Source organism: Pseudomonas sp. (genome assembly GCF_030147005.1).
GTDB lineage: Bacteria > Pseudomonadota > Gammaproteobacteria > Pseudomonadales > Pseudomonadaceae > Aquipseudomonas.
Map to the genome: position 1 here is coordinate 1 of NZ_JASLAW010000175.1, position 57,671 is coordinate 57,671.

Sequence of the window (57,671 nt, forward strand, 5' to 3'; positions counted from 1 at the left end):
GTTGACTATCAGTCTGACTCCACAAGCACCCACACGAATTGCTTGATTCAGTTGTTAAAGAGCGGTTGGTTAAGAGCTATTCGTCTCAACCGAGGCGCGCATTCTACAGCAGCCTCATTTGCTGTCAAGCGGTTATTTTCAGAAGCTTTCGAAGATTTCTTCAACAACTTCAACCACTTGCGCTTCCGATCTCTCGTTAGCGGGAGGCGAATTCTACAGCGTTACACGCTGCTGTCAACACCTCTTTTTCTCAGCTTTCGACCGAGAGGATCGAAACGTTAATAGAGCCAAACAACACTGCTCTACCAACTCCTTCTGGGCTTCGATGAACTGAAGCAACTCGCTGTCGAATTCTGCGTAACTCTTTGTTTACCAAGGAGTTTTCCGTTTCGACTGCGCCGGAAGTGGGGCGAATTATAGACTTCCAGAATCTGCCGTCAAGGGTTAATTACGTTTTTGTCGCAGAAGGTGCTTTTCTGGTAATAAGGCGCGGAATCCGACGCATCACCGGCGGCACACGCAACACCAGAAGCAATGCCCCGATAGAAGCATAGACAGCCCACTCCTTAAGATCAGCCCGAACTATCCACAACATGTGCAACAAGCCGAGCCCCAAAATCACGTACACCAAACGATGCAGTTTTTTCCAGCGACTACCCAACCGACGCTGACTATAACGATTGGACGTCGCGGCCAAAACCAGTAAAGACAGAAACCCCAGCATGCCGACAATTATGTACGGGCGCTTACGCAACTCCACATCCAGCTGCGACCAGTCAAACCCCAGGACGAATACACAATAAGCCGCCAAATGCAGCACTACATAGGCAAAGCACCACAACCCCAGTTGCCGGCGAACGGCAATCCACCCTGCCCAACCGCTCAATTTCTGGAGCGGTGTCATCGCAAGCGTGATCAGCAATAGAATCAGGGTGCCCAGACCCAGGCGGTCAACCAGCACTTTGCCCGGGTCGGGCCCCAGGGTAAAACTCCAGGCTTCATATAGCCAGTACAAAGGCCATACAGCGGCTGCAATAAAGACGCCGATGCGCCAGATCGGATAACGCATCAATAGTTCTTCTTCAGGTCGAGACCTGTATATAGAGAAGCGACCTCATCCGCGTAGCCATTGAACATCTGCGTGTCACGCACGTTCGGGCTAAAAAGGCCGCTCGGCAACCGGCGTTCCCGCGCCTGGGTCCAACGCGGATGGTCAACCGTTGGGTTCACATTCGCATAAAACCCATACTCATCAGCAGCGATGCTCTGCCAAGTGGTCTTAGGCTGCTCGCTTGCAAGACTGATCCGCACGATCGACTTCACGCTCTTGAAGCCATACTTCCAAGGCACGATCAAGCGCAAGGGCGCACCGTTCTGGTTAGGCAACTCTCGCCCATACATACCAACGGCAAGAATCGCCAATGGATTCATCGCCTCGTCCAGACGCAGCCCTTCCACATAAGGCCAGTCGATCAAGCCGAAACTGGAGCGCTGACCCGGCATGCTCTTCGGGTCCTGCAAAGTTTCAAATCGGATGTACTTCGCTTTGGAAGTAGGTTCAACCTGTTTGAGCAAGGCGGAAATAGGAAAGCCGATCCAGGGGATGACCATCGACCACGCTTCGACGCAACGCAGGCGGTAGATGCGCTCTTCCAGCTCGTAAGGCTTCATGAAGTCTTCCAAAGCGTAGCGCCCCGGTTTCGCGACCTCACCGTCAATCACAACACTCCATGGCTCAGTTTTGAGCGAGCCCGCATTCTTCGCCGGGTCGCCCTTGTCTGTGCCGAACTCGTAGAAGTTGTTGTAGTGGGTTGCATCCTTGAACGGCGTGATCGCCTCATCCTTGACCGTCACCGCTTGCCATTTGGTACCTGGGAGCTTTTGCGCAAACCAATTGGGCGCCTTGCCCGGCTCGACATCGGCATAACGTGCCGCCTCTTCAGCGCCGGCCCAACGGGGCAAGCTGCTCGTGGCAATGCCGGCAAGCGCACCACCGAGCAAGCTGCGGCGAGAGAGATAGAAAGACTCAGGAGTGACATCCGATTCGTGGCAATCGGACGCTTTTGGGATTTTGATTAACATGGCAACTCCGCAGCATTGGAGAACTGATGCACCAATAGACTGCGGAGTATGGGGGAAATTACATTAAGGCAATGTTTTGTCCCGGCGAAGATGCAGCAGGTACTGAATCGGCCCCGAAGCGGCGTAGACCAGGAAGGCCAACAACAGAATTCGCGGCGGGTCGCTGAATACCACTGCAAACACCAGTACCACGACAAGAATCGCTACGAAAGGAACACGCCCTTTGAGGTCTAACTCCTTGAAGCTGTTGTACTTGATATTACTGACCATCAACATGCCGGCCGCAGCAACCATCAACGCGACCAGGAACGACATTTTCGATCCCTGGATGCCGTAGTCACTGAACGCCCAAACGATACCCGCCACCACTCCCGCAGCAGCAGGACTGGCCAGGCCAATGAAGTACCGTTTGTCGGCAGTGCCTACTTGAGTGTTGAAACGCGCAAGACGCAAAGCCGCACCCGCAACATAGATGAAGGCCACCATCCAGCCGACCTTCCCCATATCACCGAGCGCCCAGGCAAACGCCAGCAACGCAGGGGCGACACCAAAGGCAACCATGTCCGACAACGAGTCGTACTCGGCACCGAAAGCGCTCTGGGTATTGGTCATGCGCGCGACACGACCATCCAGGCCATCCAGCACCATGGCGACGAAGATGGCGATGGCGGCAAAACCAAAGTACTTGCTGGCACTCGCCGCATCACCCGCAGCCAATGCGCTTTGGGCACTCATCGAGTTGATGATGGAATAGAAGCCGGCAAACAGATTCGCCGTAGTAAACAGGTTGGGCAGCAGATAGATGCCACGATGCCGGACCTTGCGGCCTTCCGCGTCATGCCCTTCTTCGACATGCTCATCAATCGGTAGCAGGCTTTCGGCGTCAGAAGCCTGGTTTGGCTCTTCGGGACGTTCGCTCATGGACTTTACCTTGCAACGGGGTGAAAAAAATTCGACAGATACTTGCGGCGAGTGTTCGCCCGCAAACGATGCAGCTTTATACCAGAACCAGCTTACTCAAACGAAAAAACGCGGCCGAAGCCGCGTTTTCCCTGGGTACGTACGACTTAGTTTTTGGCTTTGTCGACGATTTTGTTGGCACCGATCCACGGCATCATGGAGCGCAGTTGCTCGCCGATGACTTCGATACCGTGGGCGGCGTTGTTACGACGCTTGGCGGTCATCGAAGGGTAGCCGGTCGCGCCTTCGCTGATGAACATTTTGGCGTATTCGCCGTCCTGAATACGTTTCAGAGCATTGCGCATAGCCTGGCGGGACTCGGCGTTGATCACTTCCGGACCGGTTACGTACTCACCGTACTCGGCGTTGTTGGAGATCGAGTAGTTCATGTTGGCGATACCGCCTTCGTACATGAGGTCAACGATCAACTTCAGTTCGTGCAGGCATTCGAAGTAGGCCATTTCCGGCGCGTAGCCAGCTTCAACCAAAGTTTCGAAACCGGCTTTCACCAGCTCAACGGTACCGCCGCACAGTACGGCCTGTTCGCCGAACAGGTCGGTTTCAGTTTCGTCCTTGAAGGTGGTTTCGATGATGCCGGTACGACCGCCGCCGACGCCGGCAGCGTAGGACAGTGCAACGTTCTTGGCGTTGCCCGAAGCGTCCTGGTAGATCGCGATCAAGTCAGGAATACCGCCGCCTTTGACGAACTCGGAACGTACGGTGTGGCCCGGAGCCTTCGGCGCGATCATGATCACGTCGAGGTCGGCGCGCGGCACAACCTGGTTGTAGTGAATCGCGAAACCGTGGGAAAAGGCCAGGGTGGCGCCCTTCTTGATGTTCGGCTCGATTTCGTTTTTGTACAGCGCGGACTGGAACTCGTCCGGAGTCAGGATCATGACCAGGTCGGCGGCCGCAACAGCGGAAGCAACGTCAGTCACTTTGAGGCCGTGAGCTTCAGCCTTGGCAACGGTAGCCGAGCCTTTGCGCAGGCCAACGGTAACGTCAACGCCGGAATCTTTCAGGTTGCACGCTTGGGCGTGGCCCTGGGAGCCGTAACCGATGATGGCGACTTTCTTGCCCTGGATGATCGACAGGTCACAATCTTTATCGTAATAAACTTTCATGAGGTTCCTCTATATATCCAGGCCGTAAGGCCATTCGCTAATTGGGTTAGATGCTGAGTACTTTGTCGCCACGGGCAATCCCGGTGACACCACTGCGTACGGTTTCCAGAATCGAGGCCGTCCCGATCGACTGGATGAAGCTGTCCAGCTTGTCGCTCGTACCGGTCAGTTGAACGGTATAAACGCTGGCGCTCACATCGACGATCTGCCCGCGATAAATGTCGGTGGTGCGCTTGATCTCGGCACGTTGGGCACCCGTGGCCTTGACCTTGACCAGCATCAGCTCGCGCTCGATGTGGGCACTTTCCGACAGGTCGACCAGCTTGACCACTTCGATCAGCTTGTTGAGGTTCTTGGTGATCTGCTCGATCACCTCATCATGACCCACGGTGGTCAACGTCAGGCGCGACAGGGTCGGGTCTTCGGTCGGGGCCACGGTCAGGCTTTCGATGTTGTAGTTGCGTTGCGAAAACAGGCCGACAACACGGGACAGAGCGCCGGGTTCGTTCTCCAGAAGCAGGGAGATAATGTGCCGCATGATTAAGTACGCTCCGTCTTGTTCAGCCACATATCGCGCATAGAGCCGTCTTTGATTTGCATCGGGTAGACGTGCTCGCTGGTATCCACCTGAATATCGATGAACACCAGGCGGTCCTTCATGGCGAACGCTTCTTCCATCTTCGGCTTCAGATCTTTCAAATCGGTGATGCGCATGCCTACGTGGCCATAGGCTTCAACCAACTTGACGAAATCCGGCAGCGATTCCATGTAAGAGTGGGAGTGACGACTACCGTAGCTCATGTCCTGCCACTGACGAACCATGCCCAGCACGCCGTTGTTCAGGCAGACGATCTTCACGGGAAGGCCGTACTGCAGGCACGTCGACAGTTCCTGGATGTTCATCTGGATGCTGCCTTCGCCAGTGACACAGGCCACGTCGGCGTCCGGAAAGCTCAGCTTTACTCCCATGGCCGCCGGGAAACCAAAGCCCATCGTGCCCAGGCCACCGGAGTTGATCCAGCGGTTAGGCTTGTCGAACTTGTAGTACTGCGCGGCGAACATCTGGTGCTGGCCCACGTCGGAGGTCACAAAGGCGTCGCCCTTGGTCACTTCGCACAGGGTCTCGATCACGGTTTGTGGCTTGATGATGCTGCCGTCGCCCTTGTCGTAAGGGAACAGGCCGCGGTCGCCGCGCCATTCGTCGATTTGCTTCCACCAGCTGGCAACGGATTCCTTGTTCGGCGTTTCGCCGATGTCCTTGAGCGCTGCGACCATTTCGGTCAGTACGCTTTCCACTGGCCCTACGATCGGCACGTCGGCCTTGATGGTCTTGGAGATGGACGCCGGGTCGATGTCGATATGGATGATCTTGGCGTTCGGGCAAAACTTGCTCGCGCCGTTGATCACGCGGTCATCGAACCGTGCGCCAACCGCCAGAATTACATCGGCGTGGTGCATGGTCAGGTTGGCGGTGTAACTGCCGTGCATGCCGAGCATGCCGACGAACTGACGATCCGAACCCGGAAATGCGCCAAGTCCCATCAAGGTATTGGTAACCGGCAGGTTAAGCAGCTTGGCCAATTCGGTCAGCGGTGCGGAACCGCCGCCCAGAATCACGCCACCCCCGGAGTACAGTACCGGGCGCTTGGCGGCCAGGAGCATTTCCGCCGCCTTGCGGATTTGCCCGGAGTGCCCACGCACGGCCGGGCTGTAGGAGCGCAGCTTGGCTTTCTTCGGGAAAATGTATTCGAATTTTTCGGCCGGGTTAGTCATGTCCTTGGGAATATCTACCACTACAGGACCCGGACGACCGGATTGTGCGAGGTAGAACGCCTTTTTCATGATTTCCGGAATTTCCGACGCATGCTTGATCATGAAGCTATGTTTCACGATCGGCCGGGAGATACCGATCATGTCGGTTTCCTGGAACGCATCAGTACCGACCATGGTGCTGGCAACCTGACCGGAAATAATCACCATCGGAATGGAGTCCATATAGGCAGTCGCGATGCCAGTGATGGCATTGGTTGCGCCTGGGCCGGACGTTACCAGTACCACGCCGGCTTTACCGGTGGCACGGGCGTAACCATCGGCCATATGGGTCGCGGCCTGTTCGTGGCGAACCAGGATGTGGGTAACAGCCGGTTCCTTGAACAGTGCGTCGTAGACGTGCAGCAAAGCACCACCAGGGTACCCGTAGATATAGTCGACACCTTCGTCACGCAAAAAGCGGACGAGCATCTCACCGCCAGATAAAAGCTCCACGTTGTTCACCTCTAAAACGCCAGAATACCGTCCGTTAAAAACCGACGGGTCTTAATAGGTTTACTTCTCAACAGAGCATGAGCGACGGTGGTCGCCGACTACGTCAGCACTGACTGAGCAAGTATTGGGATCGTCCCAAGTGTTGCGGGCTTTTCCCACCCAGCGCGAGGTAACGCGTTGCGGGTGTTACAGGTCGGCGCGGATATGCGCCTCATGATCTGCTGAGCGGGCCTGCTTCTGGCAGTCCCGATACAGCGGACTTTGGATTCTTCTGTTTCATGCTCTTCAAGTCAAGCAATAATTGCGCTTTTTTCCAACTAAGCGCATGAGAACGTAGAAGAAAGGGCTTTGAGGAGGGATAAAACTCGCCTGAATGTCGCCAAGCGATAGAAATGTGCGCAAGACTGCCGAAAAATCCGACAGTCATGCAATTAACGAGCGTCGACGATCAATTGGTCGAACTTTTTCAGCGCGTTGCGCAAGCCAAGGCTCTCCAGCGGCCGGTCGGCATACACCATCTCGGCCATTTCCAGAATTCCGGAAGCATTGGGCAAAGGCAGATCCTGTTCGAGGATCTGCTTCATGCGCACCAGGAAAACCCATTGCAGCCACTGGTGAAAATCCAATGTGTCGACCGAAAAAGGCTCGACGCTACTGAGGGCTTCGGCGCTGGGGGACACTTCGTCCCACCAGCCCTGCACGCGCAATTCTCGCTCGATCAACAACAACTGTTCGGCAATGGCCGGAAAACGTACATCCATCAGAGGCTGACCTTGGCTTTTGCCCGAGCCTGAGCAGCGCCGGCCGCGTCGCCTTGTGCGGCACGCGCGTCACCGATCAACGCCCACAGGCTGGCTTGCAGGTCGGGACGACCGTTGGCCATGGTCAAACCACGGCGAGCGAACTGCTCGGCTTGCGGCGCATCACCCTGGGCCATGCGTACCTGGGCCAGGCGATACAACACTTGGGGTTCGCGAGGCGCAACCCGTTGGGCACGTTCAAGGCTCGACGAAGCGCCATTGAGATCGCCACCGGCCTGCTGTTGCTGGGCAGTGGTGAGCAGCGCCAATACCGGGCCATCCAGTTGTTCATCAGCCGACAGACCGCCGGCATTGGACGACGAAGGAATTCCGCTCGGCGTCGACGGCACACTGTAGCTGCCCTGGTTGACCGGCGGCGTTTGGATAGGCGTGGAATCGCTCGGCCCCGAAGTGCTTGGCCCAGGGGTCCATGGTTCGGCACTGATCGGCGCTGCGGCGGCGGCACCACTGCCAGGCACCATCACTACCACGCCCGAGTCCTGCGGCATTGCCTGAGGTTTGGCCTGCGCCGGACGGTTAGTCACGGTTTGACGAAACCCGCCGTTAGCCGAAATCCGGTCGTTATTGGAGACGTTCGTACTCGAGTCCACTACCGGAATAGAGCCGCGTTGCACGCTGGAGCAACCGCCGAGCAAAGCCAGAACTGTAATCGCTGGAATCCACAACTTGTTCACTTGAAACCCTCTTTGCTTAATTCATCCAGCCCTTGACCCAATCCATCACCGACTCTGCGTCAGCAGGGGCACTGCCCCCGCATGCGGCACCCGGTGATGGCTCGCTGCCGCGAATATACGGCATCTGCACCGCACCCGGGCAGTTGGCATCGGAACCTTGGCCTGTGTGCGGATCAATCCAGGCCTGCACGATATTGTCCGGCTGCGGCATGTTGAGTGGCAACGGGTCGGCCTTACGCATAAAGCTGGTCCAAACCTGCAGCGCGCCAGTCGCACCGGTGAACGGCGTCTTGCCATTGTCGTCACGGCCCAGCCACACCACGGCCAGTACGTCCTGGCCAAAACCTGCGAACCAGCTGTCGCGCGAGTCGTTACTGGTGCCGGTCTTGCCCGCCAGCGTCAGGTTCGACGGCAGCACGCTGTAAACCGAGCGCCCGGTACCTTCACGCATCACACGCTGCATGGCGTTCTGGATCAGGTAAATGGAGCCCGCGTCGAAACGCTGTTGGATCTGGAACGGGTAGCGCTTGAGCGGTTCGCCCTCGGCGGTCAGCACACTGCGAATACCGCGCATCGGCGTATTGAAACCGCCATTGGCCAGGGTCTGGTACATGGTGGCCACTTCCATCGGGCTCATGGCCGCCGCCCCCAGAAGCATCGACGGGAACGCCGGAAACTCTCGCTCGATCCCCAGTCGCGCCAGCGTCTTCAGAACATTCGGCACGCCGACTTCGAGCCCCAGGCGCGATGTCGAGATGTTGTAGGAATGCGCCAGTCCCTGATACAGGAACACTGTGCCATGCGAGCGGCGGTCGAAGTTCTTTGGCGTCCATACCTGACCGTCGGCCCCTTTGATAGACAGCGGATCATCCGAAAGCCAACTGGTCAGCGTGTACTTGCTCGGTTTTTCCAGAGCGGTCAGGTAAACCGCCGGCTTGACCAGCGAGCCGATCGGACGCACGGCATCGAGGGCGCGGTTGAAACCGGCAAAACTGGCCTGACGGCTACCGATCATGGCCTGGACCTCCCCGGTTTCCGGGTTGGTCACGACCATGGCGGCTTCTACTTCATCGGAGCCTTTACGGCCGGTGAGGCGCTTGAAGGTGTCGTTGACCGACGCCTCGGCCTTCATCTGCAGAATCGGGTCGAAGCTGGTGAAGATACGCAGCCCTTCTTCGGTCAAGTCTTCGTCGCGGTAGTCTTCACGCAGTTGACGTTTGACCAAATCAATAAAGCCGGGGAATGAGCTGTCTGCCAGTTTGCCGCGGGTGGTGACCCCCAGCGGCATTTGCTTCGCGGCTGCGACCTGCTCAGCAGTGGCAACGCCCTGCTGTTCCAATACATCGAGCACCAGGTTGCGACGTTCGAGCGCACGCTCAGGGTTGCGACGCGGGTTGTAATAGGACGGCCCCTTGACCATCCCCACCAGCAGCGCAACCTGGTGCAACTTCAATTCAGACAACGGCTGCCCGAAGAAGAACTGACTGGCCAAGCCGAAACCGTGCACCGCGCGCTGGCCGTCCTGGCCGACGAAGACCTCGTTGAGGTACGCCTCGAGGATTTCCTGCTTGCTGTAATGCAACTCCAGCAGCATCGCCATCATGGCTTCGGTGAGCTTACGTGTCAGGCTGCGCTCACTGGTCAGGTAGAAGTTTTTCACCAGTTGCTGGGTGAGCGTACTGCCGCCCTGAGTCATCTTGCCGCCGGAGGTATTGATCCAAATCGCGCGGGCGATCGACTTTGGCGAGACGCCCCAGTGGCTGTAGAAGTCGCGGTCCTCTACAGCAACCAGCGTTTCCAACAGGTACGGAGGCGCTTGATCGAGTTTGATCAGAATCCGGTCTTCAAGGTTCTTGGGATAAATGCCGCCGATCATCAGCGGCTCGAGGCGTACAACCGGCAGCTTGGCACCGTTGAGCGACGACAGCTCGGCCACGTAATCACCGGAAAAACGCACGCGTACCGGCTGGGCTTTTTCCAGGCCTTCGTAGAATTGAAAGCCGCGGGTGTTCAGGTCGACGGTATTCCCGCTGACGGCGGCCGAGCCCGGGCCGTTGCTCACGGGCTCGCGCCGATAGCCCAGCGCATCGAGTTCGGTGAGGAAGTCTTCCTTGCTCAGTTTCTGGCCGGCGAACAATTCCAGCGGGCGTGCATACACCTTGGCCGGGATGGTCCAGCGCTTGCCGGAGAACTTCTCCTGGACCACGGCGTCGAGATACACCGCGACGCCGGCGAGCGCCACAAGGCCAACCAGGCCGAGCTTGAGCGCCCAGCCCAGCCACGGGCGCAGGCTGCGCGAAGGAGGTTTTTTACGGGAACGGGGAGATCGGGTTCGAGTCATGGCGGCGGATTATACGCACTTTATTGATGATCAACATGAGCCGGACAGCGGTTTGCACGACCGCCAGTAGCGGCCATAATGCCTGCAATGATTTCTCCCAGACTTTGAAGGATCGCCCGTGAGCCACTCTCTGATTGCCGCCCTGCAAAACCCGGCTTTGTATCCGCATCCGGTGGAAGCATTTCAAGTCATTGAAACCCATATTTCCTGGGTGATCCTGACCGGTCCCTATGCTTATAAACTGAAGAAACCGATGAACTTCGGCTTCCTGGACTTCACCGACCTGGAAAAGCGCGGCCACTTTTGCAACGAAGAGCTGCGCCTCAACCAGCGCCTGACCGAAGATTTGTATCTTGAAGTGCTACCAATTACCGGCACTGCCGATGCACCGCGATTGGCGGGCGACGGCCCGGTGATCGAGTACGCGCTGAAAATGCGTCAATTTCCGCAAAGCCAGATGTTGAGCACCTTGCAAGCCAACGGTGAACTCACCAGCGCTCACATTGACGAAATGGCCAAGCAGATCGCGCACTTCCACCTCAATGCCCCCAAGGTTTCGCAAGAGCACCCGGCCGGCACCCCGGAAGAAGTGATGGCACCGGTACGCCAGAACTTCGAACAGATCCGCCCTTTCCTCACTGACAAGGCCGACCTCACTCAGCTCGAAGCCCTGCAAGCCTGGGCCGATAGCAGCTTCGAACGCCTCAAGCCGCTGCTGGAACAGCGCAAACTCAGTGGATTCACCCGCGAATGCCATGGTGATATCCACCTGGGTAACGCCACGCTGATCGACGGCCATGTGGTGATCTTCGACTGCATCGAATTCAACGAGCCGTTCCGCTTCACCGACGTGTACGCCGACACCGCGTTCCTGGCGATGGACTTGGAAGACCGTGGCCTCAAATTCCTTGCGCGACGGTTTATGAGCCAATACCTGGAACTGACCGGGGATTATCAGGGCCTGGAGTTGCTGAACTTCTACAAGGCTTATCGCGCCTTGGTCCGGGCGAAAGTTGCGCTGTTCAGCATGCCGAGCGAAGCCGACCCGGTGCAACGCGCCACCACCCTGCGTCAGTACCGCAACTATGCCAATCTGGCTGAAAGCTACAGCACTATCCCATCGCGCTTCCTGGCAATTACCCATGGTGTTTCGGCCGTGGGCAAAAGCCATGTCGCAATGCGCCTGGTCGAGGCATTAGGGGCTGTTCGCCTGCGTTCGGACGTGGAACGCAAACGCCTGTTTGGCGAGCAGCACGTCGAAAACACACCGCAAGCCGGTATCTATAGCCATGACGCCAGTGCTGCGACGTACACGCGCCTCAACGAAATTGCCGACACTGTGCTGCGCGCCGGTTTCCCGGTGGTGCTGGATGCCACCTTCTTGAAACTCGAACAGCGTGATGCGGCAGCCCGAGTTGCCGAATCCACCGGGGCACCGTTCCTGATTCTGGATTGCAATGCGCCCCAAGCCGTTATCGCCAGTTGGCTGGCACAGCGTGAGGCCGAAAAAAACGATCCGTCCGACGCAACATTGACAGTTATCGAAGAACAACAGGCCAGTCGTGACCCGCTGACCGCGCAGGAGCTGCTGTTGAGCAAACGCGTCGAGACCAATGAAAGCGGAACCCTCGATGCCTTGGTCGCGCATATTCGTCAACGCTTGCCCGGCCTGTAAGAAATATTTCTTGGTCGTGCCGCCGACTTTGGCGCACGACCCTGCAATACTGGCACTATAGTGGCATTACAATTCCAACAGGAGTCGCCGTCATGAGTCAGCCCAAGCTTCTTGATACCCCGCTCTACGCGCTCCTGCACAAGGACGACATTCGGGCCTTCAATCAGCAGCGCCCCGAAGACGGCGTCATCGACATGCGTGGCGGCGACTTCCGAGGCTTGGATCTGCGCGACCTGAACGCTGCGGGTATCGACTTTACCGACGCCTATTTCCGCTCTGCCGACTTACGTGGGCTGGATTTACGCGAATGTTCATTGGAGGGCGCCAGCCTGGCCCATGCGCAGATTTCCGGCACTTACTTCTCACCCGACCTGACGGCTGACGAGATCCTGATGTCGGTGAATTTCGGGACCCGCCTGCGTTACCGCACCAAATAACCTCAAAACCCCAGCTCCCGGCCGCGCATCAGGCGTGCCGGGCGCTTTTCCGTGCCCGACATAAAGCGGCGTTCTTATAAGCTTTTAAGCCATTCCCGACCAAAGAATCACGCTTTTCCTACTGAGCGCTACACTCATTTTCAGGCTTGCCTGGTCACGAATACCCACCGCACCCTTCGGCCGTCGCAAGGAGGCTTGATGAACGATGAGCTGCAACACCTGAAAAACCTTGGCAAGACGTCGGCACAGTGGCTGCATGCGGTGGGCATCCACAGCGCATCCGACCTACGCCGCCTTGGCGCAGTCGATGCTTACCGAGCCGTGCGAACTCGCGGGTTCCGCGCATCAAAAGTCCTGCTCTATGCCATTGAAGGCGCATTGATGGACGTGCATTGGAACGACATACCCAAGGAGCGCAAGGAGGCGTTGAACCGTCAGTTGGATGCGCTCTCGACGCGCCAGTCGATTTAGATCCGACGATCAATCCAGTATTTGCAGGCTTTTTGAGAAAAGTAACGGGTACGGATAAAACAAGGGTTGACTCTCAAATGAGAATCGTTATGATTATCGCAACTGGTCGCGAGATCAGCCGATAACTGAAAGACCATTGGTTCGGACTCTCAGATTATCTCCTCATCAGGCTAATCACGGTTATTTGACCCGGCTCTTGCCGGGTCTTTTTTTGCCTGTGAGAAACTGAGTTCAGCGCGCGATGATCAACGGATGGCCACGCTCCGGATGCAACTGCACCAATACATCCAGACCAAACACCGCTTTGAGCGGCTCGGGTCGCAGCACCTGTGCCGGTGTGTCCAAGGCGTGAGGGCGTCCGTCCTCCAGCAACAGGATACGATCACAGTAACGCGCGGCCAGGTTCAGGTCATGCAGGATCACCAACACCGCTGCGCCACGATCGGCAAAGCTACGGATCGCCTGCAAGGTCGTATGCTGATGCAACGGATCAAGCATCGATGTCGGTTCATCCAGCAACAGCGTCTGCCCCGCCTCGCCCGGCCATAACTGCGCCAATACACGGGCCAGGTGCACCCGTTGACGCTCTCCGCCCGATAACGCCAAGTAACTGCGACCACTCAGGTGCCCCACATCCGCCGCCTGCAGCGCCGCGCTGATGATTTGCTCATCACGTACTCGCCCTGTCTGATGCGGCAAGCGGCCCATGCCGACAACTTCCTCGACACGGAAAGCGAAATCCAGGGTTGAGGTCTGGGGTAATACCGCCAGGCGTTGCGCTCGTTGTGCTCCGCTCAAATGCTTCAACTCTTGCTGATCCAGCCAGACCTTGCCCTGATCAGGCAGCAACTCACCGCACAGCGCACTCAGCAAGGTACTTTTGCCCGCACCATTGGGACCCAACACGCCCAGCACTTCGCCCGGCAGCAGGTCCAAGGTGACATCCGCCAACACGGTTTTGCGTGCGCGGCGGATCTGCAACGCTTCCACGCGCAACATCAGGCGCGCCCTCGCAGCAATAAATAAAGGAAAAATGGTGCGCCGATGAACGCGGTGACGATACCGATCGGCAGTTCCGCCGGCGCCAACGCCAAGCGCGCGACCAAATCCGCGAACAGCAACAAGCTCGCCCCCGCCAGCACCGAAGCAGGCAATAACACTCGGTGATCCGGCCCTGCCAGCAACCGCACCAAGTGCGGTACCACCAACCCGACAAAGCCGATCATGCCGGCCGCAGCCACCGCTGCGCCAACGCCCAACGCCGTACAGAACACCAGCTCACGCTTGAGCCTTTCAACATCAATGCCCAGATGGCTGGCCTCGGACTCACCCAGCAATAGCGCATTCAAGGCCTTCGCTCGGCGCGGCAGCCACAGCGCCACGCCCGCACTCACCAGCAGCAACGGCCATAATCGCGAATAGCTGGCGCCATTGAGGCTGCCCAGGTTCCAGAATGTCAGGGTACGCAAGGTGGCGTCGTCCGCCAGGTAGGTGAACAGCCCCACTGCGGAACCGGCGAGGGCTGTAAGCGCGATGCCGGCGAGCAGCATCGTCGCGACGTTGGTTTGGCCATTGCGCCGCCCTAATCGATAAACCAGCGCCGTGACGCCCAGGCCTCCCAGAAACGCACAAATCGACAACAGATAGGGCCCGAGTGCATCCGGCAACCCGCCAAAAAGCGAGCCTCCGACAATTGCCACCGCAGCCCCCAACGCCGCGCCACTGGACACGCCCACCAGGCCAGGATCGGCCAACGGGTTGCGAAACAACCCCTGCATCGCCACACCCGACAATGCGAGCACAGCACCAACGGCCAGGCCCAGTAACGTGCGCGGCAAGCGAATCTGACCCAGGATCAACTCTGCTTGTTCAAGCCCCCGGGCATCAATCGGCGCTCCCATCAATCGCAACGCCGCCCTGACCGTGTCGAACAACGGCAGGCTGACCGGGCCCAGGGCCAATGAAAGCCAGGTCGCCACCAGACATAACAGCGCCAGTCCGATAAACAGCGTTTTCGGCTTAACCAATGTCGTCATGGGGCGGGTTGAGCATGGGCCGGGAAAAATCCAGCCGACAACTGCGCCAGGCTTTGCGGCAAGCGCGGCCCGAGTCCGCCCACCAGCAGAGTCGGGTCCAACTCAATCACCCGGCCGCTCTTGGCAGCCGGCGTGGATGCGAGGATAGGGTTTTCCTTGAACAACGCTGCGCGCGCTGCTTCACCACTGAGTGCCCGATCGGCAAATACCAGCACATCAGGACTCAACCCGGCCAGCGACTCCACCGAGAACGGTTTGTAACCACTATGAACCGCCAGGTTATGGCCGCCGGCCTGTTGCAACATCCAATCAGCGGCTGTGCCCTTGCCCGCAATCAACGGCTTGCCGCCGGCGTGCCCGAGCAACAGCAACACACCGGGTAATTTTTGCGTCAGCCGCGCCGTGGCCACCCAGGCTTTCTGCTGATCAAGCGCCTGCTCATATCCGGTAAACAACTTATTGGCCTCGGCCTCGCTGCCCAGCAGCTTGCCCAGGTGCAACAGGTTGGCTCTCAGGCTCGGTAGATCCGGCTGCGCGGAGAACATCTCTACCTGCACCCCCGCGCCGCGTATTTGCGCCAGCACCGGTGGCGGCCCCATCTCTTCGGTGCCCACCAGCACCTGCGGGCGCAGGCTGAGAATGCCCTCGGCCGACAACTGGCGCTGATAGCCGATACTGGGCAATGCCTTGAGTGATGCCGGATGCTGGCTTGTGGTGTCCACGCCAACCAGCTTCGACTCACCTCCCAATACCGTCACCCATTCCGATAACGCGCCACCGGCGCTTACCCAGCGTTGCGGCAGTTCCAAGGCTTGGGCCGTGTGGCTCACCAGCAATCCGGCAACAAGCGCAATAACGCTGGCACTCAGGCGCATAACAGGGTTTCCTTCCAGGGCAGGGCTGCTCAAGCACTCATCAATGTGACAGATAAACCCTACCCGGCATCGTATTGAGCACCCGATCAGCTGACGGGCGAAGCGGGCATTTGATAATTGTTTGCATTTGAACGTCAAGGCACTTAAGGAATGAAATGAAGTTTCTCTGCCCCTCCAAGGCCCTCGCGCCCGACAGCAGCCTCGGTTTTGATATCGACGGCTGCAAACTGCTGGCGGTGAGGCGGGATGGCGTTGCCTACTTCTATGTCAACCGCTGCCCCCATCGCGGCATCCCGCTGGAATGGCAGCCGAACGGCTTCCTCGACTCAAGCGCCAGCCTGATTCAATGCGCCACCCATGGGGCGCTGTTCCTGATCGAAAGCGGCGAATGCATCGCCGGCCCCTGCGCAGGCCAGAGCCTCACCGCCCTGCCCGGCCGTGAAGACGAACAAGGCCTGTGGGTGGAACTCTAAGTGCCCAACAGCACTTTCAACGCACGCTCGATGTAGATCTCTTCAGGCGTGACCCGTACACCGTACGCCAGCACCTCGACCCCCGCCGCCTTCGCCTCACGCAATGCAGCGGCGTAACCCGCGTCAATTTCCACCGCCGGACGCACCGCATCGATCCCCGACAAATTGACGCAATACAACTGCACTGCCCGAACGCCTTCGCGCGCCAGGTAGGCCAACTCTCGCAAGTGCTTGGCACCGCGCTGGGTCACCGCATCGGGGAATGCCGCCACAGAGGTGCCATCAAAGCCCAAAGTGACACTTTTGACTTCGACAAACGCCGCGCCGTGCGGGTATTCCAGGCGAAAGTCGATGCGGCTTTTTTCCTGCCCGTAAGGCACTTCCCGCTTCAACGCGGTAAAGCCATTGAGCTCAGTGATCAGCCCGGCACGCAATGCCTCTTCGACCAACTGATTGGCGCGTGCCGTGTTGACGCATGCCAGCCGCCCCTGGGGCGTTTCGGCGATTTCCCAAGTGCCCGGCAACTTGCGCTTGGGGTCAGTGGAACGGCTGAACCAGACCTGGCCGCCTTCCACCATGCAGTTGAGCATCGAACCGGTGTTCGGGCAGTGAATGGTGAGTAACTCGCCGGTAGCGGTTTCGATATCGGTGAGAAACCGCTTATAGCGGCGAATTAGCCGACCTGTTTCGAGGGGAGGATGAAAACGCATCAGCCTTGCCAACTCCGCAAGCCGCGAGCAATTCGCTCCACCGCTTCTTGTAGCCGATCAAGGTTTTGCGTGTAGGCAAAACGCACATGATGACCCGCCTGATAACGACCGAAATCCAGCCCCGGGGTGAAAGCAACATATTCGGTTTCCAGGAAATGGCGGCAGAATGCGAAGGCATCACCGCCGAACATGCTGATATCGGCATAGAGATAGAACGCCCCTTCCGGCTCTACGGCAATACCAAACCCCAACTCGCGCAGGGCTGGCAGCAGGAAGTCACGACGCCGGCCAAACTCGGCGCGGCGCTCCTCCAGAATGCTCAGAGTCCGCGGGGTGAAACAGGCCAAGGCCGCATGCTGGGCCATGCTCGGCGCGCTGATGTAAAGGTTTTGCGCCAACTTCTCCAATTCATCGACCGCTGCAGGTGGAGCAACCAGCCAGCCCAGGCGCCAGCCGGTCATGCCGAAATACTTCGAAAAACTATTCAGGACGAAAGCGTCGTCGTCGACTTCCAACACGCTGGCGGCGTCGGTGCCGTAGGTGAGGCCATGATAGATCTCGTCAACCACCAGATGGCCGTCGCGTGCCTTGATGGCACTCGACAGTCCGGCCAGTTCGTCTCGAGTGAGAATGGTCCCGGTCGGGTTGGCCGGGGACGCAACCAGGGCGCCCACGCTGTCCTGGTTCCAGTGCCTGGTCACCAGATCAGCGGTCAATTGGTAGCGTACGTCGGGCCCCACCGGCACCAACTGCGCCGCGCCCTCCACCAAGCGCAGGAAATGCCGGTTGCAGGGGTAGCCTGGATCCGCCAACAGCCAGTGCTTGCCCGGATCCACCAGCAGGCTGCTGGCCAATAACAACGCGCCGGAGCCACCGGGCGTGATCAGAATACGTTGCGGATCTACGCTCAACCCGTAGCGCTGCTGGTAGAAACCGCTGATCGCTTCGCGCAACTCGGGCAGCCCACGGGCGGCGGTATAGCGGGTCTTGCCGTTGGCCAACGCGGCCTGGCCAGCCTGGATAATCGGCTCGGCGGTGGTGAAATCCGGCTCGCCGATTTCAAGGTGAATCACGTCGTGACCGGCTGACTGCAGCTCATTGGCCCGCGCCAGTAATGCCATGACATGAAAAGGTTCGATGGCGCGACTGCGCGCACTATAGGGCTGAGCCATTAGCCTTCCTTAGACGGTGAGACAAAATCTGGATTCTACCGAACCCTCACGGTAAAACATGCTCTATTGCCTGACCGGCCGACTTCACGGTCCGGGCAAGCGCCGGCAAAACGACTAAAATCAACACCTGACACAAGACATAGCCAGCCATGGCGGGCCGTTGCAGTTTGCAACCCCGACGCGACAGGCTCGACAACCGGGAGTGGCGCACCCCGAATCTATCTGGTAAGTTCGCCCGCTTGCAGCCGCAGGGCCGGCAGGTGTCGGTGACGTTGCAATCCTGCGCAATGGATTAGAAGAGTGAGAGGCGGTCTATTCATGTCCACCCAAGCAAAGCAACAAACAGCACCAGGCCTCGGCGGCTTCGAACCCTATGTGGAAAAAAAGGGCGAGGAGTACATGGGCGAGCCCATGCGCGAGCACTTCACTAAAATCCTCAACAAGTGGAAACAGGACTTGATGCAGGAGGTCGACCGCACGGTTGACCATATGAAGGACGAAGCAGCCAACTTCCCTGACCCGGCCGACCGTGCCAGCCAGGAAGAAGAGTTTGCCCTTGAACTGCGCGCCCGTGATCGCGAGCGCAAGTTGATCAAGAAAATCGACAAGACCTTGCAACTGATCAAAGACGAAGAATACGGCTGGTGCGAATCCTGCGGCGTCGAGATCGGTATCCGTCGCCTTGAAGCCCGCCCGACCGCGGACCTCTGTGTAGACTGCAAGACCTTGGCCGAAATCAAGGAAAAACAGGTCGGCAAGTAATGCCTGCCGGGCTGAACGAATGGGGCGTGCGAACGCCCCATTTTTGTTTCTGGCGTTTACCGATTTTCCAGTAGTATCCGCCTCATGACTGCCTCTACCTATATCGGGCGATTCGCCCCCACGCCCAGCGGCCATTTGCACTTCGGCTCCCTAGTCGCCGCCCTCGCCTCCTACCTCGACGCCCGCGCCAATCAAGGCCGTTGGCTGATGCGCATGGAAGACCTCGATCCGCCCCGTGAAGAACCCGGCGCCCAGGCGGCGATCCTGCATGCCTTGGAAAGCTACGGCTTTGAATGGGATGGCGAACTGGTCCGGCAGAGCGAGCGACACGACGCCTACGCCAAGGTATTGAACGACCTGTTCAACCACGGCCTGGCCTACGCCTGCACCTGCTCGCGCAAACAGCTGGAACCCTACAACGGGATTTACCCCGGCCTTTGCCGCAATGCCGGTCACGATCAGCAGGATGCCGCTATCCGTCTGCGCGTGCCCGAGCTTGAATATCATTTCACCGACCGCGTACAGGGCCAATTCCGACAGCATCTGGGGCGCGATGCAGGCGACTTCATCATCCGCCGCCGCGATGGTCTGTACGCCTATCAACTGGCCGTGGTGCTGGATGACGCCTGGCAAGGCATTACCGACATCGTGCGCGGCGCCGACCTGCTCGACTCCACGCCACGCCAGCTCTACCTCCAGGAATTACTCGGCCTGCGCCAGCCGCGTTACCTGCATGTGCCGCTGATCGTCCAGCCGGACGGTAACAAACTGGGCAAATCATACCGTTCGCCACCGCTGACGGCAGACCAGGCCACACCTTTGCTGCTCAGAGCGCTGCGCGCCCTCGGCCAGCCGGCCAGTGACGCGCTGCTTTACGCCAGCCCACGGGAACTGCTGGATTGGGGCATCCAGCACTGGGATGCCACGCTGATCCCGCGCACACTCACGCTGGCCGAAGCGCAATTGAGCTGAAGGCGCTTGCAGCTTGCCAGCCATCCGTTACCATCGCCGCAATTCTTCACTCAGAGGCCAACATGTACATCTATCGATTGGTCCTGCTGCTGGTCGTCGGGATCTACCTGTTTTCCCCCGCCATCATGGATTGGTGGATCGATGCCACGGGCGCCTGGTACCGTCCTTATCTGCTTTGGCTGATCCTGATCGTCGTGACCTTCATCCTGCAGAGCCAAAAAGATGCCGATGAGCTTTAGCCTCACCCAGATGCTGCTGATCAGCGCCGCCTACCTGGCTGCGTTGTTCGGCGTTGCCTGGATCAGTGAGCGCGGAATGATTCCGCGGGCGATCATTCGCCACCCATTGACCTACACCTTGTCCCTTGGCGTGTATGCCAGCGCCTGGGCGTTCTACGGTACGGTGGGCCTGGCCTATCAGTACGGCTATGGCTTCCTCTCCAGCTACCTTGGGGTGTCCGGTGCATTCCTGCTGGCGCCGGTGTTGCTGTACCCGATCCTGAAAATCACCCGTACCTACCAGTTGTCCTCCCTGGCAGACCTGTTTGCCTTTCGCTTTCGCAGTACCTGGGCCGGCGCGCTCACCACGATTTTCATGCTGATCGGCGTGCTGCCGCTGCTGGCCCTGCAGATCCAGGCAGTGGCCGACTCCATCAGCATCCTCACCCGCGAGCCGGTGCAACACCGCGTTGCCCTGGCCTTCTGCGCATTGATCAGCCTGTTCACCATTTTTTTCGGTTCTCGCCATATCGCCACCCGCGAAAAACATCAGGGCCTGGTGTTTGCGATTGCCTTTGAGTCCGTCATCAAGCTGATTGCCATCGGCGGCGTCGGCCTTTATGCGCTTTACGGCGTGTTCGACGGCCCGCAACAGTTGGAATTGTGGCTGCTGCAAAACCAGACCGCCCTCGCCGCCTTGCACACGCCTCTGCAAGAAGGCCCATGGCGAACGCTGCTGCTGGTGTTTTTCGCCTCGGCGATCGTGATGCCGCACATGTACCACATGACCTTCACCGAAAACCTCAACCCACGCTCACTGGTCAGCGCCAGCTGGGGTCTGCCACTGTTCCTGCTGTTGATGAGCCTGGCGGTGCCGCTGATTCTCTGGGCCGGCCTGAAACTGGGGGCCACCACCAACCCTGAGTATTTCACCCTTGGCATTGGCATCGCCGCCAACAGCCCGGCCCTGGCGCTGCTGGCGTATGTCGGCGGTTTGTCGGCAGCCAGTGGCTTGATCATTGTCACCACGCTGGCGCTCTCCGGGATGGCGCTTAACCACCTGGTGCTGCCGCTGTACCAGCCCCCGGCCGAAGGCAACATCTACCGCTGGCTGAAATGGACGCGCCGCGCGCTGATCGTGGCGATCATCATGGCCGGCTACGCTTTTTATCTGCTGCTGGGAGCCGGGCAGGACCTGGCCAACCTCGGCATCGTGGCATTTGTGGCCACCTTGCAGTTCCTGCCGGGCGTGCTGTCAGTGCTGTACTGGCCGACCGCTAATCGCCGTGGTTTTATCGCCGGGTTGCTGGCGGGCATCCTGGTGTGGCTGGTCACTATGTTGCTACCACTGGTCGGCAACCTGCAGGGGTTCTACATTCCCTTGCTGAACATGATTTACGTGCTGGACGACACGAGCTGGCACATGGCCGCGATCGCCTCGCTGGCCGCCAACGTGCTGATGTTCACGCTGATCTCGTTGTTCACCAACGCCAGCCCCGAAGAAACCAGCGCCGCCGAAGCCTGTGCGGTGGACAACGTGCGCCGCCCGCAACGCCGTGAGCTGCATGCGGCCTCGCCCCAGGAATTCGCCACACAACTGGCCAAGCCGCTCGGCGCCAAGGCGGCGCAAAAGGAAGTCGAACAGGCCTTGCGCGACTTGTACCTGCCGTTCGACGAGCGTCGCCCCTATGCCCTGCGGCGTTTGCGTGACCGTATCGAAGCCAACTTGTCCGGGCTGATGGGCCCCAGCGTGTCCCAGGACATGGTGGAAACCTTCCTGCCTTACAAAGCGGGCGGCGAAAACTACGTGACCGAAGACATCCATTTCATCGAAAGCCGGCTGGAGGACTATCACTCGCGCCTCACCGGCCTCGCCGCCGAGCTTGATGCCCTGCGCCGCTACCACCGCCAGACCCTGCAGGAACTGCCGATGGGCGTGTGCTCTCTGGCCAAGGACCAGGAAATCCTGATGTGGAACAAGGCCATGGAGGAGCTGACCGGTATCGCCGCGCAACGCGTGGTCGGCTCCCGCCTCAATACCCTTGGCGACCCATGGAAAGAACTGCTCCAGGGCTTTATCAACCTGCCCGACGAGCATTTGCACAAGCAGCACCTGGCCCTCGACGGCCAGACCCGCTGGCTCAACCTGCACAAAGCCGCCATTGACGAACCCCTGGCCCCCGGGAACAGTGGCCTGGTGTTATTGGTTGAAGACCTCACCGACACTCAGATGCTCGAAGACAAGCTGGTGCACTCCGAGCGCCTGGCCAGCATTGGTCGCCTGGCCGCCGGCGTGGCTCATGAGATAGGCAATCCGATCACCGGTATCGCCTGCCTGGCGCAAAACCTGCGCGAGGAGCGCGAGGAAGACGGTGAAATCACCGAAATCAGCGGGCAGATCCTTGAGCAGACCAAGCGCGTGTCGCGCATCGTGCAGTCGCTGATGAGCTTCGCCCACGCAGGCGGCCATCGGAATCAGGACGAAGCGGTGTGCCTGGCCGAAGTGGCGCAGGATGCCATTGGGCTGCTGGCCTTGAATCGGCGCAATTTCGAAGTACAGTTCTTTAACCTGTGCGATCCGGACCATTGGGTCGATGGCGACTCCCAGCGCCTGGCCCAGGTCCTGATCAACCTGCTGTCCAACGCTCGCGACGCGTCTGCGCCGCACACTGCGGTGCGCGTCAAGAGCGAGGCTTTCGAGCACACGGTCGACCTGATCGTGGAGGACGAAGGCAGCGGCATTCCAAAGAACATCATGGACCGATTGTTCGAACCTTTCTTCACCACCAAGGACCCAGGTGAAGGTACCGGTCTGGGCCTTGCACTGGTCTATTCCATCGTTGAAGAGCATTATGGACAAATCACCATCGACAGCCCGGCCGATGTTCAGAGCCAACGCGGCACCCGTATCCGGGTGACCTTGCCGCGTCATGTCGAAGCGACGTCCGCTGTGAACTGAGACCGTCGAGAGAATTGAATCAATGCCGCACATTTTGATCGTCGAAGACGAAACCATCATCCGCTCCGCCTTGCGTCGCCTGCTTGAACGTAATCAGTACCAGGTCAGCGAAGCTGGCTCGGTGCAGGAGGCCCAGGAGCGGTTCAGTATTCCCACGTTCGACCTGATCGTCAGCGACCTGCGTTTGCCGGGCGCGCCGGGTACCGAATTGATCAAGCTGGGCCAGGGCACTCCGGTGCTGATCATGACCAGCTACGCCAGCCTGCGCTCGGCGGTGGACTCGATGAAGATGGGCGCGGTGGACTACATCGCCAAGCCTTTCGACCACGACGAGATGCTCCAGGCGGTGGCCCGCATCCTGCGCGACCGCCAGTCGGCCAGCAGTGCGCCAGCCGAACAACGTCCGGCAGCAAAAGCTGCGGACAAGCCGGGTGTCGATAACAGTAACGGCGAGATCGGCATCATCGGCTCCTGTCCGCCGATGCAGGACCTTTACAGCAAGATCCGCAAAGTGGCGCCCACCGACTCCAATGTATTGATCCAGGGTGAGTCGGGCACCGGCAAGGAACTGGTGGCCCGCGCCCTGCATAACCTGTCCAAGCGCGCCAAGGCACCGATGATCTCGGTGAACTGCGCAGCAATCCCGGAATCCTTGATCGAGTCCGAATTGTTCGGCCACGAAAAAGGCGCGTTCACCGGTGCCAGCGCCGGGCGTGCAGGCTTGGTCGAAGCAGCCGACGGCGGCACCCTGTTCCTCGACGAAATCGGCGAGTTGCCGCTGGAAGCGCAAGCGCGCTTGTTGCGAGTGCTGCAGGAAGGTGAAATTCGCCGAGTCGGTTCGGTGCAATCGCAAAAGGTTGATGTACGCCTGATCGCAGCGACGCACCGCGACCTCAAGAGCCTGGCCAAGATCGGCCAGTTCCGCGAAGACTTGTATTACCGCTTGCACGTGATTGCGCTCAAGCTGCCGGCACTGCGCGAGCGTGGCGCCGACGTCAATGAAATTGCGAGTGCGTTCCTGCTGCGCCAGAGCGCGCGCATCAACCGTACCGACCTGAAATTTGCACCGGACGCGGAACAGGCCATCCGGCATTACTCATGGCCGGGCAACGTGCGCGAACTGGAGAACGCCGTCGAGCGTGCGGTCATCCTGTCGGAAAGCCCGGAAATATCCGCCGAGCTGTTGGGCATCGATATCGAACTCAGCGATTTGGACGACGACGACTTCATCGGCCTTGCGCCACAACAGGGCGCAGGCAGCAATACCAGCCATGAGCCGACGGAAGATTTGTCCCTTGAAGACTACTTCCAGCATTTCGTCCTCGAGCACCAGGACCACATGACCGAGACCGAACTGGCACGCAAGTTGGGCGTAAGCCGCAAGTGCCTGTGGGAACGTCGCCAACGCCTGGGCATTCCGCGGCGCAAGACCGGCGTCGCCAGCGAAAGCTGAGGGCCGGCGCCACAGGTAACACGTGCTTATGTGAAAAAACTGTTACCGCGGATATTTCGCGTAACAAAAGCCGGGGCTTACGGTAACGAAGCCCCGGCTTTTTTTCGCCCGTCAAAACCCAAGAATCGCCTCAACCCCCCGCTTTTGCGGGGCGGTGCAAAAGTTGGCACGCACCCTGCTATATGCTTAGTACAAAAACAATAACAAGCTTTGTACAAGACAATAAAAATAAGACGAATCGACTCACGCATAACAAAAACAACACGGCGGAGGCGCAGCTAACTGATTCTTTTGGAGAGGCGTTGCATTGGGGCTTGCCCCGCAACCAGGCCGAGAACAACAAAAACTGCCCTAAGGCAGAGCCTGAACTGGTTGGATCGTAGATCAGCAACACAGCGACCAAAGCAATCCGTTTGCTCTTGACTCCCGATTGGGAGTGTCATGAAGGTGAAGCTTCACGGCGAGGGCGATCAACAAAAACAAGAAGCCCGAAATCAATAATAAAAATAGAGCATGCAACTACTTCTGGGGGAGCTTCGGCTCCCCTTGTAGTTTGCGCAAATTGCCTCTGGATTGACTTTCTAACGCTTAAGGCGCAACGCCCGCAGCTTGTTCCTACACCATCACCCGACTAAATGCTAGAATCCCGGCCCATCATGCGGTCATTCTTCGTTATGGCCGAACATTCCTTCAAACAGTGCATCCCATGCTGAAGAAGTTGTTCCAGTCATTCCGTTCTCCCTTGCGTCGTACGCAACACATTCGCAGCACGCCTGAAGTGCTTAACAGCAATCAGCATTCATTGCAGCGCGCTCAATTCAGCCGTTACGCAGTGAACATCGTCGAACGTTTGCAGAACGCCGGCTACCAGGCCTACCTGGTGGGCGGGTGCGTACGCGACATGCTGCTCAATATCACGCCGAAAGATTTCGACGTCGCCACCAGCGCCACGCCTGAACAGGTCCGTGCCGAGTTCCGCAATGCGCGGATCATCGGGCGCCGCTTCAAGCTGGTGCATATTCACTTCGGTCGCGAAATCATCGAGGTCGCAACGTTCCGCGCCGGCCATCCGCCGCAAAACGATGAAGAGGAAGACACCAACCAGTCTTCCCGCAACGAGAGCGGACGTATCCTGCGCGACAACGTCTACGGCACCCTGGAAGAAGACGCGCAACGCCGCGACTTCACCATCAATGCCCTGTATTACGATCCGGTCAGCGAGCGCATCCTCGATTACGCCAACGGCGTGCACGATATCCGCAACAACCTGATCCGCCTGATCGGCGACCCGACGCAGCGCTACCAGGAAGACCCGGTGCGCATGCTGCGCGCGGTGCGGTTCGCCGCCAAGCTTAACTTTGGTATCGAGAAACACACGGCCGCACCGATTCGCGAGCTGGCACCGATGCTGCGGGAAATTCCGTCGGCACGCTTGTTTGAAGAGGTGCTCAAGCTCTTCCTCTCGGGCTACGCCGCCGACACCTTTGAAATGCTCGTCGACCTGCAGTTGTTCGACCCGCTGTTCCCGGCCAGTGCCGAGGCGCTGGAATACAACCCGACGTACACCCATACCCTGATCAGCGAAGCGTTGATCAACACTGACTTGCGCATCAAACAGAACAAGCCGGTCACCCCGGCGTTCCTGTTTGCCGCCCTGTTGTGGCCGGCCCTGCCCAAACGCGTACTGCGCTTGCAGGACCGCGGCATGCCGCCGATCCCAGCCATGCAGGAAGCCGCCCACGAATTGATCACCGAGCAGTGCCAGCGCATCGCCATTCCGAAGCGCTTTACCCTGCCGATCCGTGAGATCTGGGACATGCAGGAGCGCCTGCCGCGCCGCAGCGGCAAACGCGCCGACCTGTTGCTGGAAAACCCGCGCTTCCGCGCCGGCTACGACTTCCTGCTGCTGCGCGAAAGCGCCGGCGAGCAGACCGACGGCCTGGGTGAATGGTGGACCGACTATCAGGATGCCAATGACAGCCAACGCCGCGAGATGATTCGCGAACTCGGCAGTAAAGGCGATAGCACCGGTGAAGGGCCGAAAAAGCGCCGCCGCAGCTCCAGCAAGCGCAAACGCAGCGCCGCCGATACCCCAGGCGCAGCAGGCGAATAAACGTGGAGCGTATATACATCGGCATGGGCAGCAACCTGGCTGCCCCCGAACAGCAATTGCGCAGCGCTATCGACGCCTTGACGCAATTGCCCGGCACTACCCTCGCCGGTGTATCCGCCTTTTATCAAAGTGACTCCCTGCTTCCAGGCCAACCGCGCTACACCAACGCGGTGGCGGCCCTGGACAGCACCCTTGCGCCCTTGGACCTGCTCGATGCGCTGCAGGCGATCGAAAACGATCAGGGCCGCGAGCGCGCCGAGCGTTGGGGGCCGCGCACGCTGGACCTGGATATCCTGCTATTCGGCGAACGCCTGATTGATGAGCCGCGCCTCAAGGTGCCGCATTATCAGATGCATCTTCGTGCGTTCGTGCTTTATCCATTGGCTGAGCTGGCACCTGCGAACCTGCCATTACCTAATGGCGCAACCCTGCGTGACTTACTGGCGGACTGCCCGTTTGTCGGCCTGGAACGCTTACCTCTGTAGGAGCGAGCGTGCTCGCAAAAATCGTCAACGATCACGCACACAGCCTGATTAAACGCGGTGCCTATGCGTTCTTCGCGAGCACGCTCGCTCCTACAATCGCGTCAGTAACAGCGGTAACACCGCCATCGTAACAATGCGGTAACACATCCAATTGACTTCCCGTGTCCTCCTCACGACTATAGGCGTCCCGCTGCCGCCAACCCGGCGCTGAAGGGCGCAATCCAGGCCTTATAAGCACTGCTCTCAAGACGGTGCGCCTGTATAAACGAAGACTCACGCGCGTTGCTCGCTGTTTCCAAGCGCCTGAATGAGGACCCTTTTCATGCCAGACATTACCCTGACCACCTTGCAGAGCCTCAAGCTCAGAGGTGAAAAAATCACCATGCTGACCTGCTACGACGCCACTTTCGCCCACGCCAGCTGCCAGGCCGGGGTCGAGGTGCTGTTGGTAGGCGACTCCCTGGGCATGGTTCTTCAAGGGAATGACAGCACGCTACCCGTCACCACCGATGAACTCGCGTACCACACTGCCAGCGTCAAGCGTGGCAATGACGGCGCATTTATCATCGCCGACCTGCCATTCATGGGTTATGCCACGCTCGAACAGACCTTCCAGAACGCCGGCAAACTGATGCAAGCAGGTGCGCACATGATCAAGGTCGAAGGTGCCGTATGGCTCGCCGAGTCGATCCGACTGCTGGCTGAGCGCGGCGTACCGGTATGCGCGCACATGGGCCTGACGCCGCAATCGGTCAACCTCCTTGGCGGCTACAAGGTACAGGGCCGCAACGAAGCCCAGGCACGCCAGATGCGCGCCGACGCCATCGCCCTGGAACAAGCCGGCGCCGCAATGATTCTGCTGGAGTGCGTACCCAGTGAACTGGCCGCCGAAATTACCCAGGCCGTCAAGGTACCGGTGATCGGCATCGGTGCCGGCTCCGCCACCGATGGCCAGGTGCTGGTGCTGCACGACATGCTCGGCCTGTCGATCAGCGGCCACGTGCCCAAATTCGTGAAAAATTTCATGACCGGCCAACCCAGCATTCACGCCGCACTGAGCGCTTACGTCAGCGAAGTCAAGGCAGTAACCTTCCCTGGCGCCGAACACGGATTCTCTGCATGAACACCGTTAAAACCGTACGTGAACTGCGCGCTGCCGTGACCCACGCGCGCAACGCCGGCAAGCGCATCGGCTTCGTGCCGACCATGGGCAACTTGCACAGCGGCCACGCCACCTTGGTGACCAAGGCCGCGCAGCAATCGGACTTCGTGGTGACGAGCATTTTCGTCAACCCGTTGCAATTCGGCGCCGGCGAAGACCTGGACAAATACCCGCGCACCCTCGCCGCCGATCAGGAAATGCTGCTGCAGGCCGGTTGCAACCTGCTGTTCGCGCCCGCGGTGGAAGAAATGTACCCCGGCGGCATGACCGGCCAGACCCGTGTCAGCGTCCCCCAACTGTCCGAAGGCCTGTGTGGCGCCAGCCGTCCAGGGCATTTCGAAGGCGTCGCCACGGTGGTCAGCAAGCTGTTCAATATGGTCCAGCCCGATATGGCCGTCTTTGGCCAAAAGGACTATCAGCAACTGGCGGTGATTCGCGCCATGGTGCATGACCTGAACATGCCGATCCAGATCATCGGAGAGCCGACCGTACGCGCAGCCGATGGCCTGGCGCTGTCATCGCGCAATGGCTATCTCACCGACGAGCAACGCGCGATTGCACCCGTGCTGTACCGCAGCCTCAGCCAGATGGCCGATGCCATCAAAAGCGGTGAGCACGATTTCGCCAAACTGCGCGCCGAGCACATCCAGCAGATCGAAGCCGCCGGCTTGCGCATGGACTATCTGGAAGTGCGCCAAGGCGTGCACTTGCGCCCGGCCACGTCCGAGGATCAGGACATCGTGATCCTGGTCGCAGCCTACCTGGGCGCGACGCGCCTGATCGACAACCTGCATCTGAACCTCAACTGACCCCCTCTCGACACCCCGCCGATTGCGCTGATCGCTGTGCCGGTATAAAAAAGTACCGGCCACTGCGCAGACAAAGCCAAGACATATCGACACGCTAGGTTTAATGTAATCGCCCTGCGCTTATAGTTAGCGCTGTCTGGAACCCGTCGCGTGTTAATAGACGGGATGTTCCGGGCTTTGAAGTGTCCTAAAGGCAGTCCCCGTAATAAAAGGAAACCCGCAGCGATGGCGTACTACCGCACCCCTCATGACGTTACCGCGCTGCCCGCCTGGCAAGCGCTCAATCAACATCGCCAAGCCATGCAGGATTTCAGCATGCGCGAAGCCTTTAATGCCGACCCCGAGCGTTTTTCCGAATTCACCCTGAGCAGCTGCGGGCTTTTCCTCGATTACTCGAAAAACCTGATCACCCGCGAAACCCGCGACCTGCTGGTGGGCCTGGCCAACGAAGTCGGCCTTAAGGATGCGATCGACTCGCTGTATGCCGGCGAGCCGGTCAACTCCTCCGAAGGCCGTCCGGCGCTGCATACAGCCCTGCGCCGCCCGGTCGGCGACAAGTTGTCGGTCAACGGCGTGAACATCATGCCGGACGTGCACAAGGTGCTGAACCAGATCACTGATCTGGTCGGCCGCATCCACGATGGCCTGTGGCGCGGCTACACCGAGAAGCCGATCACCGACGTGGTGAATATCGGCATCGGTGGTTCGTTCCTCGGCCCGGAGCTGGTCTCCGAAGCGCTGCTGTCCTACGCCCATAAAGGCGTGCGCTGCCATTACCTGGCGAACATCGACGGCAGCGAGTTCCATGAGCTGACCATGAAGCTGCGCGCCGAGACCACGCTGTTTATCGTCTCGTCCAAATCCTTCAACACCCTAGAAACCCTGAAGAATGCCCAGGCCGCCCGCGCCTGGTACCTGGCGCAGGGCGGCTCGGAAGCCGAGCTGTACCGCCACTTCATCGCCGTGTCGAGCAACAACGCAGCCGCCGTGGCGTTCGGCATCCGCGAAGAAAACATCTTCCCGATGTGGGACTGGGTCGGCGGTCGTTACTCGCTGTGGTCCGCGATCGGCTTGCCCATCGCCCTGGCAATCGGCATGTCGAACTTCAAGGAACTGCTGTCCGGTGCCTACACCATGGACCAGCACTTCCAGAACGCGCCGTTCGAAGCCAACATGCCGGTACTGCTGGGCTTGCTGGGCGTGTGGTACGGCAATTTTTGGGGCTCGCAGAGCCATGCGATCCTGCCGTACGACCATTACCTGCGTAACATCACCAAGCATTTGCAGCAGTTGGACATGGAATCCAATGGCAAAAGCGTGCGCCAGGACGGCACCCCGGTCGCCACCGATACCGGCCCGGTGATCTGGGGCGGCGTGGGTTGCAACGGGCAGCATGCCTATCACCAGTTGCTGCACCAAGGGACCCAACTGATCCCGGCCGACTTCATCGTGCCGATCGTGAGTTTCAACCCGGTCTCCGACCACCACCAGTGGCTGTACGCCAACTGCTTGTCTCAGAGCCAGGCGCTGATGCTCGGCAAGACTCGCGCCGAAGCCGAAGAGGAACTGCGCGAAAAGGGCATCCCTGAGGCCGATGTGCAGAAACTGGCACCCCACAAGGTGATCCCGGGCAACCGTCCGAGCAACACTATCGTGGTCGAACGCATCAGCCCGCGCCGCCTGGGCGCGCTGGTCGCCATGTATGAGCACAAAGTGTTCGTCCAGAGCGTTATCTGGGGCATCAATGCCTTCGACCAGTGGGGTGTTGAGCTGGGCAAAGAGCTGGGCAAAGGCGTCTACAACCGCCTGACCGGCGCCGAAGAAACCGCGGCCGATGATGCTTCGACCCAGGGCCTGATCAACTACTTCCGCGGCCGTCACCGCGGCTGATCAACGTCTGAACCGATAGCCTCAAAATAACCCCCGGCCTGTTCAGGCCGGGGCTGTTAAACTGCGCGCCCCAATTTGTCCTCATTTCCCGCAAGCAGGCGCGCTCCATGACTCCCTTGAACCAGGCGCTGCGCGCCGCCCTCGATCATCGCCAAGATTTGATCAGCGAACTGCATGCCCAAGGCACCGATTGCTACCGGCTGTTCCATGGCAGCCAAGAAGGCGCCGGTGGCCTGACGATCGATCGCTATGGCCCGCAATTGCTGGTGCAGAGCTTCCACCAATCCCTGCAAAGCGCTGATCTGTTGGACCTGCACCAACTGATCAGCCACTACATGGGCCTGGAGTTGCTGCTGGTATACAACGACCGCTCCCGTGGCAATTCACGGATCGACCGTGAAGACACCGTTTACCGCGCCGAACCAGCCGCACTGCAAGACCTGATCGGTCACGAATGGGGCCTCAACTATCGTGTGCGCGGGCGACATGCCGGGCAGGACCCGCTGCTGTTCCTTGACCTGCGCAACACCCGTGGCTGGGTCAAGGACCACAGCGCCGGCAAAAGCGTGCTCAACCTGTTCGCCTACACCTGCGGCGTAGGGCTGAGCGCGGCTGCCGGTGGCGCACGTGAAGTCTGCAACCTGGACTTTGCCGAGGGCAACCTTGCCGTGGGTCGCGAGAACGGTCTGCTGAACCCGCAGTTGCCGACCATGGCGTTCGTACAGTCCGATTACTTTCCTGCCATTCGCCAACTGGCCGGCCTTGCGATCACCCAGCGCCGGGGCCAGAAACTGCCGAGCTACCCGCGCCTTGAACAGCGCCAGTATGACTTGGTGCTGCTCGACCCTCCCGCCTGGGCCAAAAGCGCCTTCGGCACCGTCGACCTGCTGCGCGACTACCAAAGCCTGCTCAAACCCGCGTTGTTGGCGACCGCCGATGATGGCGTACTCATTTGCTGCAACAACCTGGCGAAAGTGAGCATGGATGACTGGCGCGAACAGGTGCTGCGTTGCGCGGAAAAGGCCGGTCGCCCTGTACGCGATTGGCAGGTCATGGCGCCGGGAGCGGACTTTCCGTCGAAAGACCGGCAACCGCCGCTGAAGACCCTGATCCTGCAATTGTAGGAACTTTCCCAGGCCCCGCTGTTCTTCGGAACCGAAATCACGTGCCATACTCCAAGGCACTCCTGTTCGACATAGATGGCGTCACCCATGCCCAAAGGATTGTTCCGCGCCATAGGCGCCTTGTTGACCGCCCTCGCTTTGTATAGCTTGCTGGGCTTTCTGATTCTGCCCGGCATTGCCCTTCGCATTGCCAACCAGCAGTTGGCCAATTACGCGACAGTGCCGGCGCGTATCGAGCGTATCGAGTTCAACCCGTTCAGCCTGGAGCTGACGTTATGGGGCCTGAAGATCGGTGATCCTGGCAAAGAACAGCTGGGTTTCGAGCGCCTCTATGCCAACCTGCAGGTCGACAGCCTCTGGACCCGCGCCCTGCACCTGGCCGATATTCAACTCGAGCAGCCCAAGACCGAATTACTCTTCGACAAGTCCGGCCAACTGAACCTGGCGCAACTGTTCAAGTTGCCTGCGAGCGAGCCAACCCCCGCCGATCCCGACGCCAAGCCTTTCCCGCTGCGTATCGACAGCATCAAGCTGGCAGCCGGTTATGTGCACTTCCGGGACTTACGCCCCAGCGAACCCATTGAATTTCTTTACGACAAACTCGACTTCGAGCTGAAAAACCTCAGCACCTTGCCGGAAGATAACGCCGACATGACGCTGGTGGCTGCGGGTCCCGAGGGCGGGCAGATCGACTGGAAAGGCAACTTCAGCCTGGTGCCGATCACCTCCGAAGGCTCGCTGAAAGTCACCGACGGCAAAATGAAAGCCTGGTGGCCGTATGTACGCGACGCCTTGCCGCTGGTGCTTGAGGACGGCGTGCTCAATTTCAGCACTGACTATAAATTCAGCCTGGCCAAAGAGACCGAGCTGAACCTGACCAACACCACCGCCAGCATCGCGCCCTTTGCGATCAAGGCACCGGACGGCCGGCCATTGGTACGTCTGGAACGCCTGGACGTCAGCGAAACCACGGTAGACCTGGCCAAGCAACACGTAGTAATCGGCAAGATCCGCAGCAACAAACTGGAAACCTGGGCCGCCCGCGAGGCCGATGGGCAACTGGACTGGCAGAAACTGTTCGCCAGCCAACCTGCAAAATCGGCCAAGACGCCGGAGCCCGCCTCCGCGCCGGCGACTGCCGACTCGCCTGAAGCGCAACCGGCGGCGCCGAACAAACCCTGGCAAGTGCTGCTCAAGGATGTGCAACTGCGCAACTATCAGGTGCACCTGGCTGACCGTCAGGCCAACCCAGCGGTAGCGCTGGAGCTGGGCCCGTTGAACATCGATGTGCAGAATTTCGACAGCCTCAACCAACGCCCGTTTACCTTGAAGGTCGACACTGGTCTGGGCAAGCAAGGCAAGATCCAGGCAACCGGCGAGGTCAATCTCAACCCAGTCAACGCCAAGCTGAAAGTGAACACCCAGGACATCGACCTGCGCGTCGCCCAGTCCTACATCAGCCCGTTCATCCGTCTGGAGCTGCGCAGCGGCATGCTGGGCAGCAATTTGGATGTAAACCTGAAAAGCACTGAGCCGCTCACCCTTCAGGTCACCGGCCGGGCGCAGGTAGATCAGTTGCACACGCTGGACACCCTCAAGTCCCGCGACTTCCTCAAATGGCAGCGCCTGGTGCTGGAAGGCGTCAACTACCAGCATGGCGACAGCCTGTCGATCGACAAGGTCAACCTGCTGCAACCGTATGCGCGCTTCATGATCAACGATGACCGCACCACCAACATTGACGACCTGCTGATCCCTCAGCCGGCGGACAGCGGTGCCAAGTCGGCCGCCAAACCGGCAGCGAACAAAGATAAGCCGCTGGGTATCCACATCGGACAGGTTGCGATCAACGACGGCTCGGCCAATTTCGCCGACTTCAGCCTCACGCCCAATTTCGCCACCGCCATTCAACAACTCAACGGCCAGATCGGCACCATCGACAGCCGTCAGGCCAAGCCGGCCAGCGTCGACATCAAGGGCAAGGTGGACCGCTACGCGCCGGTAACGATCAAGGGCAGCGTAAACCCGTTCGACCCCATGGCGGCGCTGGACATTGCGACCAGCTTCAAACGTGTCGAGTTGACCACGCTGACACCCTACTCGGGCAAATTTGCAGGCTTTCGAATCCGTAAAGGTCGTTTGAACCTGGACTTGCACTACGTGATCACCAAAGGCCAGTTGAAGGCCCAGAACAAAGTGGTGGTCGAGCAACTGCAACTGGGCGAGAAAGTCGACAGCGCCGATGCCGTCGACTTGCCGATTCGCCTGGCGGTTGCCTTGCTCAAAGACAGCAACGGCAAGATTTCCATTGAATTGCCGGTAACCGGCGACCTGAACAACCCACAATTCAGCGTAATGCCGATTGTATGGCAAACCTTGCGTAACCTCGTGGTACGCGCAGCCACGGCCCCCTTCAAATTCATTGGCGGGCTGGTCACTGGCGGGGGTTCGGAAGACCTGGGTAACGTGTCGTTCGCCGCAGGCTCCGGTGAATTGAATAAAGACGCCGAAGGTGCCCTCAACACGCTGGCCAAGGCTCTCAAAGAGCGCCCTGCCCTGCGTCTGGAAATCGAAGGGACCGCCGCCGCCAGCAGCGACGGCCCGTTCCTGGCCGCACAACGGCTGGAGCGTGAGTACCAATACAACTACTACAAAATCCTGCAGCGTCGTGGCGATAAAGTCCCGGCTCAGGCGTCGTTGATTGTCGTGCCAGAGAAGGACAAGGCGCCTTTGCTGGAAGGCATTTACCGTACCCGCCTGAAACAACAACCACCGGCTGACTGGAAAGACCTCAGCAGCGATGAGCGCACGGCCAAGCTCAAGGACGGCGTGATCAAGTTCTGGAGTGGCAGTGACGTGCTTCTGCGCCAGCTGGGCCAAGACCGGGCCAGTACCATCAAGGACTACTTGGTGGATAAGGCTCAACTGGAAGACGACCGCGTGTACTTCATTGATGCGCAGTTGGGGCAGGCGCAGAAGGATGGTCGAGTGGTTACCCCGATGCATCTGGATGCGGAGTAACGTTCAAGGGCTCTGTATGTAAATGTGGAAGCGGGCTTGCTCGCGAACACGGTGGATCAGGCAGCACAGCGTGCTTGATAGACCGCATTCGCGATGCACGCCTGCATCCACATTCTTCGCAACTGTTTGCCCTGCAACTTTTTTACCCGCCAAATAGAACAGGCCCCGACACAAGTGCCGGGGCCTGTAATGACCACATCCGTGTGGTCGGTCGCATGAACTCCAGAGGTGCGTCGGGTGGATATCTGACTCACCCTACGCCGCCGCTATTCAGTTCAGACGAAACCGTAGCGTTACTCTGCTTTCAGGCCATCAGCCGATACAGCTTTAACGCCTTTGATTTTCCTGGTGATCGCTACGGCAGTTTCTTTCTGCGCGGCAGTCACAGCAGTTGGGGACGACAGGGACACTACGCCTTTGTTGGTTTCAACCTTGATGTCGGTGCCAGGAATACCTTTCTCGGTAACCAGGTCAGCCTTCACTTTGGTGGTGATCCAAGTGTCGCTGGTGGCGCCTTTGGCGTCAGCGGCTGCGCCGTTGGCTTTGTCCATGCCGTCGGCCTTAGTAGCGCCGCCAGCGATCAGGCCGTCAGCAGAAACTGCGGTAACACCTTTGATCTTCTTGGTGATCGCTACGGCGGTCGCTTTCTGCGAGTCCGAGATAGCTACGTCGGAAGACAGGGAAACCACACCTTTGTTGGTCTCAACCTTGATGTCCGAACCTGGAATGCCTTTTTCAGTCAGCAGGTCAGCTTTGACTTTAGTGGTGATCCAAGTATCCGAAACGCCTTCCTTAGCCTGGGTGGCTTCGCCGGCCGCCAAAGTCATAGGGGCTGGGGAAGTCTGAGCAAAGGCTACGTTAGCACCCATGGCCAGAGTCAGAGCGGTAGCAGTAGCGAGAGCGAACTTCTTCATACGAGTAACTCCTGTTTTATTAAAAGACTGCAGTACGTAAATCTTGGTGCTGCAGCGCTAACAGGGATAGTGCAGGCAGTGTGCCAAGTCGCAAGCTAGATAAAAACTCTTATAAAACAACGAGTTATAAAACGGTCTGATTTTCGGAATCGTGCAACTTGCATGAAACGCATCGTGCCTGCATGCAAGTTGCGGCTTTTGGACTGGGCTAAACAGCTGATTCTGCTTCACTTTTCTTGCGCTCATAAAAAAAGGACTCCGAAGAGTCCTTTTTTCAGCATGAAGCTTACGGGTGATTAAACGCCCGAAGCCTTGGCTGCTGCTACGTCCTTGATGGACAGTTTGATACGGCCACGGTTGTCCACGTCCAGTACCAACACTTCCACTTCCTGGCCTTCTTTCAGAATGTCGGTCACTTTCTCAACGCGAGCGTCGCTCAGCATGGAGATGTGAACCAGACCGTCTTTGCCCGGCAGGATGTTGACGAATGCACCGAAGTCGACGATACGCTCAACCTTACCGACGTAGATCTTGCCGATTTCGGCTTCAGCGGTGATACCCAGGACGCGCTGGCGCGCAGCTTCAGCCGCTTCCTTGGTTTCGCCGAAGATCTTGATCGAACCGTCGTCTTCGATATCGATCGAGGCCTTGGTTTCTTCACAGATCGCACGGATAGTTGCGCCGCCTTTACCGATGACATCACGGATTTTGTCGGTGTCGATTTTCATCGCGATCATGGTCGGAGCATTTTCCGACAGTTCGGTACGCGACTGGCCAATGATCTGGTTCATCTGGCCGAGGATGTTCAGGCGCGCTTCCAGGGCTTGGCCCAGGGCGATCTCCATGATCTCTTCGGTGATGCCCTTGATCTTGATGTCCATCTGCAGCGCGGTTACGCCTTTGGCGGTACCGGCTACTTTGAAGTCCATGTCGCCCAAGTGGTCTTCGTCACCCAGGATGTCGGTCAGGATGGCGAATTTCTCGCCTTCTTTAACCAGACCCATGGCGATACCGGCCACCGGCGCCTTCATCGGCACACCGGCGTCCATCAGAGCCAGGGAAGCACCACAAACGGAAGCCATCGAGCTTGAACCGTTGGACTCAGTAATTTCCGATACAACACGAATGGTGTACGGGAACACGTCGGCAGCCGGCAGCATCGCGGCAATCGAACGACGGGCCAGACGGCCGTGACCGATTTCACGACGACCAGCACCCCCCATGCGACCACACTCGCCCACCGAGAACGGAGGGAAGTTGTAGTGCAGCATGAACGGGTCTTTTTTCTCGCCTTCCAGAGTGTCCAGCAGCTGTGCGTCACGGGCAGTACCCAGGGTCGCGACTACCAGAGCCTGGGTTTCACCACGGGTGAACAGCGCCGAACCGTGAGTCTTCGGCAGAACACCGACTTCGATGTTCAGCGGACGCACGGTGCGCGTGTCGCGACCGTCGATACGTGGCTTGCCGTTAACGATGTTTTCGCGGACGGTACGGTATTCGATTTCACCGAAAGCAGCTTTGACTTCGCTGGAAGAAGGCTGGCCTTCTTCACCGGACAGCTTGGCCACAACCTGATCCTTCAGCTCGCCCAGGCGAGCGTAACGGTCGGCCTTGACGGTGATGGCGTAAGCCTGGGAGATCGCGTCGCCGAACTCGGCACGGATAGCTGCCAGCAGAGCGGTGGCTTCTGGCTGTGGAGCCCAGGTCCAGGTTGGCTTGGCTGCTTCTGCGGCGAGTTCCTTGACAGCGTTGATCACCACCTGGAACTCGTCGTGAGCAAACAGTACGGCGCCCAGCATCTGGTCTTCGGTCAGCTCTTTGGCTTCCGATTCAACCATCAGTACGGCTTCCGAGGTACCGGCAACGACCATGTCCAGGCTCGATGCTTTTTGTTGCTCGTAAGTCGGGTTCAGCAGGTAACCGGTGCTTTCGTGGAAAGCAACGCGCGCAGCGCCGATCGGGCCATCGAAAGGAATGCCGGAGATAGCCAGTGCAGCCGAAGTACCGATCATCGCGGCGATGTCCGGATCGGTCTTTTTGCTGGTGGAAACAACGGTGCAGACAACCTGCACTTCGTTCATGAAGCCTTCTGGAAACAGCGGACGGATCGGACGGTCGATCAGTCGGGAAGTCAGGGTTTCTTTCTCGGAAGGACGGCCTTCGCGCTTGAAGAAACCGCCAGGGATCTTACCGGCAGCGTAAGTCTTTTCCTGGTAGTGAACGGACAGAGGGAAAAAGCCTTTGCTCGGGTCAGCGGTCTTGGCGCCAACCACGGTTACCAATACGGTAACGTCGTCGTCAACGGTAACCAGCACTGCGCCGGAGGCTTGACGGGCGATACGGCCTGTCTCGAGGGTAACGGTCGACTGACCGAACTGGAATTTTTTGATAACCGGGTTCACGGTGTCCTACCTTCTTTGTGGCTCTTGGGGGAACTTGTTTTCTTGCGAAATTCTTGGGCAATGTCGGGAATCGGCCCAACCCTTGTCCAGGGGGTAAAACGTGTATCCAGATAAAACTTGAGGCTGGAAGCCCGCCACGGGCCAGCGGGAAAACCCACTGGCACACGGCAGACAACCAACCTCTAGCGCAATCGCTGATTAGCGACGCAGACCCAGGCGACCGATCAGAGCCTGATAACGACCCAGATCTTTGCCTTTCAGGTAGTCCAGCAGCTTACGGCGCTGGTTTACCATGCGGATCAGACCACGACGGGAGTGGTGATCTTTACCGTTGGCCTTGAAGTGACCTTGCAGTTTGTTGATGTTGTGGGTCAGCAGTGCAACTTGCACTTCTGGCGAACCAGTGTCACCAACAGCTTGCTGATAGTCAGCTACGATTTGTGCTTTTTCTTGAACGTCGAGAGCCATGAGGCAATCCTTTTTTCAGGAAACCGCCCAAGGGGCAGTTTCAACAGGCCAGGGACAAATCCCTGTATCTAAAAAATGAGTAGTGACCATGCCTGTTAACAGCCACACTCGTTCGGTCATTCTGACCGAATCAGTCGACGTGGCGCGATGCGCCCGTCTTCGCTCACTTCACCGATACCGATAAAGCGACCGTTGTGATCCTGTACTCGCACCATGCCAAACTTCGGGGCATCCGGAGCGCGTACCGGCTGGCCGTTGAGCCAGTAGAACGCGCTGTGCTCCGAGAAGTGCAGCAATGGCCAATCCAGCAAACCGCTGTCCGATGGCATCAGGAAGCGATCTACCGCTTCGTTGCCGCCTTCGGCGTGTACTGCTTCGAGCTCTTCCAGCGTGACCGTTTGGGCCAGCGTGAAAGGTCCGGCTTGGGTACGTCGCAGTTCGGCAACGTATGCGCCACAGCCCAGTTGCTCACCAATATCTTCCACCAGGGTACGGATATAGGTGCCTTTGCTGCAGTCAACCGCCAACCGGGCAGTGTCACCTTCACAGGCAAGCAATTCCAGCCGGGCAATAGTAACAGAACGCGGTTCACGCTCCACCACTTCACCCGCACGCGCCAACTTGTAAAGAGGCTGGCCATCACGTTTGAGGGCCGAGTACATCGGCGGTATCTGACTGATTTTCCCACGGAAAGCGGGTAAGGCAGCTTCAATATCGGCACGACCAACGGTCACATCGCGAACCTGCAAGACATCCCCTTCGGCGTCGGCCGTGGTGGTGGTCTTGCCCAGTTGCATCAGGGTTTCGTAACCCTTGTCGGAATCAAGCAGGTATTGCGAAAACTTGGTGGCCTCGCCAAAGCACAACGGCAAAACGCCGGTGGCCAGGGGATCGAGGCTGCCGGTGTGCCCGGCCTTCTCGGCATTGAGCAGCCAGCGGACCTTCTGCAGTGCGGCATTGGAGGTAAAACCAATGGGCTTGTCGAGCAGAATGATGCCGCTGACGTTGCGACGAATACGTTTGACCTGAGCCACCGCTTACTCCTTGGCGTCTTCAGGTGTGGACGGATGCTGGCTGTCTTCAGCCACGGCGCGCTCGATCAGTGCCGACAGGTGCGCGCCACGTACGACGCTTTCATCGTAGTGGAAGTGCAACTGCGGAACGCTGCGCAACTTCATTTCACGGGCCAGCTGCATGCGCAGGAAACCTGCGGCCGAGTTGAGCACCTTGATGCTCTGCGCGATTTCTTCGCTGTTGTCCTGACCCATTACAGTGATGAAGATTTTGGCGTGACCCACGTCACGGCTCACTTCAACGGCGGTGATGGTGACCAGGCCAACGCGCGGATCTTTGACTTCGCGACGGATCAGTTGGGCCAGCTCGCGCTGCATCTGATCGCCGATACGTTGGGTACGGCTGTATTCTTTTGCCATGTCTTGTTACCTGTTACTGCCACACGGTGAAACCCGTGGGGTCTGAAAGCGGCAAACGCCCGGCCTGACAAAAGCCAGACCGGGCGTTGCGTTTAGAGTCCGTACACTGCGCGGGGCATCTGCATGCCCACACGCGGCGTGGCTCCGGAAGTGCGCGAGTTAGAGGCTGCGAGCAACCTGAACCTTCTCGTAGACTTCGATCTTGTCGCCAGGCTTGACGTCGTTGTAGCTCTTGACGCCGATACCGCATTCCATGCCGGCACGCACTTCGGAGGCGTCATCCTTGAAGCGGCGCAGGGATTCCAGCTCGCCTTCAAAGATAACGATGTCTTCACGCAGTACACGGATCGGACGGTTACGGTGCACAACACCTTCGATAACCATGCAACCGGCGATCGCGCCGAATTTCGGCGAGCGGAACACGTCACGCACCTCGGCCACACCCAGGATGTTCTCCCGAACGTCGCTGCCAAGCATGCCGGTAAGGGCTTTCTTGACGTCTTCGATGATGTCGTAGATGACGTTGTAGTAACGCATGTCCAGGCCTTCCTGCTCGACGATCTTGCGAGCGCCGGCATCGGCACGCACGTTGAAGCCGAACAGTACAGCGTTGGAAGCCAGTGCCAGGTTGGCGTCGGATTCGGTGATACCACCGACACCGCCACCGACAACGCGCACTTGCACTTCGTCGTTACCCAGGCCGTTCAAGGCGCCGTTCAACGCTTCGAGGGAACCACGGACGTCGGATTTGAGGACGATGTTGAGCGTCTTCTTCTCTGCCTGGCCCATGTTTTCGAAGATGTTTTCCAGCTTGCCGGCGTGGGCACGGGCCAGTTTGACTTCGCGGAACTTGCCTTGACGGAACAGAGCCACTTCACGGGCTTTCTTCTCGTCGGCAACCACGCTCATCTCATCGCCAGCGTCCGGAGTACCGTCCAGGCCGAGAATCTCGACAGGGATGGAAGGACCGGCTTCCTTGATTGGCTTGCCGTTCTCGTCGAGCATGGCACGCACACGGCCATAGTTCGAACCGACCAGCACCATATCGCCTTGGCGCAGGGTACCGTCTTGAACCAGTACAGTTGCCACCGGGCCGCGACCTTTGTCGAGACGCGATTCAACCACAACACCGCGGCCTGGAGCCGATGGGGTTGCTTTCAGTTCGAGTACTTCAGCTTGCAACAGGACCGCTTCGAGCAGTTCGTCAACACCAGTACCGACTTTTGCCGAGACCGAAACGAACGGCGTATCACCGCCCCACTCTTCGGAAGTCACGCCGTGAACCGACAGTTCGCTACGGATGCGATCAAGATCGGCGCCCGGCTTGTCGATCTTGTTCACTGCAACAACCAGTGGAACACCAGCGGCCTTGGCGTGCTGGACAGCTTCAATGGTCTGCGGCATCACGCCGTCGTCCGCTGCAACGACCAGGATCACGATGTCAGTCGCCTTGGCACCACGGGCGCGCATTGCGGTAAACGCAGCGTGACCTGGGGTGTCGAGGAAGGTGACCATGCCGCGCTCGGTTTCAACGTGGTAAGCACCGATGTGCTGGGTGATACCACCGGCTTCGCCAGCAGCTACCTTGGCACGACGGATGTAGTCGAGCAGCGATGTCTTACCATGGTCAACGTGGCCCATTACGGTTACAACTGGCGCACGGGAGAACGTCTCACCTTCAAACTTCAGGGACTCGGCCAGGGAATCTTCCAGGGCGGTGTCGCTGACCAGGGTCACTTTGTGGCCCAGTTCTTCGGCTACCAGCTGAGCAGTTTCCTGATCAAGCACCTGGTTGATGGTCGCTGGGGTACCCAGTTTGAACATGAACTTGATGATTTCAGCAGCCTTGACCGACATCTGATTGGCGAGATCGCCAACGGTGATGGTCTCGCCGATCTGCACATCACGCACGACAGGGCCGGTTGGGCTCTGGAAACCGTGGGCGTTGCGTTTTTTCAGCTTGGCCTTGCCGCGACCGCCGCGACGGAAGCTATCGCTTTCTTCGTCGGTGGTACGTGGGGCAACGCGTGGCGCAGGCGCTTTCTCTTTGACCGAGGCGCGATGCGGAGCGTTTTTACGCTCACCATCACCGCCGCCACCGCGACGATTGTTATCGTCGGCACGTGGTTTGTCCGGACGACGAGGTTCGTCGCGCTTGCGGGCGTCTGCTGCTGGAGCAGGTGCAGAGGCCGGAGCGGCTTCACGCACAGCTTCAACAGGAGCGGCAACCGCTTCAGTATTAGCAGGTTGCGCAGCAGTAGGCTGGCGACGCGCTTCTTCTTCGGCGCGACGCTTGGCTTCTTCTTCAGCCTTCTGACGAGCAGCATTTTCTACTGCGCGACGTTCATCCAGCTCGCGTTTGCGCTCGGCTTCGATTTCTTCCGGGCTGCGCTGTACGAAGACTTTCTTCTTGCGTACTTCAACGCTGATGCTCTTGCTACCGGCAACACGCAGGGTGCTGGTGGTTTTGCGCTGCAATGTAATCTTGCGCGGTTCTTCCACTTTCGCCTTGTGGCTGCTCTTCAAGTGAGTCAGCAAAGACTGCTTCTCACTATCGCTCACACCTTCATCGGCGGCGGTGTGCGGCAGACCTGCCTCACGCATCTGCTGCAACAGGCGCTCTACCGGTGTTTTGACCTCATCGGCCAGTTGTTTCACCGTGACTTGCGTCATGCACTTCTCTCCTCAGGCCGCGCCTAATTACTCGAACCAATGGGCTCGGGCGGCCATGATCAACTTGCCGGCACGATCTTCGTCAATGCCGTCGATGTCGAGCAGATCGTCAATAGACTGCTCGGCCAGGTCTTCGCGGGTAATTACGCCGCGCACCGCCAGTTCCATCGCCAAATCCTTGTCCATACCCTCAAGCGAGAGCAGGTCTTCGGCCGGATGGGCGTCTGCCAGCTTTTCCTCAGTAGCGATGGCTTTAGTCAACAAACGATCCTTGGCCCGAGCGCGGAGCTCGTTGACGATATCTTCGTCAAAGCCGTCGATGTTGAGCATTTCTTCCAACGGTACGTAGGCAATCTCTTCCAGGCTGGTGAAGCCTTCATCTACCAGCACCTGTGCCAACTCTTCATCGACTTCCAGCTCTTCGATAAAGTTGCGCAGGATGTCACCGGTTTCAGCTTGCTGCTTAGCCTGGATGTCCGATTCGGTCATCACGTTCAGGGTCCAACCGGTCAGTTGGCTGGCCAGACGCACGTTCTGACCACCACGACCAATGGCCTGAGCCAGATTGTCTGCGCCAACGGCGATGTCCATTGCATGGGCATCTTCGTCAACGATAATTGCCGCCACTTCAGCTGGCGACATGGCGTTGATCACGAACTGCGCCGGGTTATCGTCCCACAGGACGATGTCCACACGCTCACCGCCCAATTCGCCCGACACTGCCTGGACGCGCGAACCGCGCATACCAATGCAAGCGCCCTGCGGGTCGATGCGTTTATCCTTGGAGCGGACCGCGATCTTGGCGCGCGAACCCGGGTCGCGGGACGCAGCCATGACTTCGATCAGGCCTTCGGCGATTTCCGGCACTTCGATACGGAACAGCTCGATCAGCATTTCCGGCGCGGTACGCGACAGGATCAACTGAGGGCCGCGGTTCTCGGTGCGGATTTCCTTGAGCAGCGCACGCAAGCGCACGCCGACACGGAAGGTTTCGCGAGAGATGATGTCTTCACGGGCCAGCAACGCTTCGGCGTTGTTGCCCAAGTCAACGATCACGTTGTCGCGGGTCACTTTTTTCACGGTACCGGAGATGATTTCACCCAGGCGTTCGCGATAGGCGTCAACAACTTGAGCACGCTCGGCTTCGCGAACCTTCTGCACGATGACCTGCTTGGCGGTCTGTGCAGCGATACGGCCGAATTCGATCGATTCGATCTTTTCTTCGACGACATCACCGACGTTGGCGCCAGGGTGCGTTTGCGCAACCTTGCTCGGCCAGGTTTCAATCGCCGGATCATCAAGATCGGCTTCTTCGACGACCGTCCAGCGACGGAAAGTCTCATAGGCACCGGTGTGGCGGTTGATTTCCACACGCAGATCAACTTCATCTTCAAAGCGCTTTTTGGTAGCAGTGGCCAAGGCCAGCTCCAGCGCTTCAAAAATCACGTTTGCCGGTACGCCCTTTTCATTGGATACCGACTCAACAACCAGCAGTACTTCTTTGCTCATCGTACGCCTCGCCTTTCGCAAGCCATTGGATCCGCGGGATCCGCGTCTCAGTCAAAACTGGGAATAATGTTGGCCTTGTCGATCATATCGATCGGCAACAGGAACTCATGGTCTTCTACCTGCACCACGACATCCTGTTCTTCTACACCGCGCAGAAGGCCCTGAAAGTTGCGCCGCCCTTCGAAAGGGGAGCGCAGCTTGATCTTCACTTGTTCACCGGCAAATTTTGCAAACTGATCAATAGTGAACAGTGGGCGTTCCATGCCTGGCGAGGAAACTTCAAGGGTGTATTCAACGGAAATTGGATCTTCAACATCCAGGACACCGCTGATCTGACGGCTGACAATTGCACAGTCATCCACCAGCACGCCGCCCTCTTTATCGATATAAACGCGCAACATTGAGTGGCGACCTTGAGCCGAAAACTCAATACCCCAGCATTCATAGCCTAGGGCCACGATCACCGGGGCCAGCAAGGCCTGCAACTCTTCTAGCTTGCTCGACACCTGAACCCCCTCGTGCATGTATGTGCATGCTGTGCAAAATAAAAAAATGGGCGAAACGCCCATCCTTGAAACGCCGTCGAACAGCGGCGTTGAAAGTGTCCAGCTAACAAAAAGCCCCTTAAAAGGGGCTCCGCTAAAACTGGTTGCGGGGGCCGGATTTGAACCGACGACCTTCGGGTTATGAGCCCGACGAGCTACCAGACTGCTCCACCCCGCGACAAAGCTGGGGCGGAAGTATACGACCGATCCCTTGCAGGGTCAATGTAACCTTCCACCTACAAGAAAGCCCGCAACAGCGGGCTCTCCTGATAATTGGTACCGAGAAGGGGACTCGAACCCCTACACCCTATGGGCACAACCACCTCAAGGTTGCGTGTCTACCAATTCCACCACCTCGGCAATACAGCGTTTACAACCCTTCTTACTTCTGCTCTTGAGCTGGAGGCACGTCAGTCGCTGGAGTAGCCGACTTTTGCTCTTGAAGCACCGGGACATCGTCAGAAGCCGGTTTTGCTTTTGGTACTTCCAACACTGCTGGGTTTGGCAAACCTACTTGAGTCAGCACATGAGCTTTCTCTTTAGCAAAGTAACCTAACCCTAAGCTGGTTATGAAGAAACCGGCGGCAAGTATAGCAGTAAACTTACTAAGAAAGGTAGAGGAACCTTGGCTTCCGAACACAGTATTTGAAGCACCTGCACCGAAAGACGCACCAGCATCCGCACCTTTACCCTGTTGCAACAAAACCAGGGCAACTACGCCCAGGGCAGCCAACAGATGAAAAACGACTACGACTGTTTCCAGCATTTTTTCAGTTTCCCGCGGCGCGACAGATCGCACCGAACTCATCTGCATTCAGGGAAGCTCCACCAATGAGCCCCCCATCGATATCCGGCATGCCGAACAGTTCGACCGCATTGGCCGCCTTCACGCTGCCGCCGTATAGAAGACGCACACCTTGTGCGACTTCAGAATTCTCTGCCGCCAACTGCGCGCGGATGGCTGCGTGCACATCCTGCGCCTGTTGCGGTGTAGCAGTCAGCCCGGTGCCGATGGCCCAGACCGGCTCGTATGCAATTACTGCTTTTGCAAACGCACCAACACCCAGCTCCTCGATGATGCTGCCCAGCTGACGCGAGACAACTTCAAGAGTTTTGCCCGATTCACGCTGCTCAAGGGTTTCCCCTATGCACAACACTGGAATCAAGCCACAAGCCTGCGCAGCTGCGAACTTGCGGTTGAGGGTCCCATCACGCTCGCCCATCATCTGACGACGCTCGGAGTGCCCGACAAGCACATAGGAACAACCCGCATCAACCAACTGACTCGGCGAAATCTCGCCGGTCAAAGCACCTTGCATGGGCTCCACCGCAGAATTCTGCGCGCCGACCTGGATCGACTTACCTTTCAAGCCATCAGCCACTTGGTTGATATACAAGCAAGGCGGAAACACCGCGACATCAACACCGCCAGGCAAAGCCAAGTGACGAAGGCCATTGATCAGCTCAGCGACACTGGCGCGGGTACCGTGCATCTTCCAGTTACCAGCTACCATAGTGCGACGCATGCTGTACCCCGTCGGTCAAAGTGGGCGCAGATGTTACCCAACCACATCACCACTGGCAAGCCGAATTCAGGCGCAAACTTCAGTTACCAGTTTTGCCAGGTCTTCGGCATGGCCGCGAACCTGCATTTCGTCCTCTCCCTCGACCATGACCCGCACGAGAGGCTCTGTGCCGGACTTGCGCAATAACACACGCCCACGCCCAGCCATCGCCTGGGTCACGCGCTCGCAAGCCTCCTTGACAGAAGGGTGTTCGATCGGATTTTCGCCACCGGCAAAACGCACGTTGAGCAGCACTTGCGGGCATTTGCGCAGAGCCTGACGCGCCTGCGCCAGGCTCTCGTCACGGCGACGCAAGGCCAGGAGCACTTGCAGTGCAGCGATGATAGCGTCGCCCGTAGTGGTGTGCTGGAAGCACACGATGTGCCCCGAATTTTCGCCGCCCACCAGCCAGTTACGCTCCAGCAGCTCGGCAATTACATAACGATCACCAACGTTGGCGCGAATGAAGGGAATGCCCAACTCCGCCAACGCCAATTCAAGCCCGAGATTACTCATCAGGGTGCCAACGACACCGCCTTGCAGCTTGTTACGCTCATGCAAATCACGGGCAATGATGAACAACAGATCATCGCCATCTACGATCATGCCGGTGTGATCCACCATCAACACGCGGTCGCCATCGCCGTCAAATGCAATGCCCAGGTCCGCATGCTCAGCCAGAACCGCCGCCTGCAGCTGCTCCATGTGCGTGGAGCCGCAGTTGTCGTTGATGTTCAATCCGTTAGGCTGAGCAGACAGCACGGTGACCTGCGCACCGAGCTCCTTGAATACACTCGGCGCTACCTTGTAGGTCGCGCCATGGGCGCAATCGACAACGACCTTCAGCCCGGCAAAATTGGTGCTGCTCGGAACGCTGCTCTTACAGAATTCAATGTAACGGCCGGAGGCATCATTGATACGCGACACCTTGCCCAGCTTGCTCGACTCGACCACCGTCATTGGCGCATCCAGCAGCTCTTCGATCATCAGCTCGATCTCGTCCGGCAGTTTGGTGCCCTGCCCCGAGAAAAACTTGATGCCATTGTCATCGTGCGGATTGTGCGAAGCACTGATTACGATACCGGCCTCAGCGTGAAAGGTACGCGTCAGGTAGGCGATCGCCGGCGTCGGCATGGGGCCCAGCAGCATCACATCGGCACCGGCAGCGGACAACCCCGCCTCAAGCGCGGACTCAAACATGTAGCCCGAAATACGCGTGTCCTTGCCTACCAGGATGCGACATGCGCCCATGCTGCGGAACGCCATGCCTGCCGCCCAACCGAGTTTGAGCATGAAATCAGGGGTAATCGGGTATTCGCCGACCCGACCACGGATACCGTCGGTGCCAAAATATTTTTTAGTCATAAGTACTCCATCATTCTTATTCGGCTGATTCTACAGCGGCAATCATGCGCACCACATCCACCGTCTCGGCTACGTCATGCACACGCAAAATACGGGCACCCTTGGTCACAGCAAGCGCAGCCAGCGCAAGGCCGCCAAACAAGCGCTCACCCACCGGGCGATTCAAGGCCTGCCCTATCATGCTCTTGCGCGAAACACCGACCAACAGGGGCCGACCAAGGGCATGCAGGGCTTCCATATGCTTAAACAGGCTTAAATTATGTTGCAGGGTCTTGGCAAAGCCAAACCCCGGATCGAGGATAATCTTTTCCGGCGCAATGCCCACAGATGCGCATTGAGCGACTCTGTCAGCAAGAAAGCTACCTACCTCGCCAACCAGGTCGTCGTAGTGCGGGTCATCTTGCATATTGCCGGGCTCACCCAGCATATGCATCAGACACACAGGCAGGCCAGTCGCCGCAGCGGCGTCGAGAGCACCGTCACGCCGCAACGAACGCACATCATTGATGAGCCCCGCCCCCAAGCGCGCAGTCTCACGCATCACCGCCGGCGTTGACGTATCCACTGAGATGATCACATCCAGCTCACGGGCGATGCGCTCGACAATGGGCGCCACTCGTTCCAGTTCCTCCACGGGAGAAACAGCACGCGCACCAGGACGAGTTGACTCGCCACCGACATCAATCAACGTCGCGCCGGCAGCCACCATTGAGGCCGCATGACGCAACGCTGCGTCCTGCCGACTAAAGCGGCCGCCATCGGAGAATGAGTCTGGAGTTACATTGAGAATGCCCATGACATGCGTATGGGCCAAATCAAGAACCCGGTTGCCGCAAGGCAACCGGGTGGAGGACGACGCGAAAATCATTTCAAACCTTAATGGTCAGCTGCAGGGCCGCCGATCGGAGCTTCAGGACGCTCGTTCTGCACCACTGGCGGAGTGCCCGAGGTACCCGAGCCTCCTTCCCAATCGCGAGGCTCCCGAGGCGTACGACCCGCCATGATGTCGTCGATCTGATCGGCATCAATGGTCTCGTACTTCATCAGCGCATCAGCCATCGCGTCCAGCTTGTCGCGGTTGTCGGTGAGGATCTGTTTGGCCGTGCCGTAGCACTGGTCAATAATGCTGCGCACCTCGGAGTCGATCAGCTTGGCTGTCTCGCCCGAGAAACTCGCGCTTTGACCGCCGCCGCCACGCCCCAGGAACACCTCACCTTCCTCCTCGGCATACATCAATGGGCCGAGTTTTTCCGACAAGCCCCATTTGGTGACCATATTTCGTGCGATCTGGCTGGCACGCATGATGTCGTTGGAAGCGCCGGTGGTTACACCGTCGAAGCCCAGCGTCATCTCTTCTGCAATTCGACCGCCGTACAGCGAGCAGATCTGGCTGATCAGTGCGCGCTTGGAGAGGCTGTAGCGATCCTCCTCCGGCAGAAACATAGTCACGCCCAACGCACGACCGCGTGGAATGATTGACACTTTGTAGACCGGGTCATGCTCAGGCACAACGCGACCAACGATGGCGTGACCGGCCTCGTGATAAGCGGTGTTCTGCTTTTCTTTCTCGGACATGACCATGGATTTGCGCTCAGCGCCCATCATGATCTTGTCCTTGGCCAACTCGAACTCTTTCATTTCAACGATGCGCTTGCCGGTACGGGCCGCGAACAACGAAGCCTCGTTTACCAGGTTGGCAAGGTCGGCACCGGAGAAGCCTGGAGTGCCACGGGCAATCACGCCCGGCGCCACATCGTCGCCCATCGGCACTTTGCGCATGTGTACTTTAAGGATCTGTTCACGACCACGGATATCCGGCAAGCCCACGACCACCTGGCGGTCGAAACGGCCTGGACGCAACAGCGCAGGGTCCAATACGTCGGGACGGTTGGTTGCGGCAATGACGATAATCCCGTCATTCATCTCGAAACCATCCATCTCCACCAGCAATTGGTTGAGGGTCTGCTCGCGCTCGTCATGCCCGCCGCCCATACCGGCACCGCGATGGCGACCAACGGCATCAATCTCGTCAATGAAGATGATGCATGGCGCGTGCTTCTTGGCCTGTTCGAACATATCGCGAACACGGCTGGCGCCGACGCCGACGAACATCTCGACGAAGTCAGAACCGGAAATAGTGAAGAACGGCACCTTGGCTTCGCCGGCAATCGCCTTGGCCAGCAAGGTTTTACCGGTACCCGGTGGGCCGACCATCAGCACGCCGCGAGGAATGCGGCCGCCCAGGCGCTGGAACTTGCCCGGATCGCGCAGGAACTCAACCAACTCGCCCACTTCTTCCTTGGCCTCGTCGCAACCGGCGACATCAGCCAGGGTTGTTTTCACCTGGTCCTCCGAAAGCAGGCGCGCCTTGCTCTTGCCGAAGCTCATCGGCCCGCCCTTGCCTCCCGCACCACCTTGCATCTGGCGCATGAAGAACATGAACACGGCGATAATCACCAGTATCGGGAAGCTGGCTACCAGGAGCTGGGTCCAGATGCTCTGCTGCTCGGGCTGCTTGCCTTCCACAACAACCTTATTGTCCACCAGGTCGCCGATCAGACCGTTGTCCTGAATGGCCGGACGAATGGTCTTGAAGCTGTCGCCATCAATACGCTTGCCGGTGATTACGTAGCCATCAACCGCTACGCGCTCGACCTTGCCATCCTTAACTTGCTGGATGAAGTCGGAATAGTTGAGGGTCTGCGGCTCGTTAGGGCTGGAGAAGTTGTTCATCACCGTCACCAGGACAGCCGCGATGATCAACCACAGGATCAGATTCTTTGCCATATCGTTCAATTAACTACCCTCTGAAGCAAGCTCCGCTACTGGCGCGCGCTTCGCATGATATTCACCGGCCTAACTTACTACATTACCTACAACTCTGGCAGGCGCCGTCTGTAACCCTTTGTGAAACTTTGACTACACAATAATCGTAAAGCTTCATGACGAAAGCGATATAAAAAAACCTATCGCTCTCCTCGAATTCCTTAAAAACGCTCTTCACTCGCAGCGCCTTCAACGCCGCGGAAGCCGCGGCAGAGCAGATATTGCTCCCGAGACCTGTCTCGGGAAGAGTCAGGCTTGCGCGTTTGTACCTTGTCGAACAGCTTGCGGATGTTCTTGTGGTACTCGTCAAACCCTTCGCCCTGGAAGACTTTCACCAGAAAATCGCCACCAGGACGCAGAACCCGACCCGCCAAATCCAACGCCAGCTCACAAAGGAACATCGCGCGCGGCATATCAACGGCCGGTAATCCACTCATATTGGGGGCCATGTCGGAAATCACAAGGTCTACCTGCGAATTTCCCACAGCCTCGAGAATCTCTGCGAGCACGGTGTCTTGTGTGAAATCACCGTGAACGAAGGTCACATCGGGAATGCTGTCCATTTCCAGGATGTCGGAAGCGATCAAGCGGCCCTGCCCACCAATCAGACGACTGGTCACTTGGGACCAGCCACCCGGAGCTGCACCCAGATCGATAACGCTCATGCCTGGGCGGATCAATTTATCCTTGTCCTGGATCTCCAGCAGCTTGTAGCTGGCCCGGGACCGGTAGCCGTCCTTCTGCGCCTTTTTGACGTAAGGATCATTGAAATGTTCTTGTAGCCACTTAAGGCTGGTTTTGGAACGGGCCACGGGCCACCTCGAAAAATAAAACGGGTCGTGATTAACTGGGCGGTCCCGGACTCGCTCGGGTAAACTGGCCGCCGCTTTTTACAAGATCAGACGCAGGGGTCAGATTATGCCGCTCACTCAAGAGCAGAAGAAACAGTACAAATCCATTGGCCACCATCTGAAACCAGTTCTGATTGTGGCAGACAACGGTTTGACTGAAGGTGTGTTAGCCGAATTTGAACGCGCACTCAATGATCATGAACTGATCAAGATCAAGGTCAATATCCTTGATCGCGAAGCGCGCCTGGCCGCCGTTGCAGAACTGTGCAAGGTGGGCAAGGCGGACCTGGTTCAGGTCATCGGCAAGATGGCGCTGCTGTATCGCAAGAACTTCAGCGTCAACAAGCAGTTGTCGAACGTACATCGCTTCAAGTAGACAACAAGGGTCACGGGCGTGCTTCGCACGCCCCGCCACTCCATCCGGGTGCGGGCTGAATAACCAAAACCAGACCGGAAAACCCCAGCACAAGATAGCTGAACAACTGCCAGCGCAACGCTTCCGGCAGCCAGACATGCACAATGCAATACATTGCACACGCGTACAGCGCCATCAACAGCAACTGGCCACGAATATCCCGCAACAAACTCCCCAAGCCTTCAGCCTTAACCAGCACCAATGCCTGGAGCGTTACGCATGACGCCGCGAAAGCCACCAGCAACCCGCTCAGCAGTCCGTCGATCTCATCGATCAACAGCGGTGCCAGGCCGATCAAACCCAGCGCAGGCAGCACGCCAATGTGCAACAACCACAGGCCACCGACCCAAAGCATTTGGGAGAGCTGCCAAAGCATGGCGCCCGCACGAAGCGGGCGCCGTCTTTCAGATGTGACGAACTTCGACAATCTCGTACTCAATCACGCCGCCAGGGGTTTTCACAGACACCACATCCCCTTCTTCCTTGGCAATCAAGGCGCGGGCAAGCGGTGAACCGACAGAGATCTTGCCAAGTTTGAAGTCAGCCTCGTCTTCGCCCACGATGTGATAAACAACGCGCTCATCCGTCTCGACGTTAGCGATCTCCACAGTCGTGCCGAAGATTACCTTGCCGGTGTGCGGGATGGTCGTGACGTCGATGATCACCGCATTCTGCATGCGGCCTTCGATATCACGGATCCGCGCCTCAACCATACCCTGCTGCTCACGAGCAGCGTGGTATTCGGCGTTTTCCTTCAAGTCACCCAGCTCGCGGGCCGTACCGATGTCCTGGCTCAGCTTCGGACGTACAACCTTGGTCAGATGGGCGTGTTCCTCTTCCAGGGCGCGAGCGCCCTGAACGGTCATCGGGTATTTGGTTATGCTCATGCCTTCAATCCTGCGTGTAGATCCTGCAAGCGACGCACGGTCTTTTCCGGACCGAACTTGAGCGCTTCGCAGATGGCTTCGCCAGCAGCAATGGTGGTGGTGCAGTAAATCTTATGCTGCAAGGCATTACGACGAATGGAGTAGGAGTCCGCGATCGACTGACGACCTTCGGTGGTGTTGATGATCAAGGTAACTTCGTCATTCTTGATCATGTCGACCACATGCGGACGGCCTTCCGTCACTTTGTTCACGCGACGCACTTTCAGGCCGGCAGCTTCGATCAGCTTGGCGGTCCCGGCGGTTGCCACGACTTCAAAGCCCAAGTTGATCAGATCACGGGCCACGCCCGCAACCAGTGGCTTGTCGTCATCACGCACGCTGATAAACGCGGTACCGCCGGTCGGCAGCACTTCGCTGGCGCCCATCTGAGCCTTGGCGAACGCTTCACCGAAGGTATCACCCACGCCCATCACTTCACCGGTGGACTTCATTTCCGGGCCCAGGATCGGATCCACGCCAGGGAACTTGGCGAATGGGAACACCGCCTCTTTCACACTGTAGAAGTTCGGAATGATTTCTTTGGTGAAGCCGATTTCCTTCAGGGTCTTACCCGCCATCACGCGCGCGGCGATCATGGCCAGGGACACGCCGATGCATTTGGACACGAACGGTACGGTACGCGAGGCGCGCGGGTTGACCTCGATAACATAGATGTCTTCGCCTTGCAGCGCCAACTGTACGTTCATCAGGCCGACCACACCCAACTCCAGGGCCATTTTCTTGACCTGTTCGCGCATTTCGTCCTGGATGTGTGCCGGCAGCGAGTACGGCGGCAGCGAGCACGCGGAGTCACCGGAGTGAACGCCTGCCTGCTCGATGTGCTGCATGATCGCGCCGATCACTACATCGGTACCGTCGCAAACCGCGTCCACGTCCATTTCGATGGCGCAGTTGAGGAAGTGGTCGAGCAGCACCGGGCTGTCGTTGGAGACTTTCACCGCGTCACGCAAGTAGCGCTTGAGCTCGTCTTCTTCGTAGACGATCTCCATCGCGCGGCCGCCCAGTACGTAGGACGGACGCACCACCAGCGGGTAGCCGATCTTGCTGGCCGCGCGGATGGCTTCGTCTTCGCTGCGCACGGTGGCGTTCGGCGGCTGACGCAGGTTCAGGCGCTCGACCATTTGCTGGAATCGCTCACGGTCTTCTGCACGGTCGATGGCGTCCGGGCTGGTACCGATGATCGGCACGCCAGCCGCTTCCAGGGCACGCGCCAGTTTCAACGGGGTTTGGCCGCCGTACTGGACGATCACGCCCTTTGGCTTCTCGACACGACAGATTTCCAATACGTCTTCCAGGGTTACCGGCTCGAAGTACAGACGGTCGGACGTGTCGTAGTCAGTGGAAACAGTTTCCGGGTTGCAGTTGACCATAATGGTCTCGTACCCGTCTTCGCGCAGTGCAAGGGCGGCGTGTACACAGCAATAGTCGAACTCGATACCCTGGCCAATACGGTTCGGGCCACCGCCGAGGATGATAATTTTGTCACGGTTCGACGGCGCGGCTTCGCACTCTTCCTCATAGGTGGAGTACATGTATGCGGTGTCGGTGGCGAACTCGGCGGCGCAGGTGTCAACGCGCTTGTAGACCGGGAAGATATCCAGCTTGTGGCGATGGGTACGCAGGTTCTTCTCGGTCACACCCAGCAGCTTGGCCAGACGCTGGTCGGAGAAGCCTTTGCGCTTGAGGCGGAACATCAGGTCGCGGTCGATAGACGAAAGGCCGAGGGTCTTGACCTTCTCTTCTTCCTTGATCAGATCTTCGATCTGCACCAGGAACCACGGGTCGATCATGTTCATGCCGAAGATATCTTCAACGCTCAGGCCGGCACGGAAGGCGTCAGCCACGTACCAGATGCGCTCGGCGCCCGGCACGGTCAGCTCGCGCTTGAGGACGCTCATGCTTTCCGGATTGCTCAGGTCGAGCTTCTCGTCCAGGCCGCAAACACCGACTTCCAGGCCGCGCAGGGCTTTCTGCAGGGACTCCTGGAAAGTGCGGCCAATCGCCATGACTTCACCGACAGATTTCATCTGGGTGGTCAGGCGCGCATCGGCCTTGGCGAACTTCTCGAAGGCAAAGCGCGGCAGCTTGGTAACAACGTAGTCGATAGACGGCTCGAAAGACGCCGGCATAGCGCCGCCCGTGATTTCGTTTTGCAGCTCGTCCAGGGTGTAACCGATAGCCAGCTTGGCAGCGATACGCGCAATCGGGAAGCCGGTGGCTTTCGATGCCAGCGCCGACGAACGCGATACACGCGGGTTCATCTCGATTACGACCATGCGGCCTGTGTCCGGGCAGATGCCGAACTGAACGTTGGAGCCACCGGTTTCAACGCCAATCTCACGCAATACCGCCAGCGAGGCGTTACGCATGATCTGGTATTCCTTGTCCGTCAGGGTCTGCGCCGGAGCAACGGTGATCGAGTCACCGGTGTGCACGCCCATCGGGTCGAAGTTTTCGATGGAGCAGACGATGATGCAGTTGTCCTTCTTATCGCGGACAACCTCCATCTCATATTCTTTCCAGCCGATCAGGGATTCGTCGATCAGCAGCTCTTTGGTCGGCGACAGATCCAGACCACGGGCGCAGATTTCTTCGAACTCTTCACGGTTGTAAGCAATGCCACCACCGGTGCCGCCCATGGTGAAGGACGGACGGATAATGCATGGGAAGCCCAGTTTTTCGAGAACTGCGTTGGCCTCTTCCATGCTGTGGGCGATGCCGGAGCGAGGGCAGTCAAGGCCGATAGACTTCATGGCCTTGTCGAAACGCGAACGGTCTTCAGCCTTGTCGATGGTGTCGGCGTTGGCACCGATCATCTCTACGCCGAATTTTTCCAGGACGCCTTCACGCTCCAGGTCCAGGGCGCAGTTCAGTGCGGTCTGGCCGCCCATTGTTGGCAACAGCGCGTCCGGACGCTCTTTTTCGATGATCTTGGCAACGGTCTGCCATTTGATCGGTTCGATGTAGGTGGCGTCGGCCATGGCAGGGTCGGTCATGATGGTGGCTGGGTTGGAGTTTACCAGGATGACGCGGTAGCCCTCCTCGCGCAGGGCTTTACAGGCCTGGGCGCCGGAGTAGTCGAATTCGCAGGCCTGGCCGATCACGATCGGGCCAGCGCCGAGAATCAGGATGCTTTTTATGTCTGTACGTTTTGGCATGGGTTTGTCACTCAAATCCGCAGGTCAGTCGGCAAGCCGTCTTGAACAATCTTTGAATAGCCTGCGGGGGCCACCGAAGTCAGGGCCACCCGCAAGCCGCTCAGTCAGCGTCGCTTGGCCATCTCATTGATGAAACGGTCGAACAGCGGCGCTACGTCGTTCGGGCCCGGGCTGGCTTCAGGGTGGCCCTGGAAGCTGAACGCGCTCTTGTCAGTGCGTTCGATGCCTTGCAGGGAACCGTCGAACAGCGACTTGTGAATGGCGCGCACGTTAGCCGGCAAGCTCGCCTCATCCACCGCAAAACCGTGGTTCTGGCTGGTGATCATGACAACACCGGTGTCCAGGTCCTGCACGGGGTGGTTGGCACCGTGGTGGCCGTGGCCCATTTTCAGGGTTTTGGCGCCGGAGGCCAGGGCCAGCAACTGGTGACCGAGGCAGATACCGAATACCGGGATCTCGGTTTCCAGCACTTCCTTGATGGCCTGGATGGCGTAATCGCATGGCTCCGGGTCACCCGGGCCGTTGGACAGGAATACACCGTCCGGCTGCAGGGCGAGCACTTCGCTGGCCGGAGTTTGCGCCGGCACGACGGTCACGCGGCAGCCACGCTCAACCAGCATGCGCAGAATGTTGTACTTGACGCCGTAGTCGTAGGCCACAACATGGTATGGCAGGTCGGCGGCATCGATGGTCGCGTGACTGTCGGTCTTCAAGTCCCAGACAGTGGAGCGCCATTCGTACTTCTCTTTGACGCTGACGACTTTCGCCAGATCCATGCCCTTCAGGCCAGGGAACCCTTGCGCCGCGGCAATCGCCGCCTCTTCGGAAATATTCTCACCGACCATGATGCAGCCGTTCTGCGAGCCTTTTTCACGCAGGATGCGCGTGAGGCGGCGCGTATCGATGCCGGCGATCGCCACAACGTTGTTGGCTTTAAGGTAGTCGGAGAGTGACATCGTGTTGCGCCAGTTGCTCGCAACCAGTGGCAGGTCACGAATCACCAGACCGGCCGACCAGACACGATCAGACTCGACGTCTTCCGGTGTAGTACCGGTGTTGCCGATGTGCGGATAGGTCAGGGTAACGATCTGCTGGGCGTAGGAAGGATCGGTAAGGATTTCCTGATAGCCGGTCATGGCGGTGTTGAACACCACCTCTCCAACGGTTTGACCGTCGGCTCCAATGGCTTCGCCGCGAAAAATGCTGCCATCAGCAAGGGCGAGTATGGCTGGCTTAGTCAAGAAGACCTCCCGTAAATAAAGCCTGAAAGGGCGATCGCAGGTTGTAAAAAAGCGGAGTGACGTATGGACACGTCACCCCGCTTCTTCACTGAATTATTCTGCGCGCTTTTAGTGGACACACTAAAGCTGTAGCTTACAGAAAAAGGCTTTTTTGGTCCACCGCTAATGAGCCTTAAAGACAGGGGAACGCGACAGGACGTCGCTTAGCGGGTAAAAACGGGGCCTAAGCATAAGCTTGAGGCCCTGTTTTAGCTACTGATTAGTGCAGATCCAAC

Annotated in this window: 50 protein-coding genes and 2 tRNA genes (1 of these 52 running past the window's edge); 17 read left to right on the forward strand and 35 right to left on the reverse strand. The window is 58.5% G+C overall.

Annotation, left to right across the window (positions count from 1 at the left end):
* Nucleotides 1-448: 448 nt before the first annotated feature.
* The 9 genes from msrQ to mrcB form a co-directional block, all read right to left on the reverse strand.
* A complete protein-coding gene (gene msrQ / locus Q1V60_RS16205) occupies nucleotides 449-1,069 on the reverse strand; it encodes a protein-methionine-sulfoxide reductase heme-binding subunit MsrQ (protein ID WP_300632228.1) in 621 nt (206 codons plus the stop codon).
* Nucleotides 1,069-2,082: a protein-methionine-sulfoxide reductase catalytic subunit MsrP gene (msrP, locus tag Q1V60_RS16210; protein ID WP_300632231.1), complete on the reverse strand. Its 1,014-nt coding sequence runs from the start codon at nucleotides 2,080-2,082 to the stop codon at nucleotides 1,069-1,071. Before msrP ends, msrQ begins: the two co-directional genes overlap by 1 nt.
* 63 nt (nucleotides 2,083-2,145) lie before the next feature.
* Nucleotides 2,146-3,003, reverse strand: coding sequence for a CDP-diacylglycerol--serine O-phosphatidyltransferase (pssA, locus tag Q1V60_RS16215; protein WP_003176097.1), 858 nt, complete (start codon nucleotides 3,001-3,003; stop codon nucleotides 2,146-2,148).
* 146 nt (nucleotides 3,004-3,149) lie between these two features.
* Nucleotides 3,150-4,166: a ketol-acid reductoisomerase gene (ilvC, locus tag Q1V60_RS16220; RefSeq protein WP_003176099.1), complete on the reverse strand. Its 1,017-nt coding sequence runs from the start codon at nucleotides 4,164-4,166 to the stop codon at nucleotides 3,150-3,152.
* 46 nt (nucleotides 4,167-4,212) lie between these two features.
* Entirely contained in the window at nucleotides 4,213-4,704 is a 492-nt protein-coding gene (ilvN, locus tag Q1V60_RS16225; RefSeq protein WP_003176102.1) for an acetolactate synthase small subunit, read from the reverse strand.
* A 2-nt stretch (nucleotides 4,705-4,706) separates the two neighbouring features.
* Nucleotides 4,707-6,431 carry an acetolactate synthase 3 large subunit gene (locus Q1V60_RS16230; RefSeq protein ID WP_300632241.1) on the reverse strand — a complete coding sequence of 575 codons (1,725 nt, stop codon included), beginning with the start codon at nucleotides 6,429-6,431 and terminating at the stop codon, nucleotides 4,707-4,709.
* Between the two features lie 431 nt (nucleotides 6,432-6,862).
* On the reverse strand, nucleotides 6,863-7,192 hold the full coding sequence (locus Q1V60_RS16235) for a YqcC family protein (protein ID WP_300632245.1): 330 nt from the start codon (nucleotides 7,190-7,192) through the stop codon (nucleotides 6,863-6,865).
* Nucleotides 7,192-7,926: a hypothetical protein gene (locus Q1V60_RS16240; protein WP_300632248.1), complete on the reverse strand. Its 735-nt coding sequence runs from the start codon at nucleotides 7,924-7,926 to the stop codon at nucleotides 7,192-7,194. The genes Q1V60_RS16235 and Q1V60_RS16240 overlap by 1 nt, the downstream gene beginning before the upstream one ends.
* 16 nt (nucleotides 7,927-7,942) lie before the next feature.
* A complete protein-coding gene (gene mrcB, locus Q1V60_RS16245; RefSeq protein WP_300632251.1) occupies nucleotides 7,943-10,267 on the reverse strand; it encodes a penicillin-binding protein 1B in 2,325 nt (774 codons plus the stop codon).
* A gap of 118 nt (nucleotides 10,268-10,385) precedes the next feature.
* Here mrcB and Q1V60_RS16250 point away from each other — a divergent pair, with 118 nt between their 5' ends.
* The 3 genes from Q1V60_RS16250 (at nucleotide 10,386) to Q1V60_RS16260 (ending at nucleotide 12,850) form a co-directional block, all read left to right on the forward strand.
* Nucleotides 10,386-11,942: a bifunctional aminoglycoside phosphotransferase/ATP-binding protein gene (locus Q1V60_RS16250; RefSeq protein ID WP_300632254.1), complete on the forward strand. Its 1,557-nt coding sequence runs from the start codon at nucleotides 10,386-10,388 to the stop codon at nucleotides 11,940-11,942.
* Nucleotides 11,943-12,034: 92 nt separating this feature from the next.
* Nucleotides 12,035-12,379 carry a pentapeptide repeat-containing protein gene (locus Q1V60_RS16255; protein ID WP_300632257.1) on the forward strand — a complete coding sequence of 115 codons (345 nt, stop codon included), beginning with the start codon at nucleotides 12,035-12,037 and terminating at the stop codon, nucleotides 12,377-12,379.
* A gap of 198 nt (nucleotides 12,380-12,577) precedes the next feature.
* Complete coding sequence (locus tag Q1V60_RS16260) at nucleotides 12,578-12,850, forward strand: TfoX/Sxy family protein (protein WP_300632260.1); 273 nt, start codon at nucleotides 12,578-12,580, stop codon at nucleotides 12,848-12,850.
* A 231-nt stretch (nucleotides 12,851-13,081) separates the two neighbouring features.
* On the opposite strand, the gene Q1V60_RS16265 is transcribed toward Q1V60_RS16260, so the two are convergent.
* The 3 genes from Q1V60_RS16265 to Q1V60_RS16275 are packed head-to-tail and all read right to left on the reverse strand — an operon-like array spanning nucleotide 13,082 to nucleotide 15,761.
* Nucleotides 13,082-13,849, reverse strand: coding sequence for a heme ABC transporter ATP-binding protein (locus Q1V60_RS16265; RefSeq protein ID WP_300632263.1), 768 nt, complete (start codon nucleotides 13,847-13,849; stop codon nucleotides 13,082-13,084).
* Nucleotides 13,849-14,832: an iron ABC transporter permease gene (locus tag Q1V60_RS16270; RefSeq protein ID WP_300632354.1), complete on the reverse strand. Its 984-nt coding sequence runs from the start codon at nucleotides 14,830-14,832 to the stop codon at nucleotides 13,849-13,851. The genes Q1V60_RS16265 and Q1V60_RS16270 overlap by 1 nt, the downstream gene beginning before the upstream one ends.
* A gap of 50 nt (nucleotides 14,833-14,882) precedes the next feature.
* The gene (locus Q1V60_RS16275; RefSeq protein ID WP_300632266.1) at nucleotides 14,883-15,761 is read right to left on the reverse strand and encodes an ABC transporter substrate-binding protein; all 879 of its coding nucleotides are present in this window, start codon (nucleotides 15,759-15,761) and stop codon (nucleotides 14,883-14,885) included.
* Nucleotides 15,762-15,916: 155 nt separating this feature from the next.
* Between Q1V60_RS16275 and Q1V60_RS16280 the strand changes: the two genes are divergently transcribed.
* A complete protein-coding gene (locus tag Q1V60_RS16280) occupies nucleotides 15,917-16,234 on the forward strand; it encodes a Rieske (2Fe-2S) protein (RefSeq protein WP_300632269.1) in 318 nt (105 codons plus the stop codon).
* Here the strand turns inward: Q1V60_RS16280 and sfsA are convergent.
* Both sfsA and Q1V60_RS16290 read right to left on the reverse strand, forming a co-directional pair.
* Nucleotides 16,231-16,944 carry a DNA/RNA nuclease SfsA gene (gene sfsA / locus Q1V60_RS16285; protein WP_300632272.1) on the reverse strand — a complete coding sequence of 238 codons (714 nt, stop codon included), beginning with the start codon at nucleotides 16,942-16,944 and terminating at the stop codon, nucleotides 16,231-16,233. The genes Q1V60_RS16280 and sfsA overlap by 4 nt on opposite strands.
* Nucleotides 16,944-18,116 (reverse strand): pyridoxal phosphate-dependent aminotransferase, encoded by a 1,173-nt coding sequence (locus Q1V60_RS16290; protein WP_300632275.1) that lies wholly within the window; start codon nucleotides 18,114-18,116, stop codon nucleotides 16,944-16,946. Before Q1V60_RS16290 ends, sfsA begins: the two co-directional genes overlap by 1 nt.
* Nucleotides 18,117-18,434: 318 nt before the next feature.
* On the opposite strand from Q1V60_RS16290, the gene dksA reads away from it, so the two are divergent.
* The 12 genes from dksA to Q1V60_RS16350 all read left to right on the forward strand — a co-directional run bounded on the left by dksA (nucleotide 18,435) and on the right by Q1V60_RS16350 (nucleotide 35,084).
* Nucleotides 18,435-18,878, forward strand: a complete 444-nt coding sequence (gene dksA, locus Q1V60_RS16295) for an RNA polymerase-binding protein DksA (protein WP_300632278.1) — start codon at nucleotides 18,435-18,437, stop codon at nucleotides 18,876-18,878.
* Between the two features lie 84 nt (nucleotides 18,879-18,962).
* The gene (gene gluQRS / locus Q1V60_RS16300; protein ID WP_300632281.1) at nucleotides 18,963-19,850 is read left to right on the forward strand and encodes a tRNA glutamyl-Q(34) synthetase GluQRS; all 888 of its coding nucleotides are present in this window, start codon (nucleotides 18,963-18,965) and stop codon (nucleotides 19,848-19,850) included.
* 62 nt (nucleotides 19,851-19,912) lie between these two features.
* Nucleotides 19,913-20,089, forward strand: coding sequence for a hypothetical protein (locus Q1V60_RS16305; protein WP_003176118.1), 177 nt, complete (start codon nucleotides 19,913-19,915; stop codon nucleotides 20,087-20,089).
* Nucleotides 20,073-23,027, forward strand: a complete 2,955-nt coding sequence (locus Q1V60_RS16310; RefSeq protein WP_300632286.1) for a sensor histidine kinase — start codon at nucleotides 20,073-20,075, stop codon at nucleotides 23,025-23,027. Before Q1V60_RS16305 ends, Q1V60_RS16310 begins: the two co-directional genes overlap by 17 nt.
* A gap of 22 nt (nucleotides 23,028-23,049) precedes the next feature.
* Nucleotides 23,050-24,480, forward strand: a complete 1,431-nt coding sequence (locus Q1V60_RS16315; RefSeq protein WP_300632289.1) for a sigma-54 dependent transcriptional regulator — start codon at nucleotides 23,050-23,052, stop codon at nucleotides 24,478-24,480.
* Between the two features lie 706 nt (nucleotides 24,481-25,186).
* On the forward strand, nucleotides 25,187-26,593 hold the full coding sequence (locus Q1V60_RS16320; RefSeq protein WP_300632292.1) for a polynucleotide adenylyltransferase PcnB: 1,407 nt from the start codon (nucleotides 25,187-25,189) through the stop codon (nucleotides 26,591-26,593).
* A gap of 2 nt (nucleotides 26,594-26,595) precedes the next feature.
* Nucleotides 26,596-27,078, forward strand: coding sequence for a 2-amino-4-hydroxy-6-hydroxymethyldihydropteridine diphosphokinase (folK, locus tag Q1V60_RS16325; protein ID WP_300632295.1), 483 nt, complete (start codon nucleotides 26,596-26,598; stop codon nucleotides 27,076-27,078).
* Nucleotides 27,079-27,400: 322 nt separating this feature from the next.
* Nucleotides 27,401-28,201 (forward strand): 3-methyl-2-oxobutanoate hydroxymethyltransferase, encoded by an 801-nt coding sequence (panB, locus tag Q1V60_RS16330; RefSeq protein ID WP_300632298.1) that lies wholly within the window; start codon nucleotides 27,401-27,403, stop codon nucleotides 28,199-28,201.
* Nucleotides 28,198-29,049 (forward strand): pantoate--beta-alanine ligase, encoded by an 852-nt coding sequence (gene panC / locus Q1V60_RS16335; RefSeq protein WP_300632301.1) that lies wholly within the window; start codon nucleotides 28,198-28,200, stop codon nucleotides 29,047-29,049. The genes panB and panC overlap by 4 nt, the downstream gene beginning before the upstream one ends.
* 225 nt (nucleotides 29,050-29,274) lie before the next feature.
* Nucleotides 29,275-30,939: a glucose-6-phosphate isomerase gene (gene pgi / locus Q1V60_RS16340; protein WP_300632303.1), complete on the forward strand. Its 1,665-nt coding sequence runs from the start codon at nucleotides 29,275-29,277 to the stop codon at nucleotides 30,937-30,939.
* A 107-nt stretch (nucleotides 30,940-31,046) separates the two neighbouring features.
* Nucleotides 31,047-32,063 carry a class I SAM-dependent methyltransferase gene (locus tag Q1V60_RS16345; protein ID WP_300632306.1) on the forward strand — a complete coding sequence of 339 codons (1,017 nt, stop codon included), beginning with the start codon at nucleotides 31,047-31,049 and terminating at the stop codon, nucleotides 32,061-32,063.
* An 87-nt stretch (nucleotides 32,064-32,150) separates the two neighbouring features.
* Nucleotides 32,151-35,084: a DUF748 domain-containing protein gene (locus Q1V60_RS16350; RefSeq protein ID WP_300632308.1), complete on the forward strand. Its 2,934-nt coding sequence runs from the start codon at nucleotides 32,151-32,153 to the stop codon at nucleotides 35,082-35,084.
* 293 nt (nucleotides 35,085-35,377) lie between these two features.
* Here Q1V60_RS16350 and Q1V60_RS16355 read toward each other — a convergent pair whose 3' ends face one another.
* The 16 genes from Q1V60_RS16355 to rlmE all read right to left on the reverse strand — a co-directional run bounded on the left by Q1V60_RS16355 (nucleotide 35,378) and on the right by rlmE (nucleotide 51,596).
* Nucleotides 35,378-35,998 (reverse strand): BON domain-containing protein, encoded by a 621-nt coding sequence (locus Q1V60_RS16355; protein WP_300632310.1) that lies wholly within the window; start codon nucleotides 35,996-35,998, stop codon nucleotides 35,378-35,380.
* Between the two features lie 296 nt (nucleotides 35,999-36,294).
* A complete protein-coding gene (gene pnp / locus Q1V60_RS16360) occupies nucleotides 36,295-38,400 on the reverse strand; it encodes a polyribonucleotide nucleotidyltransferase (protein WP_124427541.1) in 2,106 nt (701 codons plus the stop codon).
* A gap of 198 nt (nucleotides 38,401-38,598) precedes the next feature.
* Nucleotides 38,599-38,868 (reverse strand): 30S ribosomal protein S15, encoded by a 270-nt coding sequence (rpsO, locus tag Q1V60_RS16365; RefSeq protein ID WP_003176135.1) that lies wholly within the window; start codon nucleotides 38,866-38,868, stop codon nucleotides 38,599-38,601.
* 116 nt (nucleotides 38,869-38,984) lie between these two features.
* Nucleotides 38,985-39,902 (reverse strand): tRNA pseudouridine(55) synthase TruB, encoded by a 918-nt coding sequence (gene truB / locus Q1V60_RS16370; protein ID WP_003194182.1) that lies wholly within the window; start codon nucleotides 39,900-39,902, stop codon nucleotides 38,985-38,987.
* A gap of 3 nt (nucleotides 39,903-39,905) precedes the next feature.
* Complete coding sequence (gene rbfA, locus Q1V60_RS16375; protein ID WP_003176137.1) at nucleotides 39,906-40,301, reverse strand: 30S ribosome-binding factor RbfA; 396 nt, start codon at nucleotides 40,299-40,301, stop codon at nucleotides 39,906-39,908.
* A gap of 159 nt (nucleotides 40,302-40,460) precedes the next feature.
* Entirely contained in the window at nucleotides 40,461-42,974 is a 2,514-nt protein-coding gene (infB, locus tag Q1V60_RS16380) for a translation initiation factor IF-2 (RefSeq protein WP_300632320.1), read from the reverse strand.
* Between the two features lie 27 nt (nucleotides 42,975-43,001).
* Nucleotides 43,002-44,483 carry a transcription termination factor NusA gene (gene nusA, locus Q1V60_RS16385; RefSeq protein ID WP_300632322.1) on the reverse strand — a complete coding sequence of 494 codons (1,482 nt, stop codon included), beginning with the start codon at nucleotides 44,481-44,483 and terminating at the stop codon, nucleotides 43,002-43,004.
* Between the two features lie 47 nt (nucleotides 44,484-44,530).
* The gene (gene rimP, locus Q1V60_RS16390; protein ID WP_159442625.1) at nucleotides 44,531-44,989 is read right to left on the reverse strand and encodes a ribosome maturation factor RimP; all 459 of its coding nucleotides are present in this window, start codon (nucleotides 44,987-44,989) and stop codon (nucleotides 44,531-44,533) included.
* A gap of 140 nt (nucleotides 44,990-45,129) precedes the next feature.
* Nucleotides 45,130-45,206: transfer RNA gene (locus Q1V60_RS16395), tRNA-Met, on the reverse strand.
* A gap of 96 nt (nucleotides 45,207-45,302) precedes the next feature.
* A tRNA-Leu gene (locus tag Q1V60_RS16400) sits at nucleotides 45,303-45,388 on the reverse strand.
* Nucleotides 45,389-45,410: 22 nt separating this feature from the next.
* On the reverse strand, nucleotides 45,411-45,794 hold the full coding sequence (secG, locus tag Q1V60_RS16405) for a preprotein translocase subunit SecG (RefSeq protein ID WP_010206600.1): 384 nt from the start codon (nucleotides 45,792-45,794) through the stop codon (nucleotides 45,411-45,413).
* Nucleotides 45,795-45,798: 4 nt separating this feature from the next.
* Nucleotides 45,799-46,554 (reverse strand): triose-phosphate isomerase, encoded by a 756-nt coding sequence (gene tpiA / locus Q1V60_RS16410; RefSeq protein WP_300632327.1) that lies wholly within the window; start codon nucleotides 46,552-46,554, stop codon nucleotides 45,799-45,801.
* Between the two features lie 66 nt (nucleotides 46,555-46,620).
* Complete coding sequence (gene glmM, locus Q1V60_RS16415; RefSeq protein ID WP_300632330.1) at nucleotides 46,621-47,958, reverse strand: phosphoglucosamine mutase; 1,338 nt, start codon at nucleotides 47,956-47,958, stop codon at nucleotides 46,621-46,623.
* 16 nt (nucleotides 47,959-47,974) lie between these two features.
* A complete protein-coding gene (gene folP / locus Q1V60_RS16420) occupies nucleotides 47,975-48,826 on the reverse strand; it encodes a dihydropteroate synthase (RefSeq protein WP_300632333.1) in 852 nt (283 codons plus the stop codon).
* 8 nt (nucleotides 48,827-48,834) lie between these two features.
* Nucleotides 48,835-50,745, reverse strand: coding sequence for an ATP-dependent zinc metalloprotease FtsH (ftsH, locus tag Q1V60_RS16425; RefSeq protein WP_300632335.1), 1,911 nt, complete (start codon nucleotides 50,743-50,745; stop codon nucleotides 48,835-48,837).
* A gap of 200 nt (nucleotides 50,746-50,945) precedes the next feature.
* On the reverse strand, nucleotides 50,946-51,596 hold the full coding sequence (gene rlmE, locus Q1V60_RS16430; RefSeq protein WP_065892263.1) for a 23S rRNA (uridine(2552)-2'-O)-methyltransferase RlmE: 651 nt from the start codon (nucleotides 51,594-51,596) through the stop codon (nucleotides 50,946-50,948).
* Nucleotides 51,597-51,702: 106 nt separating this feature from the next.
* Between rlmE and Q1V60_RS16435 the strand changes: the two genes are divergently transcribed.
* Nucleotides 51,703-52,011 carry a YhbY family RNA-binding protein gene (locus Q1V60_RS16435; protein WP_003176146.1) on the forward strand — a complete coding sequence of 103 codons (309 nt, stop codon included), beginning with the start codon at nucleotides 51,703-51,705 and terminating at the stop codon, nucleotides 52,009-52,011.
* 10 nt (nucleotides 52,012-52,021) lie between these two features.
* On the opposite strand, the gene Q1V60_RS16440 is transcribed toward Q1V60_RS16435, so the two are convergent.
* From Q1V60_RS16440 to dapB, 5 genes are all read right to left on the reverse strand, one after another.
* On the reverse strand, nucleotides 52,022-52,426 hold the full coding sequence (locus Q1V60_RS16440; protein WP_300632342.1) for an MFS transporter: 405 nt from the start codon (nucleotides 52,424-52,426) through the stop codon (nucleotides 52,022-52,024).
* A 28-nt stretch (nucleotides 52,427-52,454) separates the two neighbouring features.
* The gene (gene greA, locus Q1V60_RS16445; RefSeq protein WP_057725061.1) at nucleotides 52,455-52,931 is read right to left on the reverse strand and encodes a transcription elongation factor GreA; all 477 of its coding nucleotides are present in this window, start codon (nucleotides 52,929-52,931) and stop codon (nucleotides 52,455-52,457) included.
* A gap of 2 nt (nucleotides 52,932-52,933) precedes the next feature.
* Nucleotides 52,934-56,155 (reverse strand): carbamoyl-phosphate synthase large subunit, encoded by a 3,222-nt coding sequence (gene carB, locus Q1V60_RS16450; protein WP_300632345.1) that lies wholly within the window; start codon nucleotides 56,153-56,155, stop codon nucleotides 52,934-52,936.
* A gap of 104 nt (nucleotides 56,156-56,259) precedes the next feature.
* Nucleotides 56,260-57,396, reverse strand: coding sequence for a glutamine-hydrolyzing carbamoyl-phosphate synthase small subunit (carA, locus tag Q1V60_RS16455; RefSeq protein ID WP_300632348.1), 1,137 nt, complete (start codon nucleotides 57,394-57,396; stop codon nucleotides 56,260-56,262).
* Nucleotides 57,397-57,655: 259 nt separating this feature from the next.
* Nucleotides 57,656-57,671 carry part of the coding region annotated (dapB, locus tag Q1V60_RS16460) for a 4-hydroxy-tetrahydrodipicolinate reductase (protein ID WP_300632351.1) on the reverse strand (this coding region is incomplete at its 5' end). The annotated region continues 461 nt past the right edge of the window, so 16 of the 477 annotated nt are shown.

Bases quoted from the DNA above. Each gene is read 5' to 3' on its own strand.
- Q1V60_RS16345 (WP_300632306.1), top strand. From the start codon at position 31,047: ATGACTCCCTTGAACCAGGCGCTGCGCGCCGCCCTCGATCATCGCCAA.
- Q1V60_RS16260 (WP_300632260.1), top strand. From the start codon at position 12,578: ATGAACGATGAGCTGCAACACCTGAAAAACCTTGGCAAGACGTCGGCA.
- infB (WP_300632320.1), bottom strand. From the start codon at position 42,974: ATGACGCAAGTCACGGTGAAACAACTGGCCGATGAGGTCAAAACACCG.
- msrQ (WP_300632228.1), bottom strand. From the start codon at position 1,069: ATGCGTTATCCGATCTGGCGCATCGGCGTCTTTATTGCAGCCGCTGTA.
- pssA (WP_003176097.1), bottom strand. From the start codon at position 3,003: ATGAGCGAACGTCCCGAAGAGCCAAACCAGGCTTCTGACGCCGAAAGC.
- panB (WP_300632298.1), top strand. From the start codon at position 27,401: ATGCCAGACATTACCCTGACCACCTTGCAGAGCCTCAAGCTCAGAGGT.
- carB (WP_300632345.1), bottom strand. From the start codon at position 56,155: ATGCCAAAACGTACAGACATAAAAAGCATCCTGATTCTCGGCGCTGGC.
- Q1V60_RS16310 (WP_300632286.1), top strand. From the start codon at position 20,073: ATGCCGATGAGCTTTAGCCTCACCCAGATGCTGCTGATCAGCGCCGCC.
- Q1V60_RS16255 (WP_300632257.1), top strand. From the start codon at position 12,035: ATGAGTCAGCCCAAGCTTCTTGATACCCCGCTCTACGCGCTCCTGCAC.
- dksA (WP_300632278.1), top strand. From the start codon at position 18,435: ATGTCCACCCAAGCAAAGCAACAAACAGCACCAGGCCTCGGCGGCTTC.
- nusA (WP_300632322.1), bottom strand. From the start codon at position 44,483: ATGAGCAAAGAAGTACTGCTGGTTGTTGAGTCGGTATCCAATGAAAAG.
- Q1V60_RS16320 (WP_300632292.1), top strand. From the start codon at position 25,187: ATGCTGAAGAAGTTGTTCCAGTCATTCCGTTCTCCCTTGCGTCGTACG.
- Q1V60_RS16235 (WP_300632245.1), bottom strand. From the start codon at position 7,192: ATGGATGTACGTTTTCCGGCCATTGCCGAACAGTTGTTGTTGATCGAG.
- ilvN (WP_003176102.1), bottom strand. From the start codon at position 4,704: ATGCGGCACATTATCTCCCTGCTTCTGGAGAACGAACCCGGCGCTCTG.
- rpsO (WP_003176135.1), bottom strand. From the start codon at position 38,868: ATGGCTCTCGACGTTCAAGAAAAAGCACAAATCGTAGCTGACTATCAG.
- Q1V60_RS16440 (WP_300632342.1), bottom strand. From the start codon at position 52,426: ATGCTTTGGCAGCTCTCCCAAATGCTTTGGGTCGGTGGCCTGTGGTTG.
- rbfA (WP_003176137.1), bottom strand. From the start codon at position 40,301: ATGGCAAAAGAATACAGCCGTACCCAACGTATCGGCGATCAGATGCAG.
- Q1V60_RS16265 (WP_300632263.1), bottom strand. From the start codon at position 13,849: ATGTTGCGCGTGGAAGCGTTGCAGATCCGCCGCGCACGCAAAACCGTG.
- Q1V60_RS16435 (WP_003176146.1), top strand. From the start codon at position 51,703: ATGCCGCTCACTCAAGAGCAGAAGAAACAGTACAAATCCATTGGCCAC.
- folP (WP_300632333.1), bottom strand. From the start codon at position 48,826: ATGATTTTCGCGTCGTCCTCCACCCGGTTGCCTTGCGGCAACCGGGTT.
- sfsA (WP_300632272.1), bottom strand. From the start codon at position 16,944: ATGCGTTTTCATCCTCCCCTCGAAACAGGTCGGCTAATTCGCCGCTAT.
- tpiA (WP_300632327.1), bottom strand. From the start codon at position 46,554: ATGCGTCGCACTATGGTAGCTGGTAACTGGAAGATGCACGGTACCCGC.
- Q1V60_RS16305 (WP_003176118.1), top strand. From the start codon at position 19,913: ATGTACATCTATCGATTGGTCCTGCTGCTGGTCGTCGGGATCTACCTG.
- gluQRS (WP_300632281.1), top strand. From the start codon at position 18,963: ATGACTGCCTCTACCTATATCGGGCGATTCGCCCCCACGCCCAGCGGC.
- panC (WP_300632301.1), top strand. From the start codon at position 28,198: ATGAACACCGTTAAAACCGTACGTGAACTGCGCGCTGCCGTGACCCAC.
- Q1V60_RS16355 (WP_300632310.1), bottom strand. From the start codon at position 35,998: ATGAAGAAGTTCGCTCTCGCTACTGCTACCGCTCTGACTCTGGCCATG.
- Q1V60_RS16275 (WP_300632266.1), bottom strand. From the start codon at position 15,761: ATGCGCCTGAGTGCCAGCGTTATTGCGCTTGTTGCCGGATTGCTGGTG.
- Q1V60_RS16350 (WP_300632308.1), top strand. From the start codon at position 32,151: ATGCCCAAAGGATTGTTCCGCGCCATAGGCGCCTTGTTGACCGCCCTC.
- pgi (WP_300632303.1), top strand. From the start codon at position 29,275: ATGGCGTACTACCGCACCCCTCATGACGTTACCGCGCTGCCCGCCTGG.
- msrP (WP_300632231.1), bottom strand. From the start codon at position 2,082: ATGTTAATCAAAATCCCAAAAGCGTCCGATTGCCACGAATCGGATGTC.
- ilvC (WP_003176099.1), bottom strand. From the start codon at position 4,166: ATGAAAGTTTATTACGATAAAGATTGTGACCTGTCGATCATCCAGGGC.
- secG (WP_010206600.1), bottom strand. From the start codon at position 45,794: ATGCTGGAAACAGTCGTAGTCGTTTTTCATCTGTTGGCTGCCCTGGGC.
- ftsH (WP_300632335.1), bottom strand. From the start codon at position 50,745: ATGGCAAAGAATCTGATCCTGTGGTTGATCATCGCGGCTGTCCTGGTG.
- glmM (WP_300632330.1), bottom strand. From the start codon at position 47,958: ATGACTAAAAAATATTTTGGCACCGACGGTATCCGTGGTCGGGTCGGC.
- Q1V60_RS16315 (WP_300632289.1), top strand. From the start codon at position 23,050: ATGCCGCACATTTTGATCGTCGAAGACGAAACCATCATCCGCTCCGCC.
- Q1V60_RS16280 (WP_300632269.1), top strand. From the start codon at position 15,917: ATGAAGTTTCTCTGCCCCTCCAAGGCCCTCGCGCCCGACAGCAGCCTC.
- mrcB (WP_300632251.1), bottom strand. From the start codon at position 10,267: ATGACTCGAACCCGATCTCCCCGTTCCCGTAAAAAACCTCCTTCGCGC.
- Q1V60_RS16290 (WP_300632275.1), bottom strand. From the start codon at position 18,116: ATGGCTCAGCCCTATAGTGCGCGCAGTCGCGCCATCGAACCTTTTCAT.